The following is a 57,112-nucleotide window of genomic DNA, read 5'->3' as shown; positions in this document are numbered from 1 at the left end:
CCCAAAACCACATCCCCCCGGTAGGAGGGTCGCCCTCGGCCCGACGCTGGCCGGCAGGCCAGCCAGCCTGCCAAAAAACCCCACAAAAAAACCGCGTCGGCGAACCCATACGCGGTTTTCTTGCTTCAGCCAAGCAGCCAGAATAACTGGCTGCCCGGCTGAACCAGCAGATCAGCTCTTGGTAAAGCGCTCACCTGCCTCGGCACGCTTGACCAGCCCTGCTGCGGGCTTCCAGAACTCGCCCTGGCTCGCTTCAAGCTCGCGAATCTGCTCCAGCACGACATCCAGGCCCAGGCTGTCCGCATAGCTCATCGGGCCGCCACGCTCTTTCGGGAAGCCGTAGCCGTAAAGATATACGCGGTCGATGTCTTCTGCTGACTCGGCAAAGCCTTCGTCAAGAATCCGCGCACCTTCGTTGACCAACGCCAGAATGCAGCGACGGACAATTTCCTCATCGCCTACATCGCGCTGGGTATAGCCTGCTTCTTCAGCAACTTCACGGGCCAGCATATCGGTCTCGGGATCGTGAATTGCCTGGCGGCTGCCTGGCTCGTACTTGTAGAAACCGTGGCCGCTCTTCTGACCAAAGCGCTCCATTTCACACAGCTTGTTGTCCAGCCAGACGATCGGCTCGCCGCGGCCCTGACCCGCCAGCTGACGTGAGCGCCAGCCCAGATCGACACCGACCACGTCATACATGCGGTACGGACCCATCGCCATGCCGAAACCCTGCAGCGCCTGGTCAACCTGCCAGGGTGTAGCGCCCTCAAGCACCACCTCACGGGACTGACGCGAATACATGGAAAGCATGCGATTACCGATGAAGCCATGGCAGTTACCCGCCAGTACGGCTTCCTTGCCAATCTTCTTGCCGACTGCCAGACAGGCATCCAGCACATCCTGGGCGGTGGCCTTGCCGCGTACGACTTCGAGGAGCTTCATGATGTGCGCAGGGCTGAAGAAGTGCAGGCCCAGCACCTGAGCCGGACGCTGGGTAGCGGAGGCGATTTCGTCGATATCCAGATAGGAGGTATTGGTCGCCAGGATCGCGGAAGCCTTAACCGCCTTGTCCAGCTCGCCGAAGATCTGCTTCTTCAGATCCATGTTTTCATAGACGGCTTCGACTACCAGATCCATGTCGGCCAGATCAGCGTAAGCCTGGGTGGTGCTGATACGCTCGACACGGGCATTCGCTTCGGTCTCGTCAAAGCGTTGCTGAGCGACGGAGCGCTTGTAGGTGTTGCGGATGTCCTCGATGCCCTTTTCCAGCATCTCGGCGTTCACGTCCAGCCACACGACCGGATAGCCAGCATTGACGAAATTCATCACGATACCGCGACCCATGGTCCCGGCACCGATAACACCTACCTGTTTGATACTCTCGAATGATGCCATCGCAGCTCACCTCCAGATCTGAGAAATAAGGCGCAGGTGACCAATCGGTCTGCCCGCTGAGGATCGATACATTACGCAAAATCCGTGCGGATTTGAAACGAATCCCTGTGATCGGCTGCATTCACGATGTGAATGCAGGTTCGTGCAGAAAAAGGGGCTAGCTTCGCCAGGGAAGCAGGCTCTCGTGAAATGTGAAGCGGACTCTACGCCGGGTTTGCGCGTTTTGCAGACCTGTCGGCGAGCAGGCGCTCACCAACCCCAGGAAGCCAACCCATTCCGTGCAGGAAATGACTCTCCGAGGCGCTCATCAACCAAGAAGAAAACTCTCGCTTTCAGGGATTGGTTTTCCTGGGGGTGTAGAGCGCCCCGGGGCCGCGTTCGGACTCTACGCCGAGTTTGCGCGTTTTGCAGACCTGTCGGCGCAGGCGCACGCCAACCCCAGGAAAAACTCTAGTTTTCAGGGGTTGGTTGTCCTGGGGGTGTAGTGCGCCTGCGCTACGCCGGGTTTGCGTGTTTAGCCGACCTGTCGGCGCGTCCGAACGCGGCGCGAGGCGCTCTGCAATCCCAGGACTGTCGCTTTTTGCTCAGAACAACGGGCAGCTTCCTGGGGTTGGCGTGCGCCTGCGCGCCGACAGGTCTAGATGCACCGCTTCGATGGGCTGCGAATTCGGCGTAGAGCAGCCGCTCTACACCCCCAGGAAAACCAGTCTCTGATAACAAACGTTTTCTCTGCGGATGCAGAGCGCATCGCACCGCGCACGAACTCCACGCCGAATTTACACAGCCATAATAGTGCGCAAATTCTTGCGCACCTTCCGAAAAACTCCTTTAAAATAGCGCACTTACCGTTTCGCTAGTGCCGCTATGCAGTACCACTGGCACCCGCTCACACCTCGTATAAGCAGCCTCATGTTCAAACACTCGCGCCTGTCTGTCTTCGCCACCTTTGTGGTGAGTTTTCTTTGTATCTCGCTCCCGGCCCTCGCGGCACCCGTATCCTTTGAAGCAGCAAAAATCCTGACCCGCCAGCAGGTGTATCAGGACCAGAATCAGCACGGCACCTTCTATTGTGGGTGTAATTGGGAATGGGCCGGGCGCTCTGGAGGCCGGGTTGACCTCGAGAGTTGCGGTTACAGCATTCGCGCCCAGGACACCCGCGCGATACGCATCGAGTGGGAGCATATCGTCCCTGCCTCCCTGTTTGGCCAGCAACGTCAATGCTGGCAGCAAGGTGGGCGGTCCAACTGCAAACGTAGCGATCCCGTCTTCAACGTGATGGAGGCAGATCTGCACAACCTGGCCCCCTCAATCGGCGAGACCAATGCCGACCGCAGCAACTACCGCTTCGGCATGCTGCCCGATGCGCCTTACCAGCACGGTGCTTGCGACTTCAAAGTGGACTTCCCGCAGCGTGTGGTTCAGCCCCGCGACGAAATCAAAGGCCAGATTGCCCGGACCTATTTCTATATGCATGATCGCTACGATCTGCGCATGTCCAGTCAGCAACAGCAACTGCTGATGGTCTGGAACCGCCAGTTCCCGCCGACTCGTCGGGAGGAAGAGCGTGATCGGAGGGTGGCCCGCCTGATGGGGCACCATAACGAATTCGTCACCGGGCAGCGCGTCTGGAGTGTGGGCCGCGAAAACATCGGCGACGGTATTCGCGTCGCGGTGACTTCCAACACGCCACGCCCAGAAGCCAATCTGCCGGTGATGGGAAATCGCCGCAGCAAGGTCTATCACCTCCCCAAAGGATGCCCAAGCTACGACCGGGTAAGCGACAAGAACCAGGTGATTTTCACCAGCGAAGCCCAGGCGATGAGCAGCGGTTATCGCAAGGCAGGCAACTGCCGCTGAGCCGCCCTGAGCCAACGCAAGCCCGAGCCCAACCGGATAGATATAAGCATCGGGAATTCTGTCGGCCCGCCCTTCTAGCAGCGATATATCAGGGATCTACCTAACGAGCTTGAACTGCTCAACTATATTTCCGTTGTGAATGTCTGTAAGTGCTGGAGAAGACACGCCTGCCATTCCAATTGACACTTGGCGGAGGGCTCAACTACCTTGATGTGGAAGCTGCGGAACCCCGTTCCGTATAGTAAAACAATAATGTAAAGGCTCTAAATAAGGGGTTACACCATGCTTACCATGTCAAAAGGATTGATTGTCGGGGTTCTGGCAACCGCTATAGGAATGGCTAACGCTGCCGACGATATCACCCTACCCAAGACCCTCGTGATGACCGCCTATGGCACCGGGTCCGCCGGGTACACTCAGGCGGTGTCCATCGGTAACCTTTTGCAGAACGAATACGGGACCTCGATCAGGATTCTGCCGGGAGAAAACGACGTTTCTCGCATGACGCCGCTACGAACGGGCAGGGTCCCGATCTGCGCCTGTGGTGTCGCCAGCTACTATGGGTTTGAAGGCGTACTGATGTTCGCCGGTCCTGATTGGGGACCCCAGCCGATCCGCGTCATTATTACCTCAACAGCCAGCTTCGGCCTCGGTGTGGCTGTCGCCGGTGACATAGGCGTCAAAACCCCAGCCGATCTCAAAGGCAAGCGAGTCTCCTACGTCCGCGGTGATGATGCACTGAATGTCGGAACCGAAGCCTTCCTTGCCTTCGGCAACCTTACCTGGGATGACGTTGAGCGTGTGGAGTTTCCAGGATACGGCCGCGCCTTCGAAGGCATTGTCGGCCACCAGTCCGATACCGCGTTTACCATGAGCGTCGCGCCGCCAGCACAGCAGCTGGCTGCCAGCCCACGGGGCATAACCTGGCCTACTCTGGATCCGGACGACAAGGAAGGCTGGAAGCGGCTGCAGGCCGTCGCCCCTTATTTTCAACCTCACCGAGTAACCGCCGCAGCCGGAAACTATAACGATGACAATCCATGGGTGGGTGCCAGTTACCCATATCCAATCTATGTGGCCAATGAAAAACTCGAGAAAGGCGTGGCGCGCAACCTGGTACGGGTTCTGATCGAAGACATAGATAAGTACAAGGACGCCGCGCCGGGCAATGCGGGTTATTCGCTTGAGAACCAGAATATGTCGTGGGTCATCCCTTTCCATGACGAAGTTGTTGAGTATTATAAGGAAATCGGTCACTGGACCGATGATATGCAGAACCATCAGGATGGCCTGGTAAAACGCCAGGAGACCTTGTTGACGGCATGGAAGGACTACACCGGCGCGAATCCCCCGCGGGACGAGGATGAGTTCAAGCAAGGTTGGATGGATGCCCGGGCCAAGGCGCTGGAATCGGTGGGAATGAACCCCGTTTTCCGTTAAAGGCGCTTTAATTGCGCTGCTGGCCGGTCCTGACGGTGAGGCCAGTAGCCAAATATCTTTACATTCCAGCCGGATACAATAACAACTATGCAAGAACACAAAGAACAGGAAGCCGAAGCGGGCGCCGTTTCTGGCATCCGGCAACTCCCCGAGAAATGGTCGTGGCTACCGCGGCTCAGCACGCTGGTACTCACCGTCACCGCCCTGGATTATCTTCTCAACCTGGGCTTTTTTTCCTTTATCACCTCTGTTGAAAGCCAGTTTTTCTACGCCGTGGTGGCGCTGATGCTTCCGCAGGTCTATCTGCTGTGGCCGATTAGCTCACGGGCCGCGCGCGACAGAGTGCCCTGGTACGACGTTCTGCTTTATCTCGTAGCGTTGATTGTTTGCGGCTATTTCGTCTACCACGGTGAGCGTATCCTCGATCGCGGCTGGGCGTTTGCGGCGCCCGACCATGCCGTGGTGATGAGTTTCCTGATGTGGGCGGTTGTGCTGGAAGCCGTACGGCGGGCCGGTGGCACCCCGATTGCGCTGATCGTCGGGCTGGCGAGCCTTTATCCCATCTTCGCCGATATCATGCCCGGACCGATCCAGGGCTTCCCTTCGAGCCCTGACCAGACCGCGATTTATCACACCATGAGCCGCGAAAGCATCATGGGTATTCCGTTGCAGTCTTTTGCCAACCTGGTGATCGGCTTTCTGCTGTTCGGCGTTGCGCTACAAAAGACCGGCGGCGGCAAATTCTTCATCAACCTCGCCTTTGCACTGCTCGGCCATGTCCGCGGCGGGCCTGCCAAAGTCTCGATTTTTTCCAGCGGACTCATGGGCTCGATGAGCGGCAGCGTCATTACCAACGTCCTCACCACGGGTGTGCTCTCTATTCCAGCCATGCGCCGGGTCGGGTTCAGCCGCTCATACGCCGCAGGTGTGGAAGCCTGCGCCTCGACCGGCGGGGTTCTGATGCCTCCGGTCATGGGCGCGACGGCTTTCGTCATGGCCAGCTTCCTGAATATTCCCTACAGCGATATAGCAATGGCGGCGATCGTTCCGTCAGCGCTGTATTTCCTGGGGCTCTTCATTCAGATTGATGCCTACGCAGCGAAGTACAAGCTAAGTGGACTGCCTCAGGAGGAATTGCCATCCCTGAAGCAGACCATGAAAGAAGGCTGGTACTTCGTATTCGTTTTCGTTCTTCTCATCTGGATGCTCTTTGTACTGCGCCAGGAAGCCATTGCGCCGTTCTATGCCACTGCCCTGCTTCTGGTGATCAACCAGCTGCTCCCGTATCAGCGTTGGGGCTGGGCCGAAGTGAAAGACTTCCTCTCCGGCTCAGCCAAACTGTTCTCCGAGCTGATCGCGATACTCGCAGGCGTGGGACTGCTGGTAGGCGCACTTTCGGTAACCGGCCTCTCGGGCACCATCGCCAACGACCTTATCTACCTGGCCGGCGGAAATATCCTGATCCTGCTCGCAATGGGCGCGGCGACCAGCTTCCTGCTGGGGATCGGCATGACGGTAACCGCAGCGTACATTTTCCTCGCCGTGGCCCTGGCGCCAGCGCTGATCCAGGGCGGCGGCATGAATCCGCTGGCGGTACACATGTTCATTCTGTACTGGGGGATGCTGAGCTTTATCACGCCACCGGTCGCCCTGGGAGCCTTTGCAGCAGCGACAGTAGCAGGCGCCAAGCCCATGGAGACCGGGGTTCAGGCCATGCGCCTGGGCAGCGTCATCTACGTTATCCCGTTCCTGTTCGTACTCAACCCGGCGCTGATTCTGCAGGGGGGCTGGGCGGAAATCTCGGTGGTACTGGTACAGGCCGTTGTTGGCGTGGTGCTGATCGCAAGCGCCATGCAGGGTTATCTGGTGTGGGTTGGCGACCTGACGCTCAATGCTATTTTGCAATGGCCGATACGGCTCATGCTGATCATCGCCGGTATCACCATGGCGATACCCGGTGGTGGCGCCGTGCCGCTGGAGAATATGGAGCTGGCACTGATCAGTGCCGTAATGGGAGTGCCGGCGGTAGCGCTCGCTTGGTGGCAAAACGCCCGGCTCAGGCATTTTGCGGTCTGACAGTCAAGCAAGCCGGCGTCGGCAGCTATTCGGATTCGATGCGCTGCCGGAGCCGGCCCTTGAGGATCTTGCCGGAGGGCGTGGCCGGGAGATCGTCCATTATGATTATCCTGGCGGGGCGTTTATAAGGCGCTAGCCGCTCAGCGGCGAACGCCTTGATCTGATCTTCGCTGGTGGTACTACCTGGAACCAGCTGAACATAGGCGATCACCTCCTCATTGCCCGGCACCGCCCGGCCCACGACAGCCGAAAGCGTCACGTCGGGATGCTGCGTAAGCACCGCTTCAACATCCGGCGGGTAGACATTGAATCCCGAGCGGATGATCAACTCTTTGGTCCGGCCGACAATATGCAAGTGGTCGTTGCCATCGACGCGGGCCAGATCCCCCGTGTTGAGCCAACCGTCCGGGAGCAGGACTTCAGCCGTTTCCTTCGGGCGGCGGTAGTAACCCTTCATCACGTTAGGTCCGCGGATCCATAGTTCACCTACCTCGCCCGCAGGAATCTCGGCACCATCATCGCCTTGCAAGCGATACTCCAGTAACGGCAACAAGCGGCCGCAGGAGGTGTCAGCCAGAGGCTCGCCCATGCGCGTCTGGGAAATGGTCGGAGATGCCTCCGTCAGCCCATAGCCATTGTGCAGCGGCAGGCCGAAAGCGGCCTCGATCCGGTGCTTGACGCCGGGATCCAGTGGCGCGCCACCGACCGAAATATATCGCAGGTTCGGAGCCATGAGTTCCAGCTGATTTGCGTTCAGGTGCTCGAGAAAGCGCTGGAACATCGCTGGTACGCCCTGCAGCACCGAGATGTTCTCACGCGCCAACACTTGCCTCAGACGCGACGGATCAAAGCGCTCAGTCAGATATAAGGTTGCGCCCGCGTAGAGCGAGCCCAGAAAGACCGAATTCAACCCGAAAACATGGGATATGGGCAGAACCGCATAAACCCGGTCGGCGGGTGAAAAACCACGCAGGCCACTGGCAACGGATGCAATGGATAACATGTTGCGGTGAGTGAGCATGACGCCCTTGGGCGTTCCGGTGGTGCCCGAGGTGAATATCATGGTTGCCACCTGGGCTGCCGGGTCGGCCACCACAGGCTTCGGTTCGGCATCTTCATTCAGCGGGCCCAGCGCAATCTCGCCGATGTCTTCGCGCTTCAGGTAGGACGCCCCATGACGGTTGGCATGGTGCCGTGCGTCAGGCGAAGTGGCGGTGGTATAGATCAGACGCCGGGGATCACAACTGGCGGCGATGGCGTCGATTTCGTTGTCGGACAGGCGCGAGCTGACCACGGCACACCAGACATCCAGCTCACTGGCCGCGAATATCAGCGCCACCAGCGCCCTGCAGTTCTCGTTGACCACCATGATCCGGTCGCCGGGGCGGACCCCATAATCAAGCAGGAGCTGGCGTGTGGATGCGATAGCCTGGGCCAGTTCGGCATAGGACCAGCGAGCCTCGGAATCAACAATGGCTTCGGCATCCGGCGTTTCTTCAGCCCATTGCAAAGGGCGGTGACTGATTCGGGCAGGCAGAGCTTCCAGGATTTCGCTTGCGAGACGTCCATTGATCATTTCATCAGGGGCCTGCATGGGGCACTCCTCGTTGTATTGGACATTAGAAACTGGCACGAAGCGAAGTGACCGTCAATTGACACTGACCCGCAGTACCGCCGGGAATCCGCCCTTATACAGCGCAAGTCAGACAGGCTCGCTAATGTTGCATGACGTCACTGTCTGGTATCAGCCCAGTGAGCCTGTATCAGCCGCGCGGCCGTGTCCCGGCAGCACCTCCCATTCAGGCTCTTCAAACTCACCAATAATGGTTATCTCGCAATTTCTGGCGTGTTTTTCCAGAATGCCGCGCACCATCTCGTCGCGTCGATCGTCCTTGGCATCCCGCGCAGCCTTGGACTCCCAGCTGGCGATCGCCAGCAGCGTATCCGGCTCACCAATCTTGCGATGCAGGCGCGTGCCCAGCGCGCCGGGTGTCTGCTGGATAACTTCGCTGGCGCGAATCCAGGCATCCGCGTATTCCTCGACTGTGTAGCCGGGTTTCATTCGCACCTCAAAGATGAACTTCATCGTTACGCTCCCAGGATTCGCTTAGCCGCATCTACTTTGCTGTTACACGAATTGGGACGGTGTGTGCAGGCTGAGAGTTCCGGCTGAACAACCCGCCTCGCCAGAGGTCCATGGAATGGACGCAGCGCAGCGGCCGAGATAATTCATAACGGCGCATTCGCCCCGCTGGAGCTTCTCCTGGCCTCCCCTTGTTCGCCGCATCCTTCTATCAGTATTCCTTGTTCCAGGAGTTGGATATGCCAGTGACGAATGCCCGGAAGTTTCTGATCGTTGGTCTCGCCTGTGGGGCGCTACAAGCGTCTGCGGTTGCCGATACGCTGTCGCTCAAGGTGGAAAACGACGCCTTTTCACGCAATAGCGACGGCCATTACAGCAACGGTTTCGAGGTCTTCTGGTCATTCCAGCCGGAGCAACAGCACTGGTCACGCCGGCTCGCCGACTCGCTGCCCGGTTGGTCCGGAAGCGAGGTAGCCAACGTGTCCTACCGTGGCGGCCATCAGATCTATACGCCCTTTGACATCAACTACCGACGCCGGATTATCAATGACCGGCCCTACGCCGGGCTGTTCTTCCTCGGCACCTCGATATTTACCAATGAACAGCTGGACGGATGGCGCAAGGCCCGCGGCTTGCACCTTGATGCGGGCATGGTAGGACCCGCAGCCGGCGCCGAGAAGATCCAGCGCGCCGTACACAAGGTTACCGACAGCGATGAACCGATGGGCTGGGAACATCAGTTGGAAAACGAGCCCTTTATCAACCTGGGCTACGATCAGCGCTGGTGGAAACAGAACAACCTGCTGGGGCTGGATTTCGAATACGGCCCCAGTGCCGGCTTTACGCTCGGCAACCTGTATACCTACGCCTCCGCCGGGCTTGGGTTTCGCTTCGGGCATCGGCTGGATCGCAGCTTCAGCGTGCCCTCGGTTACGCCTGGGCGCAGCGGCAGTGAATATTTCACTTCCGGTAACGGTGTGAGCTGGTACGTTTTTGCCGACCTCGAAGGACGCTACATGGCGCAGAACATGTTGCTGGACGGCAACACCTGGACAGACAGCCATTCCGTGGATCGAGAGGAATGGGTGGGCGATGCCAAGGTCGGGCTAGCCTTTACCCTGAGCAACTGGCAGCTGGCCCTGGCCCAGGTATGGCGCACCAAGGAGTTCACTGACCAGCACCAGCATGACGAGTTTGGTTCGATCACGCTTTCCAAGGCTTTCTGATCAGCCAGCTGGCGCGGCCATGCGCGCCAGCATTTTCCGCTTCGGTCAGCCGCCCAGCGCCGCCGAGAACGTATCACATTGTGAGATATCGCCGCTCTCGAAGCCGCGACGGAACCACGACATGCGCTGCTCGGAGGTGCCATGGGTGAAACTGTCCGGCACCACATCCTGCCCCGCCTGCTTCTGCAACCTGTCATCACCGATGGCCGAGGCAGCCCTGAGCGCTTCCTCCAGATCGCCCTCTTCCAATAACTGGCGCTCTTCGTTAGCGCTATAACCCCATACGCCGGCGAAGCAATCAGCCTGCAATTCCTGGCGTACCGACAGCTCATTCACCTCGGCCTGGCTTCTGCCCTGACCGGCGCTACGAACCTTGGCGCTGATGCCGAGCAGGTTCTGCACGTGATGCCCGACTTCATGCGCAATGACATATGCCTGGGCAAAATCCCCGGGCGCGCCGAGCTGTTGCTTGAGATCACGGAAGAAGGTCAGGTCGAGGTAAACCTGATTATCGCCAGGACAATAGAAGGGACCGACCGCCGAGCTGGCGGTACCGCAAGCAGAATTCACACGATCGGAGAACAGCACGAGGGTGGGTTCCTGATAGTTTTCGCCTGCAGCGGCAAAAATGCCGTTCCAGGTTTCTTCGGTATCCGCCAGCACCACCGAAACAAAGTCGGAAAGCTCCTGTTCCTGCGGGGTGAGTTCGCGCGGTGCCTGGGCGACATTGGATGCGCCACCGTCGACAAACTGCAGCAGATCGATGCCCAGCATCCGCGCGCCGATAAACGCGACCACACCCAACGCCAATACGATGCGGCCGATCTTGCTACGCAGCATCATCGGCAAAAACCGCAACAACAGCAGCAGCCCGCCCCCGCCTGCTCCGCCCCGCAAGGGTTGACCACGCCGATCTTCGATATTGCTGCTACGTCGTCTGCCTCGCCAATCCATCGAGCCCCCTTAGGTGACACCGTCAGAATTCAACTGTGAGATATGCCGCTCCACTCCCACATATAAAGAGCGAAACGCCTACCTTATCCTAGTACGAAACGTGCAAAGCGGCCGGAGCAGGTTATGGCCGGGCAAGCACTGCCCGGCCGAAGCCAAAGAAATGCGGGATGCGGAGGGTCAGGTAATGCGTGTTGCGGCGGTGGGAGACGCTTGCCGGCTCAACATCAGGCCAAGGCGGTACTTGAGCTGCCTGATCTTTTCCAACAGCCCGCCCCTCGATTGCGCATCATCCGGATGAAACGCCATGCCAGGCACATACATACGATTGGTTTCCACACAGAACACCGGCTTACCGGCTGCTTCCATGATACCCACCGCCTGCGCCTTCTCACTCTCGATAAACAGCACAGAGTCCGGCAGGCTACGATAGACTTCGGCCTTGAACCGATAATGAATACGCAACCGCTGCCGCTCCGCCGCCGAGGGCAGATTCAACATGTGCAACTGCCCGTATCGAACCCCCTGGCGCTCCAGCCACTGCTCGGTTTGTTCGCGGTATTTCTCCAACCGGCTGGTCACCAGATGAGCGACCGGCTGGGAAGGAATGTGCAATGGCAGCGTGTTGTTCAGAAACTGCAGATACTTCTCGCCATCGTCGTTTTCCGCAACGGTCGGATCGAGGCAAAGCACGCCGTCGATATCCAGGCAGGCATTATTGATAAGCGGATCATGCATCATGTTCCATTCGAAGACCCGTGGGCTGTCGACGACGTCAAGATGATGGTCAGCCTGATTAACCTCGGCCTTCTCGGGAAAAGCGATCAGAGTGATCACCTTTCCGGAAAACAGCCTGGCCATTTCTGTCGCCACCTTGCGGATGGGTTTTGACTCATTGTGAACATCGTCCACGACCAGAATTTTTTTCGCATCCCAGCACCGGGCCAGCGAGCTGGCAGCCGTGTTGGCAGGCGTTACCTTATCGTTACGCAGGAAGGCATCAAGGCTGGTGTGGGGCAGGTTCAGCTTCAGCGAAACAATGTCCGCCAGAAGCATTCCGTAGCGACTCGTACCAACAATCAAATCCACATCCGCGGGCAGCTTGCCGGCACCGTAGTTCATGAGAGTCGTCACGTCGCTTATGCTTTTATAATTCACCGATCACTCCTTTGTTCGTTATGCGAGCACCCCGGATGATCCGCAGGTATACCCATGCTGCGACCAGGCTTGGATGAAAGGGTTCCGCTAACCTGGTCAAATGGCGCAGGCTGGCGCACCTGGCAAACTTTCCGGCCGCAATGGACTCAACTGGCATGCATTCATTCTTCTGACGCTGGTTGTTAGCCGTTGAACAAGACTCTGATCGCCTGTGGGCTTGGCATCCTTCTGTTAGCCTCCGGTTTGCCGGTCGCTTACCTGGCGTGGCCTGCCCGCACGCCCGCCTCGGTTGCCATCGCCGAAGGTGCAGCCATTGGCGGCCCCTTCGAACTACGTGATCCCACCGGCCGAACCGTTACCGAGCAAACCTTCCGCGGTCAGTGGACCTTGATGTTTTTCGGCTTCACCCACTGCCCTGATGTCTGCCCAACGGCGCTCACAAGAGTAGCCGCAATTCTGCGAACGCTCGACCAGCAAGCCGGGCAGTTACAACCTTTATTCATCACCCTGGATCCCGAGCGCGACACGCCTGAGATACTGTCCGACTACACCCGGCATTTCGATCCGCGCATTCTGGGTTTGACCGGCACACCCGAACAGATAGACGCTATATCCGACGCGTACCGTGTTTATGCCAGGAAGGTGCCTATGGGCGATTCCTATACGCTGGATCATAGCGCTGTGATGTACCTGATCGGTCCGGATGGCGAGCTGGTCAAGCACTTCACCCAGCAGATGGATACGAACGCCATGGCCCGCGAAATCGCCGACGCCTTGCCCCGCTCCGCCGGAGATCATCAATGAGAGCCATCCGCGAATCGTGGCCACTCACGTTGGGCTTTCTGCTGCTGGCCGGCTTCTGGCTTGGTCCTTTACCTGCAATGAGTCGCACGGCGTTTTCTGCGCATATGCTGCTGCACCTGGGTATCGTTGCGCTGGTCGCCCCGCTCCTGGCGCTGGGGCTGTCCCGCGCTGGCGTTCAGCTGGACGGCATGCGCAATCTTCGCGGCTGGGCGATCCTGGCGTTCTCTGTAGAAATGATCGTCGTCTGGGGCTGGCATGCACCCGCGCTACATGAAGCCGCCGCGCGTCACGTATCCGTCTTTGTCGTACAGCAGCTCAGCTTTCTGGTTGCCGGCCTGGCCGTCTGGTTGCTGGGCTTCGCGGCCCGCTCAAAGGCAGCGGCGAGCACAACTGTGATAGGGTTCTTCTTCAGCTTCGTACATATGACCATGTTGGGCATGCTGCTGATTCTCGCGCCTGCGCTCATCTACCCCGCCGACCTCTGCCTCGGTGCCTTTGGCTTCGAGCAGCTGGAGGACCAGCGATTTGGCGGCATATTGATGGCCGCCTGGGGTGGTTTGATATACATGGCCGGCGGCGTGGTGTTCGGTACCCGCCTGCTGCTGCGTGATGAGCCGGACGACAGCGGCGCCGCCGCGTGATCGGCCGCAGCGCGTCCGTAAGAACTTAAGCTCGATTACTGATTTCCCGACAGCGGCCCCATGATCTTATTCAGCGTGTCGGGCTGCGGTGCACCCTGCTGTTGCTGCAACCGGTTGTTCTCATCCATGAAGTAAATGGCCGGCGTAGCAGAGGCGCCCATCTCGCCCATCAACGCCAGGTTCGCCTGTAGCTGTTCGTCCAGGTCAGCGGGGATATTCTTCATTGCCTTGAGCGTGCTGGCCTTGCCCGCCGCCTCATGTTCATTGAGTGCCTGCTCCGGGTTATCAGCGGCTAACAGCGCTGCGGATTTGCCTGCGCTATCCGGGCGCAGCATACCCACCATGACGTGACGAACCTGCACATCGCCCGCCTCGACCCAGGGGCGCGCCTGTTCCCAGAACATGTTGCAGAACGGACAGTTCGGGTCGGAGAACATGTAGACGATGCGCGGCGCGTCCGCAGAGCCATCCGCAATCCAGGTGCTGTCTTCCAGACGCTGCCACATTTCCTTACCCATTGGCTCATAGACCAGTTGCTCCAGCTGCGGACGGCTCAGGTCTTCGCCCTGAGTATTGACCAGGGTGCCCACCAGCACATGCTCCCCGTCCGGCGTCAGGTACAGGGAAACGCCCTGGCCGTTAAATCGGGCGGCATATCCCTTGAGCCCGCCCGGTGCATCAAAGCTGCCGACGATTTCAGCGCCCCGGGCCTCGACGGCCTTGACCGCAGCGGGCAGCTCCTCGGCGACACCCAGCGGCGCAGATAACATGGCAACAGCAGAGACAATCAGGGACATCGGAAAAGTGTGTTTCATGGTTGAGCATCCATTTTGAGTTTATCCAGTTCGCGCGCCAGGCTGGCCCGCGACAGCTCACCGAGGTGGCTACTCACCTGGCGACCTTCGGCGTCGTAAAAAAGCGTTGTCGGCAGCGCGGCCGAGCCAATCTTCTGGCCCAACTGCCCACCGGTATCCAGCAGCACGTTATCCAGACCCAGCCCCTCCGAGGCCAGGAACTCGCCAATAATCCGCTCACCCTCGCCCTGATTGACGAACAGAAACGTCAGCTCGGGTTCGTTGTGTTGGGCGTCGGCCAGCACCGGCATTTCCCTGCGACACGGCGGGCACCAGGTTGCCCAGAGGTTGATCACCAGCGGCTTGCCGATATAGTCATCCAGCGCGACCGGAGCGCCTTGGTTGTCGCGCAGCGCCAGTTCCGGTAGCTGGGTGCCCTGCTCGAACGCATGCAACACGAAGCTGCTGAAGCCCCAGACCAGCACGCCCACAGCCATCGCCGACCCCAGCGGTTTGAGCAGCGTCTGTTCGCGCCACGCCAGCCACGCCCCCAGCAACACCGCCGCCACTACGCCCGGCCAGGCGATGAAGCCGCCATCGCGGATGTCGATTACGCCCCAGGGTTCATCCCGAAAGTGTTCGAAATACACCACCACGAATGCCAGGCGCGCGACCAGCAGTGCCACCAGCAACAACTTGAACAGTTGCGCCTCAGGGTTGAGCTTGCTGCGGCGCCCGACCCACCAACCGGTCAGCGTCGCAAGCAGCAAGCTCACCATTAATATGATGTGCGGCACGGCCAATGCGAGCGGACCTACATTCATCGTCAACATCAGCCGCGCTCCATTGTTTCATTCCAGTTGGCCAGAAATTGTCTGGCATCCACTTCGCCGGTGATGCGCTGCGAGCGTCGCTCCACGCCGTCAGGCCCGATCCAGAGCAGCGTCGGCGGACCCATTACCTGATAGCGACCCAGCAGCTCCCGGGAGGCTGCGTTGGTGTCTGTGACGTCGGGCCGCAGGATGCGCACGTCTTCAAGGGCCGCTTGCACCTCGGCATTACCAAACACCTCCCGCTCCATCACCTTGCAGGACACGCACCAGTCAGCGTAGTAATCGACCAGCGCCCATTGTCCGGCCGCTTTGGCGGCTGCGAGTTCACTGTCGAGCACGGCCGGCTCGCTAAAGCCGACATACCCTTCGCCCATCTCACCAGCCTGAACGGTCGCCACACCACCGGTGAATATCGCCAGCGGACGTAAGGGGTCATGCGCGCCGCCGGCAGCGCCGAGCAACATGGCGATCCCCCAGATACCCGCCAGCGATGCAACCGCCCGGCTCAACGCTTTGTGCTTCTGCAGCTCACGCGCCAGCTGCAGCAGACCGCTGGCCAACACCACCAACAGCGCGCCCCACAGCCCTACCCATAGCGAGTCCGACAGCAGCGGCCGCAGTACATAGAGCGCTGCAATCAGGAACAGGAAGCCAAAGGACACCTTGACGCGGTCCATCCATGCGCCCGGTTTGGGCAGAAAGCGGTTGCCCAGCGTGACCAGCAACACCAGCGGCGTGCCTATACCCAGGCCCAGCGCGAACAACACCAACCCGCCGTGTATGGCATTGCCGCTTTGCGCGATATATAACAGCGCCGCAGCCAGGGGCGCGGTCATGCAGGGTCCGACCAGCAAACCGGAGAGCACGCCCAACACACCGGCACCCGCGAGGCTGCCGCCCTTGCGCTTGCGCCCGGCATTCTCCAGGCGATCGCGCAGGCTAGCCGGCAGTTGCAGCTCGAAGAAGCCGAACATGGGCAGGGACAACAATATGAACAGCCCGGCAAAGCTCGCGATCAACCAGGGCTGCATCAGCAGACCCTGCAGATTGGCGCCAAGCAATGCGGCTACAACGCCGAGTGCGGCATATACCAGCGCCATGCTGACGACATAGGCAATCGCCAGGGCAAAGCCGCGCCGCGGCGTCGCCCCGCTACCGACGACAATCCCCGCAAGAATCGGCAGCATCGGCAGCGAACAGGGTGCAAAGGCCAGGAGCAAGCCCAGACCGAAGAAAACCAGCAGGCTCAGCCACAGCGCCTGTTGCTGCAGGCCACTGACCAGTGCTTCGTCATCGGCCTGGACCGAACCCGACGCACTCGCCGGCCCTGCACCGTCCAGACTGACCTGTTTCGACTGCGGCGGGTAGCACAAGCCGGCGTCCGCACAGCCCTGCCAGCCAAGCTCAATGGAGTTGGCGGCCGCTTGCGGAATGACCACTTCCAGACTGCCCCGGTAGATTTGCGAGTCGCCAAAAAACTCATCGGTGTAAGGCTCGCCCGGCGGCAAGGTGGGTTGAGAATCGGCATCCAGGCCGCCGAAACTGAGACGCTCCTGATACAGGTAATACCCGGGCGCGATATCCCACCGAACCAGCGTTCCGCCCTCCTCCTGCGGCTCGACATGCAGCTCAAATGCCTGATCCACAGGCAGAAAATCCTCTTGCTGCCCGCCGCTTGAAAATAGCGAGGCGTTTGCTGTCTGCAGCAGCCAGACACATGACACCAGTAAAAAAACGATCGCGCGCATAGATCCCTACCCGGTAAACAGTCCAGCGGAGCATGGCGATCCGGGATTAACTGGCGATTAACGTCAGCGGATCGCGGCCAGTATTGCGCACCGGCCCACCCGGCAAGCCAAACGCCACCCGCCCGGGTGCTATGCTCATAACGCTCCGTTAATCCTGGCGGAGTACACATCCCATATACTTTCAACGAACCGTCCCATGCACGTATTGCTCACCGAAGACAACGCACTCATTGCCAGCGGCGTCACTGCCGGGCTTGGAGCCCAGGGCTTTGTGGTAACGCACGCGGCTACGGCCGCGCATGCTGATGCCACGCTGCGTAACGCAGAGGTCGACGTGATGATTCTGGATCTCGGGTTGCCCGATGAGGATGGCTTGCAACTTCTGCAGCGCCTGCGCCGACGCGGTGTTGAATTGCCCGTATTGATCCTGACCGCCCGCGATGCGGTAACCGAGCGCGTCGCGGGTTTGCAGGCAGGCGCTGATGATTACCTGATCAAACCCTTCGACCTGCGCGAACTGGCCGCACGTCTGCACACCCTGCTGCGCCGCGCCGCCGGGCGTAGCAGCCACCTGATCGAACATGGCCGGCTGACCTACGATCCGGCAGCCTGCACCGCCACCTTCAATGGCGAGTCGATTGAGCTATCACGCCGCGAGCAGTCGCTCTTGCAGGCACTGTTGCAGAACCCCGGCCGCGTACTCTCGGCCGAGCAACTGAAAGACGCGGTGTACGGATTAAGCGACGAGGTCGAGAGCAACGCCTTGAACGTGCATATCCATCATCTGCGCCGCAAGCTGGGTGGCGGCATTGTCGAGACCGTACGCGGCCTCGGCTATCGCCTGGGGCCGGCGGGGCATTCATCGGATCATTCCGCCTCATGAGTTTGAGGCTGCGGTTGGTCATTACGCTGGGCTCGGCCTTCGTATTGTTATGGAGCCTGGCAGCCGCCTGGATGCTGTTCGATGTGCGCAACCAGCTGATGCTGTCGCTGGATCAGCGGCTGGCCGCCTCCGCCCGCATGGTCGCCGGATTACTGATCCAGCTGCCCCAGCCCGAACTCACCGAAGGCGGCGTCACCAGACTGCGCGCCGAACAGCTGGGCAAAGAGAACGGCCTCGCCTGCCAGGTCAGCTCATTGCGCGGAGAGGTCATTGCGCGCAGCCACTCCTCGCCGGATTCTGTACTCGACGCTCAGCAAGTCGGCTTCCGCGATCAGATGGTTGGCGATACGGCCTGGCGCAGCTTCACACTGGTTCAGAACGGCATGCGCATCACTACCGCCGACCGGCTCGACGAACGCGACACACTCCAACGCTCGGTGCTGCTCGCCGCTGCCGTCCCGGTCCTGTTTGCCTTGCTGGGGAGCCTGATCGTGCTGTGGTTTGGGGTGAGTAACGGACTCGCGCCCCTGCGGCGTATTCGCACCGCACTGGCCGAGCGCAGCGCGGATTCAGTCGAGCCGCTGCGTATCGAGCCGCTACCCGCCGAACTGGCGCCGCTGGTCGCAACGCAGAACCAGTTATTCCAACGCTTCGCTCAGACCATCGAACGCGAACGGCGCCTGACCGATGACGCCGCGCACGAATTGCGTAGCCCCCTTACGGCGATCAAAACGCACCTGCAGGTGGCCTCGATGACCACCGGCGAGCGTTCCCGGCAAGCCTTGATTCAGGCCGAGACCGGCGCTGACCGCATGCACCGCACGCTTGAGCAGCTGTTAATGCTGGCGCGGGTTGAAGGGCGCGTGTCCTTCGATGATGGCCTGCGCTGCCTGCCGATCAATGTTGCGCACACCGCGCTTGCCGACGCCAACCAGCAACAGGGCGCGCCGGTGGAGCTGATCATTGCTGAGGACATCCCGGACAGGTTCATCGCCTTGCCCCCGGTGCTGGCGATCGCAGCGCTGCGCAACCTGCTGGACAACGCGCGCCGCCATACCTGCGTCGGCACCAGTGTTGAACTCACGCTTACCGTCCAGGATGTCAACAAGGTTTGCTTCAGGGTCAGGGACTACGGGCCGGGCATCCCTGCCGACAAGCTGGAGCAGATCACCGAGCGCTTCTGGCGCAACAGCGACGGTGACGGCAGCGGGCTCGGTCTATCCATCGTCAAGGCCATCGCTGAACGCTGCGAGTGCGAGCTGCGCTTCGTGTCGCTGGTTGACGGTTTGCAAGTGGAGTTCATCGTCGGGCTGCAGCCAGCCGACTGAGATGGCCTGCGGACCGAACTATCGGTGCCCGGCCTGTCCCATTCAAACAAGAGCGATTAACCGAAGGAGATAACCATGCTTGTATTCGAGCGCGTGTATACCGACGGATTAGCCCAGCTTTCCTATCTGGTGGGTGACAGCAAGGCCGCCGTCGCGGCGGTCATTGATCCCAGACGGGATATCGATGTGTATCTGCGCATGGCCAGGGAGCGTGGTTTGCGCATCGCCTATGTGATCGAAACCCATATCCATGCTGATTTTGTATCCGGCGCGCAGGCCCTCGCGAAGCAAACCGGTGCCGAACTCATTGGCGGGCGCTCGGATGCCTACGAGTTCGAGCTGCGCCAGGTCAGTGGCGGGGAGAATTTCGAGCTGGGTCAGGTCCGTCTGCAGGTGATGCGCTCCCCGGGTCACACGCCTGAGCACATTTCCCTGCTTCTGTTCGACAGTCAGCAGGGCGATCAGCCCTTCGCTCTGTTCACTGGCGACACCCTATTCAACCTGGACGTCGGCCGGCCCGATCTGCTCGGCGATGGCAGTGAGCGAAAAATGGCCGCGAAACTGTTCGATACCCTGATGAACGGGTATCTACCGCTCGGAGAACGCGTCGAGATGTATCCCTGTCACGGAGCGGGATCGGCATGCGGCAAGTCGATTGGCGACCGTCAGCATTCCACCCTCGGTAACGAATTACTGTTCAATCCGGCATTGCGCGAACAACGCAGCGAAGAGGAGTTCATCGACTGGCTACTCAAGGACATGCCGGAGCCGCCTCGCCACTACGCGCGGCTGAAAAAGACCAACACCAAGCGCGCCAGCATGGACGGCCCCGCCCTGCCCCCGCCCCTTTCCCCTCAGGCGTTTCAGAAAATCGCGGGGCAGGATGGCGTGCAGATCGTCGATATCCGCTCCATTCTGGCGTTTGGCGGCGGGCATGTGCCCGGCGCGATCAACATAGCCCTGCGTAACGAGTTCATCAACTGGGCAGGCTGGATGCTCGACGCTGAGCGCCCCATGTTATTGATTGGCGAATCAGCCGATGACGTCCAGCAGGCCATCATGCAGCTCTACCGCATCGGTCTGGATGATGTCAGAGGCTATCTGCGCAATGGCATGACCGACTGGCAGAACGCCGCCCTGCCGCTGGAGCAGATTGGGGAGTGGACCGTCCATGAACTGGACGCCCGCCGCGAAGAGGCTGACGTGCAGGTGCTCGATGTACGCAGCCCGAGCGAGCTGGCCAATGGACGCGTGCCCGGTGCCAAGCATATCTTCGTTGCCCATCTGGCGGAGCAACTCGATGGCCTTGATCGGGACAAGACCACGGTCACCTATTGCGGCTCCGGCTACCGCGCATCCATAGCAGCAAGCATCCTGAAACGAGAAGGCTTCCAGAAGGTCGCCAATACGCCGGGTTCCTGGATAGCCTGGAATGCCGCCAGCTTGCCGGTACAGAAGGACTGAACCGCGAGTCTGCAGGCGCACCATCGCGAGCCGCCTGCTGACGTGCGGAACAAACCCGCCGTTACTGGCGGGCCGAACCGGCGGTCATCCGCGAATGCAGTTCATAAATCCCCATACCCGCCAGCATCGCTGAAACAAATATGACCGGCTCAACCATACCGGTGAACAGCGATGCCACCGCCGGCCCCGGGCAATACCCCGCCAATCCCCAACCCGCACCGAAAGCCAGACCGCCCAGCACCAGACGTCGGTCGATCTGAGTAGCAGTCGGGATACGCATTTCCTCGCCCAGCACGGCTCGAGTGCGCTTCGAAGCAAAGAAGAACGCCACGCTCGACACCAGAATGGCGCCACCCATCACCAGACCCAGCGAGGGGTCCCACACACCGGCAATATCAAGGAAGCCCAGCACCTTGGACGGATCGGTCATGCCCGACAGGATCAGACCGAAGCCGAACACCAGGCCCACTACAAACGCGCTCAGAATATTCATATCAGGCCTCAGCTAATCAGATGACGGACGATGAACACAGTCAGGAACCCGCTGGCCATAAACGCCAGGGTCGCAACCAGTGAGCGTGGCGAACGGCGTCCCAGCCCACACACGCCGTGACCACTGGTACAGCCCGAGCCGTAACGCGTGCCGACGCCGACCAGCAAGCCGGCAGCGATCAGTACTGCCACGCTGGCGTCCACCTCGACTGCCGGAAGCGTGAAGGCGCTCTGGTACAACAGCGGCGCCAGTACCAACCCGGCAATAAATGCCACCCGCCAGAGCACATCGCCCTTCGCAGGTCGCAGCAGGCCGCCGACAATCCCGCTGATGCCGGCAATTCGGCCGTTAAGCAGGATGAACATGGCAGCAGCCAGGCCAATCAACATGCCGCCTGCCAGTGAAGCCCAGGGCGTAAAGTTCGCCCAATCAATTGTCATATCGCTTCCTCCCCGTTTGGCTGTTGCTCACAGTAAAGCTCGTAAAGCACCTGCATGACTGCCATCGCGTTCGCGCTGGTGATGCTGTAGTACACCTGTTTGCCTTCCCTGCGTGTGCTGACCAGACCGTTCTGCCGGAGCACGGTCAGCTGTTGCGAGAGTGTAGGCTGCGTAACACCCGTCGAATCCGCTAGCTCGGCTACGCAGTACTCGCCCTGGGTCAGCTGGCAAAGAATCAAAAGCCGGTCAGCATTACCCAGCACCTTGAGCAGGGCGCATGCCTCGGAAGCAGACTGCCGAAGCGTCTCAATATCGAAAGATGGGTTCACGATGGGTCCTGTGAAATAAGCAAAGCTTTACATTATAGTTTCACAATATATATTTCAATATATCGTTTAGCAGTACGTGGCCGCCTATCTGTTGTCTGGCTCATACCGGGAACAGAGCGCTGATCGGGTTTTCATAATCCTGAAGGCTAATAACCATTTCATGAAACGCCGCCCGCCCGGTGGCGCACAGGATCAGGAGCCGACCATGACACCCAACCAGCAGGACCTTGCAACCAATGATCAGGCCGACCGCGTCCGCCGCTCAACATCCGATGACATCAACCGCAGCATCGATGACCAGGCCGACGCCAATATCCGACGTTTCAGCCAGCGCAGTCATGACGAGATCAGACAGCGGATCGACACCCTGGATCGGGAGTGGGACGTGGAGCGCGTGCTGGAGGTAAATGCTTCAGCGCTTGCACTCACCGGTCTGGTGCTCGGGCTGACCGTCAACCGCAAGTGGCTATTTTTGCCCGGCGTGGTGCTGCCCTTCCTGCTGCAACATGGCTTGCAGGGCTGGTGCCCGCCGCTTCCGATCCTGCGGCGCCTGGGTATCCGCACCCGGGGCGAGATAGATCGGGAAAAGTACGCACTGATCAACGTGCTGGAGAACCCTGCGCAGTCAACTCAACCAGTGAGGTAATCATGATATTTCGCCAGCTATACGAGCCACTGTCTTCGACTTACACCTATCTGCTGGGGTGCGAGGAAACCGGACAGGCCGTGCTCATTGACCCGGTCGTGCCGACCATGGACCGCGACCTGGCGGAGATTGCTCGGCTGGGCTTGAAGCTGGCGTATACCCTGGATACACACATTCATGCGGATCACATCACCGCAGCACTGGAGCTGAAAATGAAGGTCGGCAGCCGCATCGCGGCGCCGGCCATCGACAACCTGCCGTGTACCGATGTGGGAATTGAAGAAGGCGTACCCTTCGAGGTCGGTACTCTGCGTCTGGAGCCAATCCATACGCCCGGCCATACCGACGGGCATTTTGCCTATCTGCTCGGTGACAGGCTGTTCACCGGCGACGCCCTGTTGATCGACGGCTGCGGCAGGACTGATTTTCAGAATGGCAATGCGGATGATCTATTTCACAGCGTCAGGGGAAAACTTTTCGCCCTGCCGGACGACACCCTGGTCTATCCCGCCCACGATTATCAGAACCGCCGCGTCTCCACCATTGCGCAGGAGAAAATGCGTAACCCGCGCCTGGGCGAAGCCATCCCGCAAGAGGAATTCAAAACCATCATGGCCAAGCTGAACCTCCCCTACCCCAAATTCATCGACTACGCAGTGCCCGGTAACAGGCAGTGCGGCGTATGCCCCGCCAACCTCGACGAAAACCTGCGCCAGTACTGCGAACAAATGGAACACAGCCCGCAGGGTTGAGCGGCCGCGTCCATATTCAGAATCCGACGAACGGGCATTTGAATGCCGAACACAGCGCCCAACAGCGAGTCCGAGAGGCATGCAATGCTTTTATCTCCCAGACCAGAACGTGACACTCGAACCCGCGCGCGAGGTATTACCCGGCCTGTGGGTCGGCAAGCACTCCGGCCGGGCGCTGGAACAAATACGTAGAGAGCATCCTTCGATTATTCTCATCGACCCACGCCATCTGGGTAGTTCACGCCATCACAGGCAATCCGAGCGGAGTCATTCGCGGTTTCGTTAGTACGACGCACCCGGCCGCGGCGCCGTCAGCATTCCGGCGTTACGCCAACTCGAGGACGGTAGCGCGTCCGGCAAATGGATGATGCTCTTCCTCAGAAGGTCCCCGGATAGGCCCCGCCATCGATCAACAGGTTCTGCCCGGTGATGTAGCCGCCATGGGCACTACATAGAAACGCACAATACGCCCCAAACTCCTCCGCAGAACCAAACCGCGCCGCCGGTATCGCCTGGCGGCGTGTCTCCGTCGTCGCCTGCAGATCACCACTTGCCTGGCTCGCTGCCTGCAGGGTTTTGTGCAGGCGTGCCGTGTCGAACGCGCCTGGTAGCAAATTGTTCAACGTCACGTTGCGCCCGGCCAGGCGCTGCTGGCGTGCAAGCCCGGCGATGAAACCAGTCAGGCCGCTACGCGCACCATTAGACAGACCCAGAATGTCTATCGGCGCCTTCACCGCGCCAGAGGTGATATTCACCACCCGGCCAAAACCGCGTTCCGCCATGTCATCCACCACAGACTTGATCAGTTCGATGGGCGTGAGCATGTTGGCATCCAGCGCCTTGAGCCAGTCCTCCCGGTCCCAGTCACGGAAATCCCCCGGCGGCGGGCCCCCTGCATTGTTGACCAGAATGTCGACTTGCGGGCAGGCGCTAAGCAAGGCCTGACGCGTCGCAGGCTCGGCAGCGTCGCCAGCGACCGTGACCACCTCGATTGCCGGGAACCGGCCACGCAGCTCGGCAGCGGTTTGTTCCAGGGTGGCGACAGTACGCGCATTGATCACCAGATTAACGCCTTCGCCCGCCAGCGCCTCGGCGCAGCCTTTGCCCAGCCCCTGGCTGGCGGCGCAGACGATTGCCCAGCGGCCTTTAATACCCAGATCCATAATCGGCTCCTTGTTGAATGAGTTATGAGGGTGCGAGCCCGCAAAAAGCACCGGCCCCGGCCCCGGCCTCGTTAGTATCGCGCTGACAGCTCCGATAGCCAGAAAAAACTAACGTTATCCCTTTCGTACCAGCGCAGTCGCCGTAGCAGTAGCAACGGCCTGCCCGCCTCGGCGCTCCACCCTGCCATTGCCACGGATTGCCCCGACTTTTGCCGGCGCATGAAAATTCACGTTCAGGTTTAGAGTCGGCGCGAACTCGCCTTCCCCGAGCGTGGACGCCAGAGCTGGGCCCATTGTGTCGTCGAGCATGGCGGCAAGGAAACCACCCTGGACATGAAGCGGACGTTATTCGGGACCTTGGATATAAGAGAGAACGAAGCTCGCCTGATCTATACACGGACCTCGGCTTGGGTATCAGGGACTAGTAGGTAAGACGAGAGCTAGAGACAGGACAATTTTCGGCTCGACTGACGTTGCGCCAGCGACCATTTGGTAGAAAAAACGGGGGCGGTCACCCCCGTTTAGCCGCTCAGCTGTTGCGGCCGCCGCTGTGGCTATTCTCGCCACCCTTCTTACCGGCTTCCGACGCTTTTTCGCGGTCGTTTGCAAAGTTACCGCCGCTATTCTGACCGCCTTTGTGGCCGGCTTCCGATGCCTTCGCAGGATCATTCGCAAAATTGCCGCCACTGTTCTGACCGCCTTTCTGACCAGCTTCCGACGCTTTCTCGCGATCGTTTGCGAAATTGCCGCCGCTGTTCTGACCGCCCTTCTGACCGGCTTCCGAAGCCTTCTCGCGATCGTTTGCAAAATTGCCTGGATTGCCTTTGGAATCGTTGGTCATGATTACCTCCACATCTAGCCGGGCTACTCGAGTATCAAGCAGCCTCTATTCAGTGGAGGGACTGCAGCGCCAAAAGTTTCCCCGGTTCTTTTAAGTCTGATAAACGGCTCATCAACGAAAAGTGCCATTTATGCAGGCGTTGCTCGAATGCACCTTTAGCTTAGGACTGTCGTTAAGCACCATTGGAGGTCAGTACATACGGCGGCACGCACCAATATCGACCACACCGAGCCCGACGCCTCTTCAATTTACTTGCCGGGCCAGCTCGTTTGCAGGCACCTCAGTAAGCGTTTCCTCGCTCTCATTCGTTTCATTTTCCTCGGCGCGGGGCAGTAGCAGACCAAAGAGAATAGCCAGCAAACCACCCGTGGTGATAGCTGATCCGAAAATGCGCTGCCAAAGATCCGGAAGAAAATTGAGCACCTCGGGCACTAGCTGCACGCCCATCCCCGCGCCGATCGACAAGGCGACACCCAGGATCTGGGCACGGGACAGATTCTGGCTACCCACTATCTGAATGCCAGACACGGCGATCAAACTGAACATGATGAAGGTTGTGGCGCCGAGAACCGGTCTCGGAATGCCTTGCAGGGCAATACCAAGAACGGGTATCAACCCGAGCACAACCAGAATCACCGCGATATAACGGCCGACATGGCGACTGGCAACACCCGTCAGCTGAACCACCCCGGTGTTCTGACTGAAGGTGGTATTGGGAAAGGTGGTAAATATGGCCGCGAGAAGAGAATTCACGCCGTCAGCCAGCACGCCGCCCCGCACGCGCTTGTTGAATAGCGGACCCGATACCGGCTCACCAGATACCCTGGACGTCCCCGTGATGTCTCCTACTGTCTCCAGCGAGGTGATGATGAACATGAAGCCTACCGGTATAAAAGCTACCCAGTCGAAGTGGAAACCGAAAGCCAGAGGCATTGGTATGGCGAAGGCTTGCGCGCCTGAGAAATCCGGCATGGCAAACTTGCCCATGAATACTGCTACTACGCTTCCAACCAGCAGCCCCAGGAACACAGACCCAACCCGCAGCATAGGACGGCCACTCAGCTGGCAAGCCATGACAACCGCAATCACGATTGCAGCCAGACCCATGTTACTACCGCTACCAAAGTCTTCCGCCCCGGCACCGCCGCCTACGTCTCGCAGAGCGACCGCTACCAGACTCATACCAATCAATATCACGATGGTGCCGGCTACCACAGGGGTTATCACTCGGCGCAGCTTCGGTAGAAACCCGGCAATCGCAATTTCTACAAAACTGCCCACAGCGCCAGCGGTGATAAGCGTCGCGAGAACCTGCTGATCGTTGGCACCCCCTTCACGAGCGATCATACCCGCAGTGATGAGGGCAGCCACAAACGCGAAGCTGGTGCCTTGAACACTTAGCAAACCAGAGCCCAGGGGACCGACCTTCTGCGACTGAATCCATGTAGCGATACCCGACACAAATAGCGAAGCGCTAATGAGCATCGGGATATAGTCTTCCAATCCAAGCGTCACCCCTATAACCAGCGACGGAGCGATGATATTTACGAAACCGGCCAGTAGATGCTGAATAGCCGCCAGAGTGGATTCGAAGTGACCCGGTTTGTCTTCCAGACCGTAGATTGGACAGACCGGCTGGATTGCGGTGGGCTTACTCTCATCAGGTTTCATGTACAACTGCTCCTTTGTTTGAGGATACCGCCTGCAACGGCATATCAAACAAGGGCAAGCACGAATCCTGCCAGCTTCACCAAAAGAACCCTCTCGGATCGCCTTGAACGTTACCTAGTGGGTTGGCAAAGGCTTCTGATGCCTGGCATTCAATCTCAATAGTTCCAAGGTCGCCGTCTACGGAAAGGATATCGATCCCAACGTGGTTGCAGCTCTGGACCGGCCAATGACCTTCATGCACAAACCAGAAGAAGGTTTGGCTCGCGCGCCAGGCCGCTCCGCTGCTGCGCCGTTGTGTCACGCGTCGCGGTGATGCTCATGATTCCCCTGAGTCCTGGTATTCATCGCCTGAATATGGCTCGCGACAGATCCAAAGATTCTGTGCGGCACCGTACCCACGATGTCACTATACCGGCCGGGCTCGACTTGCCGCAAAGGACTCTCGACTGTTCTCAAGGCCAGCCAGGCACCGCCTGGAGCAAGTGATCGCAAGGTGCGATTACAGTCCGCGTATACCTAAACAACGTACTTAGAAGGGGTTGTCCATGAGTGCCATCACTGCCAAAGATGGGGGGACGCAAGGCCACTTGGTTGGCTACGGCTCCAAGGCGTACCGCAATTATGTGCTATTCGCGCTGACACTGATCTACATCTTGAATTTCGTCGACCGCGCGCTGCTTGCGGTCGTCGGTCCCGATCTGGTGCCGGACCTCGGGATTTCCGACACTCAGTTCGGGCTTCTCACTGGCTTCGGTTTCGCCCTGCTCTACACAGCCGTGGGCATCCCGCTAGCGCGCTTTGCCGACGTCGCCCATCGCGTATGGATAATGACCGTCTGCGTAGCCCTGTGGTCGGTGATGACGGCGCTCTGCGGCCTGGCGACGGAAGTCACCATTGGCTCGGTGACCATCGGCGCGTTCTGGATTCTGCTGATGTGCCGCGTCGGTGTGGGTATCGGCGAGGCGGGCTGTACGCCACCGGCCAACTCCCTGATCGCGGATTATTTCATTCCGCGTGAACGATCCCAGGCGCTGGGCTTCTACGCCATGGGCGTAACACTCGGCACCATGTTCGCCAACATAATTGGCGGTTGGGTTACCGACATGTTCGACTGGCGCACCGCCTTTTTCGTCGTCGGTTTGCCGGGCTTGCTGGTCGCCCTTGTTTTCAAATTGACGGTCAAGGAGCCGCCGCGCGGCTACACCGATCCGCAGCAAGCCGCGCAAAAAGAACGAGCCAGCCTGGGCGAGGCTATCCACGAGCTGATGGGCAAGCCTGCTTTCTGGCTGATGACCGCCGGCGCCACCATTGCCGCTTTCTGCGGTTACGGTATCTCCTCGTTCCAGTCGCTCTTTCTGGTCCGCACCTACGAAATCACCGCCGGTCAGGCAGCGATCTGGATCAACACGCCGGTAGCACTGTCCGCGGCCGTTGGCACCTTCGCCACCGGTTGGCTAGCGACCAGGATTTACAAGAAGCACCCGGGCGCCATCGCCTGGGTACCGGCGGTGGGCCTGGCATTGTCGGTTCCTTTTTATATTTTCGCCTTTACCACCGACAATCTGCTCTACGCTGCAATCGGCCTGGTCATCGGCGGCTTTGTGAAGTACGGCTATCTAGCCGCTCAGTACACGATCGGCCAGGGCGTGGTAAGCATGCGTGTGCGCGCAATGGCCACGGCAGTGATGCTGCTTCTCGTTAACCTGTTTGGCTACGGCTTCGGTCCGCTGTTCATTGGCGCAATCTCCGACATCTTTTTCAAGTCCGGCGTCGCCGAGCTCGGGGTTGCGGCGGGCGAACTGGCGCGAAATCAGTGTCACCCCGCCGTAATCGGTCAACTGAACCAGAACCTGCAGGACGTCTGTGGACAGGTCTACGCACAAAGCCTGCAAACCTCCATGATCATAATGGCCTGCCTGTACGCTGCCAGCGCTCTGTGCTTCCTGTTGACCTGGACCCGATTGGGCAAGGATATGGTGGACAGAAAGGTGACAAAACCGGTCACTCCATAAGTGGCTAATCAGAGGGCGCATTGCGCCCCCTTTTTCTGCGTTTAAAAGAGTAATTGGGGGCATCATCTGACCCCAATTTTGTGCATTGTCATTGAGGTAGTTAGGAGCTGCTGAATCAGTCCACTTTCGGCCCAGAGTGTGTAAAAACGCTGTCTCAAAACCCTTGCTATGCTTTCTGAGGATTTTCACCGCAAGGATTGTCCATGAAGCGCTTCATTCAGGGTGAGCATCGAGGCCAAAGCACCTTACTTCCAGAGAGTCTCGACGACTACGTCAACGAGACCAATCCGGTGCGAGTGGTCGATGTCTTTGTCGACGAACTCGACCTAGTGAAGCTGGGTTTTGAAAGTGCCATTCCCGCTGATACTGGTCGGCCTGCTTATCATCCCTCGATCCTGCTGAAGATCTACATTTACGGTTACCTCAACCGGATTCAATCCAGCCGGCGTCTTGAGCGGGAAGCACAGCGCAACGTGGAGTTGATGTGGCTGACCGGACGCTTGATGCCTGATTTCAAGACTATCGCTAATTTTCGAAAGGACAACGGTAGGGCTATCCGTGGCGTCTGCCGTCAGTTCGTTGTGCTCTGTCAGCAGTTGGGGTTGTTCGCCGAAAGCCTGATCGCCATCGATGGCAGCAAATTCAAGGCGGTCAATAACCGAGATCGCAATTTCACCAGCGCCAAATTGAAGCGGCGGATGGAGGAAATCGAAGCGAGTATTCACCGGTACCTGACAGCGCTCGATGCTGCCGATCAGCAGGATCGTCCGGCCTCTGACGCCAATGTCGTGCACCTGGAAGAAAGAATCGCCAAGTTGAAGGCGCAAATGAAAGAGCTTCAATCGATCGAAACTCGGCTCAATGAATCACCGGATAAGCAGGTATCACTGACCGATCCAGACGCCCGCTCCATGATGACTCGCGGCACAGGAATCGTTGGCTACAACGTGCAGACAGCGGTCGATACCAAGCACCATTTAATCGTCGCTCATGAGGTGACCAACGTCGGGTCCGACCGCGACCAGCTCAGCCCTATGGCCAAGCAAGCCCGCGAGGCGATGGGGACAGAAAAGCTGTCGGTGGTAGCTGACAGAGGCTACTTCAAGAGTGAGGAAATCCTGGCTTGTCACGACGCGGAAATCGTCGCCTATGTACCCAAGCCAATGACCTCCGCAGCCAAAGCCGATGGGCGATTCAATAATGACGCATTCATCTATGACGCGGCGGCAAACGCATACACCTGTCCGGCTGGCGAGACTTTGATTTGGCGTTTCTCCAGTGTTGAGAAAGGCATGAAACTGCATCGGTACTGGAGCTCGAAATGCCAAAGCTGCGCATTGAAATCGCAGTGCACGCCGAGCAAGCAGCGGCGAGTTCGGCGTTGGGAGCACGAAGCAGTGCTGGAAGAAATGCAGCTCCGGCTCAGCAGTGCACCCGAGATGATGCGGATCCGAAAAAGAACCGTTGAGCATCCCTTCGGGACGCTTAAGCAATGGATGGGTGCGACGCACTTCCTGACCCGGAAGCTCAATGGGGTGAGTGCTGAGATGAGCCTGAATGTGCTCGCCTACAACCTGAAACGGGTGATGAAAATCATAGGCACCGTTAGCTTGCTAGAGGCCCTGACAGCGTAAAAGCTCGTGCTTTACTCACCTATGCTGGCTCTGAGTGGGCGCCAAGGCGTTGCTAGGCTGTCTGATGCGCTATTCGCAGCGTCATAAGCTTGATCAGGTTCTAAGCCCGAGAAAGGTCCCCCAAAAGACGCATTCAAAAATCCGTTCTGGCGTTTTTACACGCTCTGGGCCGATAGCAGCCTGTATTGATAGGCAGATAACGGCCACAAGCGGCCGGTTCAAAAAACAAATCTGTCCCGCCTCCTTGCCGCAAACCATCGTGCGGCTCACCTCACCGGCAGCTCTTCGACAAAGGTTTTGAACGCAACAGCTCCGGTAGACATCGCTGGCCGACATGACCCGCGACGAGCTCATGTAAGAAGTCCGTGAGCGAAAATCAAATGGGGTGTTCGCAGATCTGTAAGGACGAGCCAATCAGGGCGCTAAGCTGAATGCAAACCGCCCCGCACAAGGCGGGGCGGCAGGTGCAACACGCTATTGCTAGTCCTGCACGAAATCATTGAAGGTCAATGAAATGCGATGTTCGGACGAGGCCCAGTTGGGTACGTTGAGCTGTTGTTTGCGCTCGGTATCGCCGCGTGGGCTGCTGACGATGCTGATGTAACCATCCGGGTCCGGATCGCCAGGCATGAACACATCCGCACCGGTCTGGAAAATCTGCGCGTGGAAATAGGCCAGCAGTGCACCGGTGGTCTCCCGCGGCGTCGCGACGTCGTCATGCACATGGATGCCGATGTTACCGTTGCCCATCTCCGGGGTAATCAGATTGAATGCGGGTTGGTCCCCCTGCAGCGGGCTGACAGTCGAGATCTCCAGAATGTCTGTCTGCTCACCATTGTCCACATACCACTCCAGATCACGCGAGATGACCAGCGCAGCATGTTCGGGACCTGAATTGGTATTGGTCTCGATCTCAGACCCGGCAGCAGAGGTATTGAACCGCACCAGTTCTGACGCGCGCAGGAATGGCTGCCGATAGAAGTGATGCGTGGCGCGACCCGGCCGCTGCAATTCGAACTCGTAATGTGCGCCGGTCACAAGATCCACCGGCCCCCACTCCCCTGTCGCATCGATAGCGAAGCTATCAAGCGGCTCGTTGGCCAGCCTCTCTCCGGTATCGGAATCGATTTCCCAGACTCGTAAAGTGCTGCCATTTGCGCCCTCGTTCGCCGGGAAGTACACCGCTCTGCCGGAGATGGCGACTTCGCCCTCCTCTACCACGATATCCGTCGTGGTCGGCTCCTCCCCGGTGAAGAACTCGAACTGTGCGGCAAAGGATGCGGCGGATGTCGCCGCCTGGACGTGGGTCTCGTCCGGAAGGTGCACGTTATTGGGTCCAATCGTGCGCTCGGGATCGACAAAGATGCCCAGGCAGGGCGCGCGCCAGCCCTCTTCGCCCGGGCAGGTAGTATCCGGGCCCGTGCCGCCAGCGCCATCCAGAGCGACATAGGCATTAACCTTGGCGGCACGCTGCTGATCGTTGAGGTAATGGCCACAGACGGCTGTACCGAGGGAATGACAAGCGATATTGACCTTGTCGGAATTATGCTCGGCCAATACACGCTCAATATGTTCATCAAGCGCTTCGCTCAACGCGCCGTCTCGCGCAGCGAGAATGATAGGCAGTCCATTGGTGCTGTACTCGAAAGCCGACACGTAATCCGCAGAATAGCCATTGCTATCAAAGCGCATGGCCTGCGTCTGATACTGGGACGCCGACCCCGCGGTTCCGTGCACGAAAACGAGTGGCCGCAATACGTCGGCGGGCAGCTCAGGGGTCGTCGGACCGCCTGGCGGCAGAACCGGATCAGGAGCCCCGCTTGAACTGCTGGAGCTGTCGAGACAGCCCGAAAGCCCGACAGCACCAGCGAGACAAAGGGGAAAAATGAGCAGCTGCCGCACCGACAGCCTCGTAGCTAACAATGGTTTCATGGCAATAGTTCCGTTTTATTATTGTTGATCTAATGAGCCTTCTGGCTCACATCAGAGACTATAGACAAAGAATGCATTACCTGAGAGCCAGCTCTCGTTTCTGATTATCTTTTCCTTGGTCCTCCCTCAAACAACTTTCCTGATCAATTGGCCAGCTTTTTGCTTGACCAATACCTGAGTGCGAATCGCCGAAAGCGAATGGCATGACCAAAACTGATATCAGGAGATGTGCGATGAGCTTGAAGCAGAAACTGGCCTTAGCGGCTGCGTTGGCTTTTTCGACCCAGGTGCTGGCGGATGATCCACTAAAAATTGGCTTCGTATATGTCGGCCCCATTGGTGATCACGGATGGAGTTATCAGCATGATCAGGGTCGGCTCGCGGTAGAAGAACATTTCGGCGAGGCGGTTCAGACCACTTACGTAGAAAATGTGAACGAAGGTGCCGATGCGGAGCGTACGATCCGCCGCCTGGCCCAGGCCGGCAACGACCTGATCTTCACTACGTCTTTCGGATTCATGAACCCCACCGCGCGGGTGGCGGCGGACTATCCGGACAAGACCTTCATGCATGCCACCGGCTACAAGCAGGCCGATAACCTTGGCACCTACCTCTCCGTAACCTACGAGGGCCGCTATGTCACGGGCACTGCGGCGGGCCTGGTGACGGAGTCGGACACCATCGGCTATATCGCGTCATTCCCTATTCCTGAAGTTATCCGCGACATCAACGCCACCTATCTCGGCGCAAAGGCGGTCAATCCTGACGTTGAGATGAAGGTCGTGTGGGTGAATACCTGGTTCGATCCGGCCAAGGAAGCGGATGCGGCTAATACACTGATGGATCAGGGTGTCGACGTGATCGTTCAGCATACCGACAGCCCTGCGCCGCTGCTCGCGGCGAAGAAACGTGGCAAGTGGGGCGTGGGTCAGGCCTCTGACATGAGTCACTTCGCACCCGAGGCGCACCTGCTGTCAGTGGTAAACGATTGGGGCCCTTACTACATCAAACAGGTCCAGGCCGTTATGGATGATACTTGGAAATCCGAAGATTACTGGGGCGGTATCTCGGACGACGTGATCAAGATCGCCGCGATCAGCGACCGTCTGACTGAAGCGCAGCGCACCCAGGTTGATGACCTCATCAAGTCGATCGGTAGCGGTGAATTCCACCCCTTCACCGGCCCTCTGAATAACCAGGCTGGCGAGCTGAAAGTGAAGGAAGGCGAGCATTTGAGCCAACAGGAACTGGCTGAGATGAACTGGTACGTCGAGGGTATTGACGCCACCATCCCGCAGTAACGCTGTTGAATCCCCCAAGACCCCGGCGCTTGCGCCGGGGTCTTTCTGGTTATCAGGATGCCAGCAGCTGCGCCACGGATTCTTTTACGCGGGCAGTGAGTTCTTCCTCATCCAGCCCGAGCACCTCGCCCCCCGCTACCACTGCCCGCCCTTTGACGAAGCTTTGCTTTACCGATGCCGGCTCGCCGCACATCAGGGGTGCCATCAATGGGTAATACACGCCGGCGAAGCGCGGCCGATTGATGTCGTAGAGCACCAGATCGGCGTCCATTCCGACGGCAATCTCACCAACGCTATGCAAACCCAATAGCTCGGCCCCGTTACGGCTGCCCCATTTCAGAACGTCTTCCAGTGATGTTGCTTCCGGACCGTGCAAGGCGCGGTGGATCAGCCATGCAAGATTCAGCTCCTGAAGCATTGAGCCCGACTCCGCCGAGGCCGATCCATCCACGCCCAGTGTGATCTTTACTCCGGCAGCCTGCATTGCATGCACCGGCGCTACGCCGCTGCCCAGCCGGCAATTGGAGGTCGGACAATGCGATATGGCGGTACCCGTCGCGGCCAAGCGTGAAATGGCGTGCGCATCGCAGTGCACCAGATGCGCGTACCAGACGTCCTGCCCCAGCCAGCCACAGTCCTCTGCGTGATCAATGGCGCTCTTACCGTATTTCTGGCGTGCCTGCTGCTCGTCAAAACCTACCTCCAGCAGATGCGAATGCATGCCCAGACCGAATTCGCGAGCATAGGCAGCCTGGGCTTTGAGGCCATCGACCGAACTCGAATGGATCAGGCTGGTAGGCGCCACCACCAGCTTGCGCATGGCATCCGGTCCGGGCTGGTGATAACGGCTCCGGGTATGCTCAAGGCGATTCAGAACCTGATCGAGTGATTCCGGTTCGATGCCATGCTCAAGCATGCCCTGGTGCGTGCCCGCCTCCGTCGCACTGCCGCGGCATAACACCAGACGGATGCCCAGTTCTTCAGCCGCTTGCCAGACAGCGTCCTCGAGTTCGGGTGTAGTGGTTGAGTGGTACAGGTAATGATGGTCGGCGCAGGTGGTCGCGCCCGAGCGCAGCAGCTCATACAGCCCCAACCGTGCAGCGTGATACATCAGTTGCGGCGTGACCTTGGGCCAGAAGCGATAGGGTACGGAGCCGAGCCAGTCACCGAGGTTCTGGTTCAGGCCGGCTGGCACGCCCTTCATGATGGACTGCGCCAGATGGTGGTGCGTATTGACCAGCCCAGGCCACACCACGCAGCCACTGGCGTCGATGATCTGTTCAGGTTCTGCGCCAGGCAACAGCCCAATGCCCATCTCGGCTATTCGGCCGTCGCGGATGCGGATGTCGCCCGCCGTGGCGGTACCGCCGGTGGCATTTCCATGGTTAAAGCACGCCTCGGCATTCTTGATCAGGTAAGACATGAATCACTCCTGTTTTCCAATCGACGAGCAATGTCCCGGAGCAAGCCTCCTGACCGCTTCTACTCAGCTAGTTGCATACATCCTGAGTGCAATTTCCTTTCCAACTGCGGTGGCGCGTTACCCACCAGATCCTGCGAGCCACAGACCAATAAGTCCTTCTGATGGAGCAAATTTGGTGCAAGCGGTCAGCTTTTGCTCCCTTCGGGTGCGCGGCGGCGGCCCTTTTTCCATCGATTGTGTGGTTGAAAGCGCTGGGCGAGGCTGAAAGGGATTTGGCCTGATTCATGCTTTCTGATCAGGGCGGATCTTCGGATCCCGAGCTTGAGTAGAAGCTGGCAGGGCGAAGCCCAGGTCATTGCTCAGTTATGGTCGGTGGCCACAACGGTGCAGGAATTCCCCCTCCCCTTTGCAGGCCTCCGCTGCCCTCACCCACCACGGGTGCTACTCGGAGAACATCATGGTTAATACCCCTACCCAGGAATACGGACTCAAAGAGCTTCAGCTGGAAACCACTTTTGGCGGCTTCGGCGTGGAAACGGCCGGAGAAATCCCGATGATCGACCTGACCGATTTCGACAACCGGCGAGAGGAGATCACTGATCAGTTGTGGCGTGCTGCAACGGATGTCGGCTTTTTTCAGCTGGTGAATCACGGTCTGCCGACAGAAGAGATACATCGGGCATTCAGGTTATCTGAGGCCTTCTTCGAGTTGCCGAGCGAACAGAAAGCAGCCTTTCCGCTCAAGAAAGGTTTGAATGCTGGATGGGAGTTCATGTCCCAGGTCCGTCCTTCTACCCGCACCGCTGATCAGAAGGAATCCTTTCAGATCACCCTGCCGCACATGGATGATCTCTGGCCCAACCAGACTGTGGTGCCGGAGTTCCAGCGGGTGATGCTGGATTTCGAGTACCGGGCCTGGCAGATCGGTATGCAGGTACTGTCCTGCTTCGCCGAGCGACTGGGCTTCGAGCGCGACTTCTTCACTGAGGCGCATGATCGCTGCCAGCCGGATTACCAGAGCACACTCCGCCTGCTGCATTACCTGCCCATGCCTGAAAATGAGCCAGATGCCAGCCTCTGGCGAGCAGGCGCGCATACCGACTTCGACTGTCTGTCCATGGTGTTTCAGCAGGAAGGCCAGGGCGGATTACAGGTCAGCCCGGGCAAGGACGCTGAAGGTGCCGGCGATAACCGCGTGTGGCATTCGGTCATCCCACACGATGGCGTGATTACCTGCAACGTCGGGGACATGCTGATGCGTTGGAGTGATGACCAGCTCAAGTCAACCTTGCACCGGGTGCGCATGCCCAAGCCGGGCGAATACCGCGGGCCGCGCTACAGCCTCGCGTTCTTCTGCCAGGCGAACAAGGAGGTGATGATCCAGGGTCCGGCGGGCAAGTACGCGCCGATCTCGGCGGCGGACTATCTGCTGCAAAGGATTCAGGCGAACTTCGCAGAGAAAGCCAAACCCTGATGTGCTGAGCGCCCCGGTTGTGCACCAACCGGGGCGCTTATGTTCCTACCTGTTATCGCTCAACCACTGTCCCAGTTCGCCGCGTTCCTCGTCAGTCATCCCCGTTACGTTACCCAGCGGCATGTAATGCGTCTCCACCGCAGATTGACGCACCTTGGCCTCGTGCTGCCTGAGTGCTGCCAGTTGATCGAGCACTATTCCGGCGGGCGGTGCCTGGAATGCAGGATGCGCCGGAGCAGTACTGTGGCAGGCCACACAATGATTATTGAGCAGCGACATGACCCTGTCGTCGCTGACGCTGCCGCCAGTTGATCCGTCCGTTGCATCGCGCGTCGGAGCAACGAGCCAGATCAGTATCACCGTCAATAACGCACTGATGACGAGAATCGACGGACGCGTAATGCCGTGATGCCGCAGATTGAAAAAATGCCGGGCGAAGGCCGTGATGAAACCGATCGCCGCCAGAATCGCCCAGCCGTGGGCGTGGCTATACAACATCGGATAGTGGTTGCTGATCATGATGAAGATGACCGGCAGCGTCATGTAGTTGTTATGCACCGACCGCAGCTTGGCACGTGCGGCGAGTTGCGCGACGCGGGCACCCGGCTCCTGACCCTTCTCGATGGCATCAACCAGCGCGCGTTGCGCCGGCATGATGCCGAGAAAGACGTTGGCGACCATGATTGTCCCGACTACTGCGCCTACATGGATGTATGCACCGCGCCCGGCGAACACTTCAAACAGGCCCCAGGCAACCAGCACCAGCAGGCCATAAAGCACTGCGCCGAAGGCCATACCGTGCCGGGCCAGCGGGCTGCGAATCAACGTCTCGTACACCAGCATGACCACGGCCAGCGTGCCGAGCCCGATGGCGATCGCCTCGCCCGCGCTCAACGCCGCCTTACTGGTGTCGATCAGATAGCCTGGATTGCCGAAGTAATACACTGCAAACAGCAGCGCCATGCCGCTGATAAAAGTGCTGTAGGCCTCCCACTTGAACCAGTGCAGCTCGCCGGGCATTTTCTCCGGCGCAAGCTGGTACTTGGCAACCTCATAGATGCCGCCGCCGTGGATGGCCCACAGGTCACCCTTGATGCCCTTGTCCTTCTTCCATTGCGGCGGTTCGCGCAGATGGTTGTCCAGCCAGATGAAATAAAACGAGGCGCCGATCCAGGCTACGCCGGCAATCACATGAAACCAGCGGATGATCAGACTCAGCCACTCAGCCAGATACGCATGCATTCAGTACAACTCCTTGTGCAGTATCACGATCGTACCGGCACTGGCCGGCAACATAGGTGCGCTGGATGGCGCGGTCATCGCCGAGGATCATCAGGTCAAACAGGATGCCCTGCAGATCGCCGGCCGCTGTGGCTTTCATCCTCAGCATCGGGCTGGCGGTGCGGTTGAGGACCAGAAAATCAGCGTACTTGCCGGGTTGCAGATTGCCGGTCTGATCGGCCTGATGCAGCACCTCGGCGTTGCCAAGCGTGGCCATATAGAAGGCCTGGAATGGATTCAGCGACTGCTGGCGCAGCTGGCATACCTTGTAGGCTTCAGCCATGGTGGCCAGCATCGACAGGCTGGTGCCACCGCCCACGTCCGATGCCAGCCCCACGCTCACCCCCGCCGCCCGCGCGCTGGCCAGATCGAACAGGCCACTGCCGAGAAAGGTATTGGAGGTCGGGCAGAAGGCGATGCGCGTACCGGTTTCCCGCAGGCGTTGGCGATCCCGGTCATCGATATGGATACCGTGGGCGAGCACGCTGGTCGGCCCGAGCAGAGCAAAGTGATCGTAAACGTCCAGATAGCTTTCGCATTCCGGAAACAGCTCCTTGATCCAGGCAATCTCGGCGTGATTCTCGGCCCAGTGGGTCTGCATCAACACGCCGGGGTTTTCCGCCAGCAGCCGACCAGCCAGCGCCAGCTGCTCGGAGCTTGAGGTGGCAGCAAAACGCGGGGTAACGGCGTAGCGCTGACGGCCAGTGCCATGCCAGCGTTCAATCAGTCGGCGGCTCTCGATATAGCTTGTTTCGGCGGTATCGCGCACGCCATCCGGGGCGTGCCGGTCCATCATCACCCTGCCGGCAGTGACAGCCATATTGCGCGAATGGGCAGCGGTGAACAGGGCTTCGGTGGCGACTTCGTGCGAGGTGCTGAAGACCAGCCCGGAGGTGGTGCCGTGCGCCAGCAGCAGGTCGACAAACAATTCAGCCCGCTCCGTTGCCCAATCACCATCGGCAAAGCGCGCCTCCGCCGGAAAGGTGTAGGTTTCCAGCCAGTCGAGCAATTGCGTGCCGTAACTTGCCATGACAGACAGTTGCGGCATATGCACGTGAGTATCGATGAAGCCGGGCACGATAAGACTGTCCGGCCAATGATCGACCGTACTGCCGGCCGGCAGCTGTGCAAGCAACCGCTCGGCTTCCCCGACCGCCAGAACGCAACCGTCGGCAATGATCAGCAATCCATCGTTCAGGTATTCATAGCTGGTCGGGTCGGGCACACCCAATCCGGGTTCGGCAAGAAAATGCAGCAGCGGTCCCCGCACTGCGGTGCAACCCTTCGGGAAGGGTTGCGCTGGAATCGTCGCTACGCTCATCAGCTACCCCGGTACGTTGAATAGCCCCACTGATTCAGCAATAGCGGCACGTGATAATGCGCCGCCGGATCGCCAAGTCGGAAACTGATGGTCACGAAAGGATAGAAGCACTCCTTGCCCTGGGCAGCGAAATACCCCTCGGTGTCGAAGGTGAGCTGGTAGATGCCTGCTGAAACTGTGTCGCCAAAACCATCTGTGACGCGGCCGTCCTGATTGGTCACGGCGCTGGCGATCTGCTCCCAGCCTGCTTCGCCCTGGCGTTCCAGCACGATGCGCACGTCGGCGGCAGGCCGTCCGCTACCGAGATCCAGAATATGAGTGGTGATGGGGCTTTTGCTCATAGCAGTTTGTCCAATCGAATATGGGTAATTTTTGCCTGCTCGGCAGCGGCAATGTCGATTTCCGCTTCCCGGCTATTGGGCAGGCGAGCCTCAAGCAGCGCGAGCATTTCCTGGGCGCTCTTGCCGGTGGCGCAGACAATGAAGATGAAACCGAACTTCTCTTCGTAGGCTTCGTTGCCCTCTTTCAGACGCATCAGAACCTGTTCAGGGGCGGACTGGGCACCGGACTGTTCGCCACTCGCCATCGCTTCGGTGCTGGCGTATTTACTGCGCAGACTCTTGATGTCGCCGATCTTGGGGTGCGCCTCGAATGCTTCCAGCCAGTCAGCTTCGGTCAAGGACGGCCACAGTGAGTGAGCGGCGCTGTGCAACGACTCTATCGATTGAAACGGTCGCATCTCGGCCATTGGTCGCGCCCAGGCGTCCGCCGCACAGCAATCGCGAAACAGGGTCAGCGCCGCTTCGGCGGGCAGCTGGTTAAGTTCTTCAAGGGTCATTGCGCCTCCACAGGCTGAGTCGGGGATGTATTTTCAGAGCTCGGCAGCAACGCCTTCAGCTCGTTCCATTTGACGCCGCGCCGTCTGGTTTTGGGCTGGTCGGTCGCCGCCAGCGACAGCAACTCTGCGCAAATGGATACCGCGACCTCCATTGGCCGCTTGCCGGGCACATCGCTGCGCCCAACCGGACAACGGATCGAAGCGATCTGCGCTGCTGTATAGCCTCGGTGTTCCAGGCGCAGCCGGAAGCGTTCGGCCTTGGTCTGCGAGCCGATCAAGCCGATGCTGGTTGCGTCGCCTGCATCCAGCAGTGCGCGGCACAGGTCGTAATCCAGCTGATGGTTGTGCGTCAGGATCAGCACGTGGCTGCCGGCGCACAGTGCTTTGGCGTCGCCAACAGGATCGTCCGTCAGGTGTTGCCGCACGTTGGCGGGCAACGTCGCGGCCTCCGGGAAGGCGTCGGCCCGGGAGTCGACCCAGACGACCTGCCAGGGCAGTTGCCCCAGGATGGTCATCAGCGCACGGCCCACATGGCCTGCGCCAAATACCACCAGGCGCGCCTCACTCCCGGGCTGCCCCTCAAGCAATACCGAAACGCTGCCGCCGCAACACTGCCCAAGACTCGCGCCGAGCGGAAAGTGTTGCAGCTGCGTTTCATAGCGGTGCGCGGCAAGTTGCTCGCGCGCGCGGGCCATGATCTGGAACTCCAGATGGCCACCGCCGATGGTGTCGTAGCTATGTTCGCCGGTAATGACCATTTTGCTGGCCGGCTCGCGCGGCACCGAGCCCGCTACACCCAGAACAGTCACCAGCACGTAGGGCTCGCCGCGCGCCTCACAGTCGGCGACGGCCTGATACCAGGGCATGCGCTTGTCCATTACAGGTCCTCCTGTTTCGCTGCCAGCCAGCTCTGCGCCGCGTTCACCGCGCCGAGCATCCGCTCAGGTGTGGCCGGCGTATCCAGCGGCGGACTAAAGCGGTAATCGGTCAGGCTGGCCACCGCATCGCGCAGTGCGCACCAGACCGAGATGCCCAGCATGAAAGGCGGTTCGCCCACGGCTTTGGAGCGGAAAATGGTCGCCTCGGTGTTCGGGCTATTCTCCAGCAACTGAACGCGGAAATCGGCGGGCGTATCGGATATCGCCGGGATCTTGTAGGTGGCTGGTCCGGTCGTCATCAGCCGGCCTTCGGGGCTGTACACCAGCTCTTCAGTGGTCAGCCAGCCCATGCACTGAATGAAGCCGCCCTCGATCTGCCCAATATCAATGGCCGGATTAAGCGATTGCCCCACGTCATGCAGGATATCCACGCGGGTGACCTTGTATTCACCGGTCAGGGTGTCAACCAGCACTTCCGAGCACGCAGCGCCGTTGGCGTAGTACAGAAAGGGATGGCCATGCCCTTTGGCGTAATCGAAATGAATCTTCGGCGTGGCGTAAAACCCGGACGAGGACAGCGAGATACGGTTCATATAGGCGGTGCGGACGAAGGTCCCCCAACTGACCCGCTGCTCAGCCATGACCACTTCGTTATTCTCGAAGCGCACGTCACCGGTCTTGCATGACCAATGCTCCGCGGCGAATTCCACCAGTCGGGCCTTGATCTTCTCGCAGGCATCCAGCGCCGCCATCCCGTTGAGATCGCTGCCTGAAGAAGCGGCGGTCGGCGATGTGTTGGGCACCTTGTCGGTCCGTGTGGCCGAGACGGCGACGCAGCTCACATCCACCTGAAACGCCGAGGCGACGACCTGGGCAATCTTGATGTAGAGCCCCTGGCCCATTTCGGTGCCGCCATGGTTGATGTGGATACTGCCGTCGGTATAGATGTGCACCAGCGCGCCAGCCTGGTTCAGGTGCGTGGCGGTAAAGGAAATGCCGAACTTGACCGGAGTGAGCGCCAGCCCGCGTTTAAGTACCGGGCTCTGGGCGTTGAACGCACTGATCTGCTCACGCCGCGCCTGATAATCCGAGCTGGATTCCAGCTGACCGATCAGCTCGGCCAGCACGTGCTGCTCGATCTGCTGACCGTAATGGGTGGTGTCCCGGCCCTCGCCATACAGGTTGCGCTTGCGCACTTCCAGAGGATCAAGACGCAGATAGCGGGCGACGTCATCCATGGCCTTCTCGATGATCATCATTCCCTGCGGCCCGCCGAAACCGCGGAACGCGGTGTTGGACACCGTATGGGTCTTGCAGCGGTGGCCGGTCACCCGCGCCTGAACCAGAAAATAGGCGTTGTCCGCATGGAACATGGCGCGGTCGACGATGGCATCGGACAGATCCGGTGAATAACCACAGCGTCCGGCGACCATGATATCGGCGCCGCGTATCACGCCCTGATCATCGAAACCCAGATCGTAGGTGTTGAAAAAATCATGGCGCTTGCCCGTCTGCACCATGTCATCGGCGCGCGACAGGCGATATTTGATCGCCTTGCCGGTGACATGCGCCAGCAGCGAGGCGACGCAGGCGAGCGCCGCGGCCTGCGTTTCCTTGCCGCCAAAACCGCCGCCCATCCGCCGTACCTCAGCCTGCACCGCATGAATCGGCAGGCCCAGCACTTCTGCGACCAGCTTCTGCACCTCGGAAGGATGCTGGCTGGAGGTATGCACGAACATGCCGCCATCTTCGGTTGGCTCAACCAGACAGGCCTGGCTTTCCAGATAGAAGTGCTCCTGGCCGCCCACCTCCAGCTGGCCTTGCAGCCGATGCGGTGCTGCAGCGAGCGCCTGGTCGGGATCGCCGCGCAGATGGGTGTTGGTAGGACGAACAAAAAATGCCTGCTCAAGGGCCTTGTCGATGGTCAGTACTGGCTCGAGCAGTTCGTATTCAACCTTCGCCAGGCGCGTCGCTTTGCGTGCTGCGATGTGGCTGGTTGCGGCCACTGCAAAGATCGGCTGGCCAACATGCTCGACAAGCTCGCCGGCCAGCACCGGATCGCCGGGGAACACCGGACCGATATCGGTATGGCCGGGTACGTCGTCGACCGTTACCACAGCAACCACGCCCGGGTAGCTACGCACCGCGCTCAGATCCATCGACACAATGCGTGCATGGGCGTGCTGGCCATGGCCTACCGCGGCGTGCAACAAACCCTCCGGCTCGGGCAGGTCATCAATGTAGCGGGCCTCGCCGCGCACGTGTTTCCAGGCGCTGTCGTGCAGGGCGCTCTGCCCTGCCAGACCGGTCGCCACCGCTGGCTGATGAGCGGTTTCGCTTGGGAGTCTACGCATGATGGGTCACCGAAAGCAGAGGTTGGGCGTTGACGCCGGCGCGGTGTTCCAGCAGCGCGCGGCGCAGCAGATTGCCGGCAATCTGGCTCCGATAGTCGGACGAAGCCCGCGCATCGGATAGCGGCATGAAGTCCTGCGCCAGCGCGTTGATTGCAGCGCTGACGGCAGCCTCATCAAAAGCCTGACCGCGCAACGCGGCTTCGGCGGACTGCGCACGCTTGGGCGTCGCAGCCATGCCGCCATAGGCCAGCCGGCAATCGACGATCTGATTGCCCGCAAAGCGGAACCAGAAGGCACCAAGCACGGCGGAGATATCGTCATCCAGCCGTTTGGAAACTTTGTAGATAAACAGTCGATCGTCCTGCGCCGGCGTCGGGATTTGCACACTGCGAATGAATTCCTGCGGGCGCAGCGCGGTCTTGCGATAGCCAAGGAAAAACTCATCCAGCGCCACGCGGCGTTCGCCCTCGGCGCTGTCCAGCACCAGTTCGGCGCCCAGCGCCAGCAACGGCGGCGGCATGTCGCCGATCGGCGAGGCATTGGCAATGTTGCCGCCGAGTGTGCCGCGGTTACGTATCTGCAAGGAGGCCAGACGGTCCAGCAGCGGGCCGAATGCCGGCCAATCGCCTACCAGCAAATCAGCCATACGGGTAAAGGTCACCGCCGCGCCAATCTCAAGCACGGATTCGGTTCTGCTCAGACGCTGCAGCTCCGGCACCCGCTCCACCGCCACCAGATGCGGCACATCGAGAAGCTGCTGGGTGATTTCCAGCGCCAGATCGGTGGTGCCGGCCATCAGGCGCGCCGCAGGATTTTCCGCCAGCAGCTCACGCAGTTCAGCCAGCGATACCGGTGCATGAAAGGTGCGGCCCGATGCATCGTTCAGGGACACCGATTGCGCGCCGGCAGGCTCCTGCGCAGCGTTCACAAACAGGGCATCGCCTTCCCAGGCTGCCGAGTTGTCGATGATCGACTGGCGTCCGGCTTCGATGATGGGTCGGTACCCGGTACAGCGGCAGAGGTTACCGGCCAGCGCTTCGATCAGATGCTCCTGATCACAATCGCGCCCTTCCACTGTCACCTCGCGGTGCAGCCCGACCATCGACATGATGAAGCCCGGCGTACAAAAGCCGCATTGCGAGCCATGACACTCGACCATGGCCGCTTGCACCGGGTGCGCCGGTTCATCGCGCAGAGCATCCACCGTGACCAGATGGCGTCCGTGCAGGCTGCCTATCAGAGCAATACAGCTATTAATGCTCTGATAGTGCGTTTCGCCATCTTCGCCCGGCGTACCGAGCAGCACCGTGCAGGCTCCACAATCACCCGAGGCGCAGCCCTCTTTGGTGCCTGTGAGCCGCTTTCTGGTGCGAAGCCATTCCAGAATGCTCAGATTTGGGTCAACTCCTTCAAGGAGTTCTGGTTGCCCGTTCAGATAAAATTCGATCACTGTTGTCTCCGGATCCCGAGATCGTGAAGTGTTACGCCGCTTGGCGCCCCTAGGTTCCGCAAGGGTGGCGGGAGAATCACCCTAACCTCTGCAAAAAGCTGACCACTTAGTCTGAAAACAGATTCTTTTGACGATATAACGCTGTTGGCAAGCAATTTGCTTTTAGCCAAATGTTGATTATCTGGTCAGTTAATTTGAGGCTAAGGGTGTGAAGATGGCGAGTACCGCGCGTCTGGAATTAGTGAACATCGTCAAGCAGTATCCCGGATGCCGGGCGAACGACGGTGTTCATCTCACCGTCGCGGCCGGCGAGATACATGCGCTGCTAGGGGAAAACGGCGCAGGCAAAAGCACCTTGATGAAGGTTATCTACGGCGTCGTTCAGCCAGATGAAGGGACAGTCATCTGGAACGGCAAGCCCACCCAGGTTCAGGGGCCGCGGCACGCACGTGACATCGGCGTGGGGATGGTCTTTCAGCACTTCTCCCTGTTTGAAACCCTGACCGTCGCGGAAAATATCGCATTAAGTCTGCCAGCAAGCGAAGCGAGGAACACCCGCAAGCTGGAGGCGCGGATCCGGGAGGTATCCACCCGCTATGGGATGGCGCTGGATCCGCGGCGGCATGTTTCCAATCTGTCGATCGGCGAGCGCCAGCGCGTCGAAATCGTCCGCTGCCTGATTCAGCAGAGCGCCTTGCTCATCCTGGATGAACCTACCTCGGTACTGACGCCGCAGGAGGTGCAGGTACTGTTCCGCACCCTGCGTCAGCTGTCTGCGGAGGGCTGCAGCATTCTGTTTATCAGCCACAAATTGCAGGAAGTCCGCGATCTGTGCCACAAGGCCACCGTCATGCGCGGCGGGAAGGTAACCGGATCCTGTGTGCCCTCCGAGGTGTCGGTAGATGACATCGCGCGGATGATGGTCGGCAGCGACACCCCACTTTCCACGCAGGCCACGCCATCCCAGCCTGGGGACGTGCTGCTCAGTGTGCGCAAGCTTAGTCATCCCACCATGGACCCCTTCGGCACCAGTCTCGATGCTATCGATATGGAGCTGCGCGCCGGCGAGATTGTCGGCATCGCCGGGGTCGCGGGCAACGGTCAGGATGAGCTGCTCCGTGCATTGTCCGGAGAGCGACGCAGCGAAGCGGGCTGTTTATCCATTGCCGGAAAAGATATTGGCCAGGCCGGCCCCGCCCAGCGCCGTCAGGCCGGGGTGGCCATCGTGCCGGAAGAACGCCTCGGGCGTGGCGCCGTTCCAGGCATGTCACTGGTCGCCAACACACTGCTGACAGCCTATGGCCGCGGACTGGTCAAGCGCGGCTGGGTGCGCAGTGCCAAGGTCCGCGAATACGCCGCGCATATCCGTGAGCGCTTCGATGTGCGCAGCGCGGGCATCGATAGCACGGCGGCCAGCCTGTCCGGTGGCAACCTGCAAAAATTCATCATCGGCCGTGAAGCGCTGCAACAGCCGCGCCTGATGGTCGCGTCGCATCCGACCTGGGGCGTGGACGTCGGCTCCGCAGTAGCCATCCACGAAGCACTCATACGCTTGCGCGATCAGGGCGCAGCTGTGCTGCTGATCTCCGAAGATCTGGACGAGCTATATCAGCTATGTGACCGCATGGGCGCGCTGTGCAGCGGTCGCCTGTCGCCGCTGGTGCCCACCAGTGAGCTGGGCATCGAGCAGCTCGGGCAATGGATGGCCGGGGAATTCCCGCGGGCTGGTACCGCTCCGTCGGCCGCGGAGGTGACACATGCTGTCGCTTGAACGGCGCGCGGTCGATTCGCGCTTGATGCAGTGGGGCTCGCCGGTACTGGCGTTGCTGCTCACTATCCTTACCGGTCTGGTGCTGTTCTGGGCCCTGGGTAAGGACCCACTGGCCGCCCTCGGCTTCTTTTTTCTGGTCCCTCTGAGCGATACACACGGCTGGGCCGAACTCGGTCTAAAAATGGCGCCTTTGTTGCTCTGCGCGGCGGGGCTGACGGTCTGCTACCGCACGCGCATCTGGAACATCGGCGCTGAAGGCCAGTTTGTGATGGGTGCGCTCTGGGCTTCGGTGGCAGCGCTCAAATTGAGCGACGCCACCGGTTTCTGGGTACTGCCGGTGGTGCTGGGTGCCGGCATTATCGCGGGCGCGCTATGGGCCTGGCTGGCAGCTGTATTGAAGACGCGGTTTCACTGCAACGAAATCCTGACCACCATCATGCTCAACTACATCGCGTTGAACCTGCTGCTCTATGCAGTGCACGGTCCGCTACGCGATCCGATGGGCTTCGGCTTTCCTCAATCCGAGATGTTTGCAGCCTCTGCACTGTTGCCGCAGCTGATCGACGGGACCCGCCTGCATATCGGGTTGTTGTTCGCGCTGTTCGCCGCCGTGGCAGTCGGTGTGCTCTTCACGCGGACCTTCATCGGGTTTCAGCTCAACGTGCTGGGGCAGGATAGCCGCGCCGCTGCCTTCGCCGGCTTCGGTGAGCGCCGGTTGATCTGGCTGGCCTTCCTCATCGCTGGCGGTCTTGCCGGCCTGGCCGGGGCCTCGGAAGTATCCGGCCCCATTCGCCAGCTGATCCCGCAGGTGTCCCCGGGTTACGGCTACACGGCGATCATCGTGGTGTTCCTGGGCCGCATGCAAGCGGTGGGCATCATCCTCGCCAGCGCCCTGCTTGCCCTCACCTTCATGGGCGGCGAAATGCTGCAGATCGCCATGAACATGCCCAAGGCCATTACCGGTCTGTTCCAGGGGCTGTTGCTGTTCTATCTGCTGACCTGCGATGCCTTCATCCACTACCGCCTGCGCCTGCGTCGTCCGCTGCCGAGCGCGGCAATCGGGCAGGAGGCCTGACATGGATACGCTACTGATCACCAATATTCTCGCCGCGACCATCATTGCCGGCACGCCCCTCTTGCTGGTGGCCCTCGGCGAACTGGTGTGCGAACGCTCCGGCGTACTTAATCTCGGCCAGGAAGGCATGATGCTGATGGGCGCGGTGATGGGCTTTATCGCCGCTGTCACCAGCGGCAGCCTGGCCGTCGGCGTGCTGGTGGCCATCCTTGCCGGGATTGTCATGTCGATGCTCTTCGCGCTGATGGCCGTTACCCTGGCAGCCAATCAGTACGCCGCCGGTCTGGCGCTGACCATCTTCGGCACCGGCCTGAGCGCCTTCATCGGCAGCAGCTATGTCGGCCAATCCATCTCCGGCTTCCCGAAGATTGCCATTCCCTATCTGTCCGACATCCCGGTGCTGGGGCCGGTGCTGTTTCGCCAGGACCTGCTGGTGTACCTCTCGCTGGTCCTGTTCGTGCTGGTATTCGTGTTCCTGCGCTACACCCGCGGCGGCCTGATTGTGCGGGCCGTGGGTGAATCACCCGAAGCGGCCAACGCCAATGGCATGCGCGTGCTCGCGGTGCGTTACCTGGCGGTGGCCTTCGGCGGCGGCATGGCCGGCCTGGCAGGTGCTTATCTATCGCTGGCCTACACCCCGATGTGGACCGAGAACATGACCTCAGGGCGCGGCTGGATTGCCCTGGCACTGGTGGTGTTCGCCACCTGGAAACCCGAGCGCGTGTTGCTCGGAGCCTACCTGTTCGGCGCCGCGAGCATTCTGCATCTGGTACTGCAGGGTCTCGGCTGGCGCAGTTCCACCGAGCTACTGGCGATGCTGCCCTACCTCGTGACGATCGCCGTGCTGGTGCTGCTGTCATGCAATCCGGCGCGCACGCGACTGAACACCCCTTTATCCATCGGCCAGCCCTATCGGCCAAGCAAGTGAGCTGTAGTACCCCTGTGCCAACCAGAAGAAACAACCACATCAAGGATATGACCATGAAAGTACTGAAGAAAACGTTGCTGGCAGTCTGCGTCGCAGCCTCCTTCATCCCTGCTGCTCAAGCCGAGAAGTTCTTCTCCGACTCGAGCATATCCGTGCTTTACAGTGATGATTACGAGGCCTTCGGCCGGCAGCAACGCACCGACACCTACTTCACTTTTGAGAACGCCACTGGCCACAACTGGGGCAGCACCTTCTTTTTCTTCGATCGCAACCAAGGCCACGGCAGCAGCCAGGATAACGATGACTTGTATGGCGAATTCGCGCCAAATATCAGCCTCGGCTGGCTGACCGGCAATGACCTGAGCTACGGCTTGATCAAGGACGTGACCCTGTCCGGTCAATACGAACTGGGCGGCGGAGCCGACGTCAATAACTACTTGTTGGGTCTCGGTCTGGACTGGAATATTCCGGGCTTGCAGTACTTCGGCACCCGGGCCTATCACGTCAACAATAGCGAAACGGACAATGACTATCAGCTGACCGTCGTCTGGGGCGCGCCTATGGAGTTCGGTCCTCACCGCGTGCTGCTTGACGGTTACATGGACTGGTCAACCTCAGCAGACGACCACGAGTCCGAGCTTCACTTCAACCCGCAGCTGAAACTGGATATTGGCAACTACTTCAATAATCCGCGTGTTCTCTATGCCGGCATCGAGTACTCCTACTGGAACAACAAGTACGGCCTGGGTGATGCCGTAATGGACACCGAAAGCGCCACAAGCGCCCTGATCAAGCTGCACTTTTGATCAAGTCAGGGAGTTCGGCTACCGTCGAGCTCCCTACCGCATAAAAAGTGACGAGACAGGTATGAGCACCCAGAGCCGAACCCGAACTCGAACAAAAACCTATCGCCCCGGGCGCATTCGCGAACGCAACCGCGAAATCATCCTGGCTGCCGCGGAGAAGGAGTTTGCCCAGCACGGTTTTCGCGGTGCGACGATACAAAACATTGCCGAACGGGCAGAGCTGCCGAAATCCAACGTGTTGTATTACTTCAGCAACAAGAACGAAATCTACAGCGCCATGTTCGACGACATCATGACGCGCTGGAATGCAGTATTCAGCTCGGTGTCGCCGGAAGACGACCCCGCCACAGCACTGGCTACCTTCATTCGTACCAAGGTTGAGCTGTCACGTACACACCCTCTGGCTTCCCGTCTGTTCGCGCTGGAGATCATCCAGGGCGCGCCGTTTCTGATGGACCATTTGCGCGGCACCATGCGCGACTGGGTCCGCGGGCGAGCCACTGTGATCCAGCGATGGGTAGATGAAGGCCGCATGGCAAAGGTCGACCCGGTGCAGCTGATCTTCCTGATCTGGTCATCCACCCAACACTACGCCGACTTCCAGATACAGATCCTGATGGTGGAAAACAAAGCCGAATACGAGAAGCTCGATTTCGATCATGCGGCCGACTTTTTAACCCAGGTGATCCTGCGCGGCTGCGGCCTGGAACCACCCCGGACTTGACCCCATGAACGTGCATGGAAGCGAGCAACAATGAACAGTTTTGCGATCACCAATGCAGCCATCTTTACCGTCGACCCCGCCGACAGGGTCATCCCGCGCGGCACGCTGATTGTGCAGCAAGGCCGTATCGCATCGCTCGGCACCACCGAGGCGATACAGGTGCCGCCCGGCATGCCGGTGATCGACGCCAGCGGGCACGCATTGCTGCCCGGGCTGATTGACTGCCACTCGCATTCGAGCCTGATGCGTGGCGTCACGGAAAACATGCAGCTGATGGAATGGCTGCCCTACTACCAGCTTGAGCACCGTGCCCTGACCGAAGAGTACGCATTCCATTCCGCGCGGCTGTGTTATCTGGAAGCCCTGAAAAGCGGCACCACCTGCGTGATGGACATGTACCGCTTCATGCACCGCTGCGCCGAGGCCGCTGATGAAGTGGGGCTGCGGGTGAACCTCGCTCCCTATGTGGCCGATGCGCCAGGCAAGGATTTCTTCGCTAGCCTGACCGAAAATCACGCCCTGATCCACAGCCACCACGGCAGCCAGAACGGCCGCATTCAGGTATGGATGGGGCTCGAGCACCTCTTCTACTGCACCGCCGATGCCTATGCCCAGGCCTTACAAGCGCAGCGCGATTATGGCGTCGGCATCCACACCCATGCCTGCGAGCAACGCGAGGAAGACCAGGCGGTCGAGCAGCACTTCGGCCGCCGCTCGATCGCGCAGCTGGATCACTACGGCATCCTCGGCGAGCGCACCCTGCTGGCCCATTGTGTGTGGCTGAATGACGATGAAATCCGCCGTGTCGCCGATACCGGTACCGCTATCGCGCATTGCCCCATCAGCAACGCCAAGCTCGCCAGCGGTGTCGCCCGCGTGCCCGAGATGCTGGCCGCCGGCATCACCGTCGGGCTTGGGACGGACGGACCGGTGTGCAACAACAGCCTGAGCCTGTTCGAGGAAATGAAGTTCGCCTCACTCATCCAGAAAGCCACGCGACTGGACGCTACCGTGCTGCCGGCCGATCAGATGCTGCGCATGGCCACCATCAACGGCGCCCGCGCGCTGGGGCTGGACAGCGACATCGGCTCGCTGGAAGTCGGCAAATGTGCCGATCTGCTGCTGCTTGATCTGGGCATGCCCAACATGACGCCGGCGCAGGTCGATGCCCAGGGCGGCAATGTGCTGTGGAACCTGGTGTTTGCTGCGGGCAGTCAGAACGTCGCCAGCGTCTGGGTCGATGGTCGACAACTGATCGCCGATGGGCAGACGACGCGCCTGAATGAACGCGAAGTCATCCTTGAGGCGCAGGCGCACGGCCTGGCGCTATTTGAGCGTTGCCGCGACATATCACATCTCAAATCAACCATGCTCGGGGACTAATCGATGCAATCGCTACCCATCATTTCTGTCGCAGGCCTGAATAGCCCTGATCCCGCCGACCGTGCCAGGGTTGCCGCTGAACTGGGCCGCGCCTGCCGTGAAGTCGGTTTCTTTTATGTTGTGGATCATGGGATACCTGCAGAGCGCATCCAGCGTGCGTTCGGCGATGCCCGACAGCTGTTCGAACTCTCGCTTCGAGACAAGCAAGCCATGTCCATCAAGCTGTCCCCGCACAACCGTGGTTACGTCGCGATGGCCGATGAGCGGCTGAATCCGCGGGCCGGGGCAGACATGAAAGAGGCCTTCAATATCGGCACAGAGTTCGCTGCCGATCATCCAGACGTGGTGGCCGGCAAACCCTTTCGCGGCGTCAACTTCTGGCCGGAGCTTGCGCAGTGGCGGGACCGGATGCTGACGTATTTCAATGATTGCCTCGAACTGGGCCGGCTGCTACATAAAGGTTTCAGTATCGACCTGGGGCTGACTGAAACGCACTTCGAAGAACATCTGGCCGAGCCCGTTGCCACGCTGCGCCTGCTACGTTACCCGGCCAGTGCCCACAAGGAGGCGCGGGAAGATGCCGGAGCCGGTGCACACACGGACTATGGCAACATCACCCTGTTAGCCACCGACGAGGTCGCCGGTTTGCAGGTACTGACCCGTCAGAACGAGTGGATCGAAGCGCCCTATGTCCCCGGCGCCTATGTGTGCAATATCGGCGACTGCCTGATGCGCTGGAGCAACGACATCTATGTGTCCACTCCGCATCGGGTGCGTCCGCCGAAGCGTGAACGCTACTCCATCGCTTTCTTCCTGGAAGTGGACCCCGACGCGATTGTTGATCCCCGCGATGTTGTGCCCAATGCAGAGCCGAAGTACCCGCCGGTCACCTGCGGTGAATATCTCGCGGCCAGACTCAACGCCACCTACGCCCACCGCCAGCCTGGGGCATAGCCTGCGAGCCCTTGTCGCGCCCTGGCGCAACAAGGGCCAGCCCGCTCAACCAATCAGCTCGGCTGCCAGGCGGTTGTGATCTTCGATCAATGTGGGCAATTCCCCGGTCAGCAATTCACCCCGCTCCACTACCAGCCGGCCGTTGATAATGCTGTAGGCCACCCGTGGCGGTGTGCAGAATACCAGCGCGGCCAGGGGATCGGTCTGCGCACCCGCCATGGCAATATCATCAGTACGAAACGCCACGATATCTGCGCAATAACCCGCCTGGATACGGCCCAAGGCATCGCTGCGCCCCAACACTTCTGCCCCGCCCCGGGTGGCAAGCTCGAGCGCTTCGCGCGCGGTCATCGCGCCCGGATCCTCATCCCGCACGCGTGCCGAAAGCATCGCCTGGCGTGCTTCATCGAGCAGATTATTGCTGTCATTCGAGGCGCTACCGTCCACCCCGAGACCGACTTTCACCCCCGCCTGACGCATCTTTCTGATCGGCGCCAGACCGGAAGCAAGCCGCATATTGGAGCAGGGACAATGCGCAACGCCCGTGCCGGTACGCGCAAACAGGGCGATGCCGGCGTCATCCAGCTTCACGCAGTGGGCATGCCAGGTGTTTTCACCCACCCAGCCTACCTCCTGGGCATATTCGGCAGGCGTCATGTTGTAGACCTCTCTGCAGAAATCGACGTCCTTGCGGTTTTCCGCCGTATGGGTATGCATGCCGACGCCGTAGGCACGGGCCAGCTTGCCGGTCTCGACCATCAGCTCGCGGGTCACGGTGAACGGCGAGGAAGGCGCGACGACCACGCGGGTCATAGCGTCGGGGGCTGCATCGTTATGCGCTTCAATAACGCGCTGCATGTCGCTGAGAATTGCATTCTCGTCGGCTTCCACCAGCGAGTCCGGTGGCAACCCGCCTTTGCTCTGCCCCAGGCTTATGGCGCCGCGTCCGGCGTGGAAGCGAATGCCCATCTCGTTGGCAGCCTGGATGCTGTCTTCCAGCTGGATGCCGTTGACATAGAGGTACGCCTGGTCCATCGCCGTCGTGCATCCGCTGAGCATCAACTCGGCTACCGCCGTACGCGTCGCGGCGCGGGCCATTTCCGGCGTCAGCCGCGACCATACCGGGAACAGCGCAGTCAGCCAGTCAAACAGCTCGGCGTCCTGCGCTGCGGGCAGCACGCGGGTAAGCGACTGAAACATATGGTGATGGGTATTGATCAGGCCCGGTATGACCACGTGACCAGCCAGATCGATCACGGTATCGGCAGTTGCGGGAAGCTCGGCTGCGGCGCCCACCGACTCGATACGATTGCCGCGGATGAATATCGACGCGTTCTTCAGTTCCCGGTACGTCTCGTCCATGGTTGCTACGACGGAGGCGTTTTTCAAAAGCAGAGTCTGGGTCATAGGTAATCCTGAGGGCCGGCGGAAACCGGCGTGGTGTGGTCTTGTTGAACGTCCACGCGGGAACATTGCTGCGCTATGAACGAGAAAATGACATCGGCAAGTGCCCGCGGGGCGGATGCCTGGGGCACGTGCCCGGTATCCAGACTTGCCACATGTGCGCCGGGCACAAGTTGTTGCATACGGCGCTGGGCGGCAAGGATGACTGAACGGTCCTTGCGCGCCTCCACATACAGGCGCGCAAGTCGTCCGAAGCGCTCTTCGGTCCAATGGGGAATCATCGCGCGAGTCCCCTCTGGCTGCGCACCGAGTTTCCCCGCGGCAGCAAAGGCAGCCTCCTCGGGCAGATCCTGTAGAAATATCTCGCGCGCGGCATTCAATGGAACACGGGACGTCTGTCGATCGGCTGACCATTCGAGAAAGGGCGTGATGCCCGCGGCCTCAGGAATCTCCCGACGTAGTCCGGCAGTCAATTCGGCGAATCCCAGCCCGGACGGAAGCATCATCCCTGCAACGTAGATCACCCCGATAACCCGTTCACTGATCGCTTCGGCCGCCTGAGTGGCGATGACGCCCCCACCGGAATGGCCAAGCAAAAAAAGAGGTCCTCCGACGTCTGCACAACATTCCAGCACGTGATCGACGCAGCTCCGTAGTGACAACTGATCGCCCTCTGCAGGGTGCGCGCTGCTGCCGGGCATGTCGGGCGTCAACACGCGGATTCCGGAGGCGTCCAACATGGGTCTGATTGGGTCCCATATCCAGCTTCCCGCCCAGGCGCCATGAATCAGAACGATGGTTGGTTCACGCATAGGTTCTCCGGTACATCTCGCGTAAATGTTGCTCGACAGTGACGGGCGGATACCGAGGCGTTTCGCCCGCCTCCAGGCACCCTGGCAGACAGCGCACCTCATGCTGCAGTGCACCGCTGAAAAAGAACGGCACTGAATAGCGCTCCTCGCCGGACGTGTTGATAACCCGGTGCAAGGTGGAGCGATAACGGTCGTTGGTCCAGCGCGCGATCATGTCGCCCAGGTTCACCACGAAGGTGCCCGGCACTGGCTTGGCATCAAGCCAACTGGCCGAAGCGGCATTCCAGATCTGCAGACCCGGCTTGTCATCCAATAGCAGAATAGTAATCCCGCCAAAATCTGTATGCGCGCCACAGCCCTTTTCACCGGGCAGCGGCTTGGCCGGCTGTGGCGGATAGTGCAGCAAGCGAAGCGTGGCCAGCGGATCGGTGCAAAAGTCCTCGAAATAAGTCGAAGGCAAGCCAAGCGACAGTGCCAAGCCGCTCATGATCTGCGCACTCAGGCCGAGCAGAGCCTGATAGTAGGTTGTCATGGCTGGTTGGAAGTCCGGCACATCCGAGGGCCACTGGTTAGGCCCCGTATTGAAGGTGCCCGCCAGCGCCCGTGGGTCATCAGCCGGCACCTCCTCGCCGATGTAATAACCTTCTTTCAAGTCTGGCAGCGAGCCCGGCTCCAGGGTCTGCCCGCCCAGGGGTTCGTAGCCGCGATTGGCGGAAGAACGCAACTTGTCCACCGCATGCTTCTCAGCCAGAGGCTGGTCGAAGAAGGCTTTCGACGCGGCGAACACCCGCTCAATCAGGGCCTGCTCAATACCATGCCCGCTGACGTAGAAGAATCCGGTATGCAAGCAGGCCTGGCGCAACGCGCCCCCCACCTTCGAGGCTTCGCTGACGCATCCGCCGCGCAACGGTGATAAATCGATAATTGGGAGAGTACCTCCCTGGGATTCAGGTTGTGCTTGCACGTCATGCTCCTCTGTTGGCACGAACCAAATGTGTTCTGTCCAGTTGGTCAGGTATTCATGATGCGTGCCAGTTTTGAAAAGCTGGGTAACTCGTCGCTTCAGCGCCAGCGGCCTGAAAACCAATGCAGTCCACTTCGTCAGCGTATTGATAGCAGAGGGTTCCACGCGGTCTGCGGCGGTGCATGTTGCAGCTGAAGTGTTCCATGTCAGTGCGCCTGCGCCTGTACAGACACGCCCCGATGCGCTCTATTCGCGGGTCTGCTTGTCTGGCACAGCGCTTGCTACAGAAACCTGAACTGATGGTCAGGTTATTGGAGCCGATCCAGCCCACCGTCATGTTACGAACACAGCCGATCAAGAGATCAAGTGGAGCAAACTCATGACCTCAGGAAGACCCAATGTTGTTACTCACGCCGCACGCCGTTTCTCCTTTCTCGCCGGGGCGCTAACGCTAGCGGGAAGCCTGGCGGCAGGTACGGTTTCTGCCGCGGAGCTCGATAAAATCGTCTTTGGCACCAACTGGTACGCCCAGGCCGAACACGGTGGCTTCTACCAGGCGAAGGCTACCGGCATCTATGAGAAACACGGCCTCGATGTGTCCATTGAGATGGGTGGCCCGCAAGTCAATGGTATGCAGCTTCTGGTCAGCGGTCGCCGTGACATCATCATGGGCTACCCGATGGCCAACGTGAAGGCGGTACAGGAAGGCTTACCGGTGGTGACGGTTGCCGCGACCTTCCAGAGCGACCCGCAAGCGCTGTTGGCACACCCTGATGTGAAGTCGCTGGAAGAGATCAAGAGTCAAGATATGGACGTCTATATTGCATCCAATGCCCACACCAGCTTCTGGCCCTGGCTGAAAGCGGAATATGGCTATGACGACTCCATGGCTCGCCCCTACACCTTCAGCGTAGCGCCCTTCCTGGCCGACACCTCTGTGGTGCAGCAGGGATACATCACCTCGGAACCCTTCGCGATGCAGAAAGGCGGCGTAGCCCCCACCATATTGCTGATGGCCGACTATGGTTATCCGCCTTACGCGCAGAGCATCGATACCACCACCAGGCTGGTCAAGGAAAACCCCGATCTGGTGAAGCGCTTTGTACAGGCCACCATGGAGGGATGGGTCAGTTACATGAACGATCCCGCTCCAGGCAACGCGCTCATCCAAAAAGATAACCCGGAGATGACTGACGAGCAGATCGCGTTTGGCATCGAGAAGATGAAGGAGTACGGCCTGGTCTTCGGCGGCGACGCAGCAACCGGCGGCGTTGGCATCATGACCGACACACGCTGGCAGGCGTTGCGCGATTTCATGGTAAAGGCCGAACTCATACCCGCCGATCTCGACATCAAAAAGGTGTATACGCTGGCGTT

At 59.8% G+C, this 57,112-nt stretch carries 49 protein-coding genes and 1 pseudogene (1 of these 50 only partly in view); 23 read left to right on the top strand and 27 right to left on the bottom strand.

All coding sequences use genetic code 11. From position 1 onward, the window contains the following. Positions 1–171: 171 nt before the first annotated feature. Positions 172–1,395 carry a 3-hydroxyacyl-CoA dehydrogenase gene (locus tag G3M63_RS10155; protein WP_163982976.1) on the bottom strand — a complete coding sequence of 408 codons (1,224 nt, stop codon included), beginning with the start codon at positions 1,393–1,395 and terminating at the stop codon, positions 172–174. A gap of 909 nt (positions 1,396–2,304) precedes the next feature. Here G3M63_RS10155 and G3M63_RS10150 point away from each other — a divergent pair. The 3 genes from G3M63_RS10150 (at position 2,305) to G3M63_RS10140 (ending at position 6,768) form a co-directional block, all read left to right on the top strand. Continuing rightward, on the top strand, positions 2,305–3,252 hold the full coding sequence (locus G3M63_RS10150; RefSeq protein ID WP_150301923.1) for an endonuclease: 948 nt from the start codon (positions 2,305–2,307) through the stop codon (positions 3,250–3,252). Between the two features lie 282 nt (positions 3,253–3,534). Continuing rightward, positions 3,535–4,692, top strand: coding sequence for a TAXI family TRAP transporter solute-binding subunit (locus tag G3M63_RS10145; RefSeq protein WP_150301924.1), 1,158 nt, complete (start codon positions 3,535–3,537; stop codon positions 4,690–4,692). 87 nt (positions 4,693–4,779) lie between these two features. Then, positions 4,780–6,768 (top strand): TRAP transporter permease, encoded by a 1,989-nt coding sequence (locus tag G3M63_RS10140; RefSeq protein WP_150301925.1) that lies wholly within the window; start codon positions 4,780–4,782, stop codon positions 6,766–6,768. Positions 6,769–6,793: 25 nt separating this feature from the next. On the opposite strand, the gene G3M63_RS10135 is transcribed toward G3M63_RS10140, so the two are convergent. Next, positions 6,794–8,362, bottom strand: coding sequence for a class I adenylate-forming enzyme family protein (locus tag G3M63_RS10135; protein WP_150301926.1), 1,569 nt, complete (start codon positions 8,360–8,362; stop codon positions 6,794–6,796). 150 nt (positions 8,363–8,512) lie between these two features. Beyond that, positions 8,513–8,854 carry an antibiotic biosynthesis monooxygenase gene (locus G3M63_RS10130; RefSeq protein ID WP_150301927.1) on the bottom strand — a complete coding sequence of 114 codons (342 nt, stop codon included), beginning with the start codon at positions 8,852–8,854 and terminating at the stop codon, positions 8,513–8,515. Between the two features lie 236 nt (positions 8,855–9,090). Here G3M63_RS10130 and G3M63_RS10125 point away from each other — a divergent pair, with 236 nt between their 5' ends. After that, positions 9,091–10,077 carry a lipid A deacylase LpxR family protein gene (locus tag G3M63_RS10125; RefSeq protein WP_150301928.1) on the top strand — a complete coding sequence of 329 codons (987 nt, stop codon included), beginning with the start codon at positions 9,091–9,093 and terminating at the stop codon, positions 10,075–10,077. 45 nt (positions 10,078–10,122) lie between these two features. On the opposite strand, the gene G3M63_RS10120 is transcribed toward G3M63_RS10125, so the two are convergent. Continuing rightward, the gene (locus G3M63_RS10120) at positions 10,123–11,031 is read right to left on the bottom strand and encodes a neutral zinc metallopeptidase (RefSeq protein WP_150301929.1); all 909 of its coding nucleotides are present in this window, start codon (positions 11,029–11,031) and stop codon (positions 10,123–10,125) included. A gap of 177 nt (positions 11,032–11,208) precedes the next feature. After that, positions 11,209–12,186, bottom strand: coding sequence for a phosphoribosyltransferase (locus tag G3M63_RS10115; protein ID WP_150301930.1), 978 nt, complete (start codon positions 12,184–12,186; stop codon positions 11,209–11,211). Positions 12,187–12,375: 189 nt separating this feature from the next. Here G3M63_RS10115 and G3M63_RS10110 point away from each other — a divergent pair, with 189 nt between their 5' ends. Continuing rightward, positions 12,376–12,990 (top strand): SCO family protein, encoded by a 615-nt coding sequence (locus tag G3M63_RS10110; protein ID WP_150301931.1) that lies wholly within the window; start codon positions 12,376–12,378, stop codon positions 12,988–12,990. Further along, positions 12,987–13,631 carry a cytochrome c oxidase assembly protein gene (locus G3M63_RS10105; protein WP_150301932.1) on the top strand — a complete coding sequence of 215 codons (645 nt, stop codon included), beginning with the start codon at positions 12,987–12,989 and terminating at the stop codon, positions 13,629–13,631. The genes G3M63_RS10110 and G3M63_RS10105 overlap by 4 nt, the downstream gene beginning before the upstream one ends. A 35-nt stretch (positions 13,632–13,666) precedes the next feature. Here the strand turns inward: G3M63_RS10105 and dsbG are convergent, their stop codons facing one another. From dsbG to dsbD, 3 genes are read right to left on the bottom strand one after another with little or no spacing between them, the layout of a single operon-like run. Next, entirely contained in the window at positions 13,667–14,428 is a 762-nt protein-coding gene (gene dsbG, locus G3M63_RS10100) for a thiol:disulfide interchange protein DsbG (protein WP_371923582.1), read from the bottom strand. 14 nt (positions 14,429–14,442) lie between these two features. Continuing rightward, on the bottom strand, positions 14,443–15,258 hold the full coding sequence (locus tag G3M63_RS10095; RefSeq protein WP_163982974.1) for a TlpA disulfide reductase family protein: 816 nt from the start codon (positions 15,256–15,258) through the stop codon (positions 14,443–14,445). Further along, a complete protein-coding gene (gene dsbD / locus G3M63_RS10090) occupies positions 15,258–17,006 on the bottom strand; it encodes a protein-disulfide reductase DsbD (protein WP_163982973.1) in 1,749 nt (582 codons plus the stop codon). The genes G3M63_RS10095 and dsbD overlap by 1 nt, the downstream gene beginning before the upstream one ends. Positions 17,007–17,202: 196 nt before the next feature. Here dsbD and G3M63_RS10085 point away from each other — a divergent pair, with 196 nt between their 5' ends. The 3 genes from G3M63_RS10085 to G3M63_RS10075 all read left to right on the top strand — a co-directional run bounded on the left by G3M63_RS10085 (position 17,203) and on the right by G3M63_RS10075 (position 20,681). After that, positions 17,203–17,889, top strand: coding sequence for a response regulator transcription factor (locus G3M63_RS10085; RefSeq protein ID WP_150301936.1), 687 nt, complete (start codon positions 17,203–17,205; stop codon positions 17,887–17,889). Continuing rightward, a complete protein-coding gene (locus tag G3M63_RS10080; protein ID WP_163982971.1) occupies positions 17,886–19,217 on the top strand; it encodes an ATP-binding protein in 1,332 nt (443 codons plus the stop codon). Before G3M63_RS10085 ends, G3M63_RS10080 begins: the two co-directional genes overlap by 4 nt. A gap of 75 nt (positions 19,218–19,292) precedes the next feature. Further along, positions 19,293–20,681 (top strand): rhodanese-like domain-containing protein, encoded by a 1,389-nt coding sequence (locus G3M63_RS10075; RefSeq protein WP_150301938.1) that lies wholly within the window; start codon positions 19,293–19,295, stop codon positions 20,679–20,681. 61 nt (positions 20,682–20,742) lie between these two features. On the opposite strand, the gene G3M63_RS10070 is transcribed toward G3M63_RS10075, so the two are convergent. From G3M63_RS10070 to G3M63_RS10060, 3 genes are read right to left on the bottom strand one after another with little or no spacing between them, the layout of a single operon-like run. Then, a complete protein-coding gene (locus tag G3M63_RS10070) occupies positions 20,743–21,174 on the bottom strand; it encodes a YeeE/YedE family protein (RefSeq protein ID WP_150301939.1) in 432 nt (143 codons plus the stop codon). A gap of 8 nt (positions 21,175–21,182) precedes the next feature. Further along, complete coding sequence (locus G3M63_RS10065; RefSeq protein WP_150301940.1) at positions 21,183–21,614, bottom strand: YeeE/YedE family protein; 432 nt, start codon at positions 21,612–21,614, stop codon at positions 21,183–21,185. After that, the gene (locus G3M63_RS10060) at positions 21,611–21,943 is read right to left on the bottom strand and encodes a helix-turn-helix transcriptional regulator (RefSeq protein ID WP_150301941.1); all 333 of its coding nucleotides are present in this window, start codon (positions 21,941–21,943) and stop codon (positions 21,611–21,613) included. Before G3M63_RS10060 ends, G3M63_RS10065 begins: the two co-directional genes overlap by 4 nt. Positions 21,944–22,148: 205 nt before the next feature. Between G3M63_RS10060 and G3M63_RS10055 the strand changes: the two genes are divergently transcribed. Further along, positions 22,149–22,589 (top strand): DUF2892 domain-containing protein, encoded by a 441-nt coding sequence (locus tag G3M63_RS10055; protein WP_150301942.1) that lies wholly within the window; start codon positions 22,149–22,151, stop codon positions 22,587–22,589. A 2-nt stretch (positions 22,590–22,591) separates the two neighbouring features. Continuing rightward, the gene (locus tag G3M63_RS10050) at positions 22,592–23,341 is read left to right on the top strand and encodes an MBL fold metallo-hydrolase (RefSeq protein WP_150301943.1); all 750 of its coding nucleotides are present in this window, start codon (positions 22,592–22,594) and stop codon (positions 23,339–23,341) included. 377 nt (positions 23,342–23,718) lie between these two features. Here G3M63_RS10050 and G3M63_RS10045 read toward each other — a convergent pair whose 3' ends face one another. From G3M63_RS10045 to G3M63_RS10030, 4 genes and pseudogenes are all read right to left on the bottom strand, one after another. Beyond that, positions 23,719–24,504 carry an SDR family oxidoreductase gene (locus tag G3M63_RS10045; protein ID WP_150301944.1) on the bottom strand — a complete coding sequence of 262 codons (786 nt, stop codon included), beginning with the start codon at positions 24,502–24,504 and terminating at the stop codon, positions 23,719–23,721. 114 nt (positions 24,505–24,618) lie between these two features. Further along, a pseudogene (locus tag G3M63_RS10040) lies at positions 24,619–24,828 on the bottom strand (PaaI family thioesterase); the annotation flags it as partial. Between the two features lie 205 nt (positions 24,829–25,033). Continuing rightward, positions 25,034–25,345: a general stress protein gene (locus G3M63_RS10035; protein ID WP_150301946.1), complete on the bottom strand. Its 312-nt coding sequence runs from the start codon at positions 25,343–25,345 to the stop codon at positions 25,034–25,036. A 243-nt stretch (positions 25,346–25,588) separates the two neighbouring features. Further along, positions 25,589–27,016: a uracil-xanthine permease family protein gene (locus G3M63_RS10030; RefSeq protein ID WP_163982969.1), complete on the bottom strand. Its 1,428-nt coding sequence runs from the start codon at positions 27,014–27,016 to the stop codon at positions 25,589–25,591. Positions 27,017–27,561: 545 nt separating this feature from the next. Here G3M63_RS10030 and G3M63_RS10025 point away from each other — a divergent pair. Next, positions 27,562–29,028 (top strand): MFS transporter, encoded by a 1,467-nt coding sequence (locus tag G3M63_RS10025; RefSeq protein ID WP_163982967.1) that lies wholly within the window; start codon positions 27,562–27,564, stop codon positions 29,026–29,028. Between the two features lie 203 nt (positions 29,029–29,231). Next, on the top strand, positions 29,232–30,662 hold the full coding sequence (locus tag G3M63_RS10020; RefSeq protein ID WP_163982965.1) for an IS1182 family transposase: 1,431 nt from the start codon (positions 29,232–29,234) through the stop codon (positions 30,660–30,662). A 480-nt stretch (positions 30,663–31,142) separates the two neighbouring features. On the opposite strand, the gene G3M63_RS10015 is transcribed toward G3M63_RS10020, so the two are convergent. Beyond that, positions 31,143–32,594 (bottom strand): hypothetical protein, encoded by a 1,452-nt coding sequence (locus tag G3M63_RS10015; protein ID WP_163982963.1) that lies wholly within the window; start codon positions 32,592–32,594, stop codon positions 31,143–31,145. A gap of 233 nt (positions 32,595–32,827) precedes the next feature. Here G3M63_RS10015 and G3M63_RS10010 point away from each other — a divergent pair, with 233 nt between their 5' ends. Next, entirely contained in the window at positions 32,828–33,895 is a 1,068-nt protein-coding gene (locus tag G3M63_RS10010) for a BMP family ABC transporter substrate-binding protein (protein ID WP_163982961.1), read from the top strand. Positions 33,896–33,947: 52 nt separating this feature from the next. Here G3M63_RS10010 and G3M63_RS10005 read toward each other — a convergent pair whose 3' ends face one another. Continuing rightward, on the bottom strand, positions 33,948–35,318 hold the full coding sequence (locus G3M63_RS10005; protein WP_163982959.1) for an amidohydrolase family protein: 1,371 nt from the start codon (positions 35,316–35,318) through the stop codon (positions 33,948–33,950). Positions 35,319–35,775: 457 nt separating this feature from the next. Between G3M63_RS10005 and G3M63_RS10000 the strand changes: the two genes are divergently transcribed. Then, on the top strand, positions 35,776–36,792 hold the full coding sequence (locus tag G3M63_RS10000) for an isopenicillin N synthase family oxygenase (RefSeq protein WP_163982957.1): 1,017 nt from the start codon (positions 35,776–35,778) through the stop codon (positions 36,790–36,792). Between the two features lie 45 nt (positions 36,793–36,837). Here G3M63_RS10000 and G3M63_RS09995 read toward each other — a convergent pair whose 3' ends face one another. From G3M63_RS09995 to xdhA, 7 genes are read right to left on the bottom strand one after another with little or no spacing between them, the layout of a single operon-like run. Further along, positions 36,838–38,034, bottom strand: a complete 1,197-nt coding sequence (locus G3M63_RS09995) for a urate hydroxylase PuuD (protein WP_163982956.1) — start codon at positions 38,032–38,034, stop codon at positions 36,838–36,840. Further along, complete coding sequence (guaD, locus tag G3M63_RS09990; protein WP_163982954.1) at positions 38,015–39,394, bottom strand: guanine deaminase; 1,380 nt, start codon at positions 39,392–39,394, stop codon at positions 38,015–38,017. Before guaD ends, G3M63_RS09995 begins: the two co-directional genes overlap by 20 nt. Beyond that, complete coding sequence (uraH, locus tag G3M63_RS09985; protein ID WP_163982952.1) at positions 39,394–39,735, bottom strand: hydroxyisourate hydrolase; 342 nt, start codon at positions 39,733–39,735, stop codon at positions 39,394–39,396. Before uraH ends, guaD begins: the two co-directional genes overlap by 1 nt. Then, positions 39,732–40,232 carry a 2-oxo-4-hydroxy-4-carboxy-5-ureidoimidazoline decarboxylase gene (uraD, locus tag G3M63_RS09980; RefSeq protein WP_163982950.1) on the bottom strand — a complete coding sequence of 167 codons (501 nt, stop codon included), beginning with the start codon at positions 40,230–40,232 and terminating at the stop codon, positions 39,732–39,734. Before uraD ends, uraH begins: the two co-directional genes overlap by 4 nt. Next, on the bottom strand, positions 40,229–41,110 hold the full coding sequence (gene xdhC, locus G3M63_RS09975; protein WP_163982948.1) for a xanthine dehydrogenase accessory protein XdhC: 882 nt from the start codon (positions 41,108–41,110) through the stop codon (positions 40,229–40,231). Before xdhC ends, uraD begins: the two co-directional genes overlap by 4 nt. Continuing rightward, positions 41,110–43,464, bottom strand: a complete 2,355-nt coding sequence (xdhB, locus tag G3M63_RS09970) for a xanthine dehydrogenase molybdopterin binding subunit (protein ID WP_163982946.1) — start codon at positions 43,462–43,464, stop codon at positions 41,110–41,112. Before xdhB ends, xdhC begins: the two co-directional genes overlap by 1 nt. Continuing rightward, positions 43,457–44,914 carry a xanthine dehydrogenase small subunit gene (gene xdhA / locus G3M63_RS09965; protein WP_163982944.1) on the bottom strand — a complete coding sequence of 486 codons (1,458 nt, stop codon included), beginning with the start codon at positions 44,912–44,914 and terminating at the stop codon, positions 43,457–43,459. The genes xdhB and xdhA overlap by 8 nt, the downstream gene beginning before the upstream one ends. A 214-nt stretch (positions 44,915–45,128) precedes the next feature. Between xdhA and G3M63_RS09960 the strand changes: the two genes are divergently transcribed. From G3M63_RS09960 to G3M63_RS09930, 7 genes are all read left to right on the top strand, one after another. Next, positions 45,129–46,685, top strand: coding sequence for an ABC transporter ATP-binding protein (locus tag G3M63_RS09960; RefSeq protein WP_163982943.1), 1,557 nt, complete (start codon positions 45,129–45,131; stop codon positions 46,683–46,685). Then, complete coding sequence (locus G3M63_RS09955) at positions 46,672–47,760, top strand: ABC transporter permease (RefSeq protein WP_163982941.1); 1,089 nt, start codon at positions 46,672–46,674, stop codon at positions 47,758–47,760. The genes G3M63_RS09960 and G3M63_RS09955 overlap by 14 nt, the downstream gene beginning before the upstream one ends. Position 47,761: 1 nt before the next feature. Further along, positions 47,762–48,688 carry an ABC transporter permease gene (locus tag G3M63_RS09950; protein WP_163982939.1) on the top strand — a complete coding sequence of 309 codons (927 nt, stop codon included), beginning with the start codon at positions 47,762–47,764 and terminating at the stop codon, positions 48,686–48,688. A 53-nt stretch (positions 48,689–48,741) separates the two neighbouring features. Next, a complete protein-coding gene (locus tag G3M63_RS09945) occupies positions 48,742–49,494 on the top strand; it encodes an outer membrane protein OmpK (RefSeq protein ID WP_163982937.1) in 753 nt (250 codons plus the stop codon). A 61-nt stretch (positions 49,495–49,555) separates the two neighbouring features. Further along, positions 49,556–50,218, top strand: coding sequence for a TetR/AcrR family transcriptional regulator (locus G3M63_RS09940; protein WP_163982935.1), 663 nt, complete (start codon positions 49,556–49,558; stop codon positions 50,216–50,218). A gap of 30 nt (positions 50,219–50,248) precedes the next feature. Then, on the top strand, positions 50,249–51,601 hold the full coding sequence (locus G3M63_RS09935) for an amidohydrolase family protein (protein WP_163982933.1): 1,353 nt from the start codon (positions 50,249–50,251) through the stop codon (positions 51,599–51,601). A 3-nt stretch (positions 51,602–51,604) separates the two neighbouring features. After that, the gene (locus G3M63_RS09930; RefSeq protein ID WP_163982931.1) at positions 51,605–52,555 is read left to right on the top strand and encodes an isopenicillin N synthase family oxygenase; all 951 of its coding nucleotides are present in this window, start codon (positions 51,605–51,607) and stop codon (positions 52,553–52,555) included. A gap of 45 nt (positions 52,556–52,600) precedes the next feature. Here G3M63_RS09930 and G3M63_RS09925 read toward each other — a convergent pair whose 3' ends face one another. From G3M63_RS09925 to G3M63_RS09915, 3 genes are read right to left on the bottom strand one after another with little or no spacing between them, the layout of a single operon-like run. Next, positions 52,601–53,962 carry an 8-oxoguanine deaminase gene (locus G3M63_RS09925; protein ID WP_163982929.1) on the bottom strand — a complete coding sequence of 454 codons (1,362 nt, stop codon included), beginning with the start codon at positions 53,960–53,962 and terminating at the stop codon, positions 52,601–52,603. Continuing rightward, positions 53,959–54,771 (bottom strand): alpha/beta fold hydrolase, encoded by an 813-nt coding sequence (locus G3M63_RS09920; protein ID WP_163982927.1) that lies wholly within the window; start codon positions 54,769–54,771, stop codon positions 53,959–53,961. Before G3M63_RS09920 ends, G3M63_RS09925 begins: the two co-directional genes overlap by 4 nt. Beyond that, entirely contained in the window at positions 54,764–55,735 is a 972-nt protein-coding gene (locus G3M63_RS09915) for an isopenicillin N synthase family oxygenase (protein ID WP_163982925.1), read from the bottom strand. Before G3M63_RS09915 ends, G3M63_RS09920 begins: the two co-directional genes overlap by 8 nt. Before the next feature lie 379 nt (positions 55,736–56,114). On the opposite strand from G3M63_RS09915, the gene G3M63_RS09910 reads away from it, so the two are divergent. After that, on the top strand, positions 56,115–57,112 hold the 5' portion of the coding sequence (locus tag G3M63_RS09910) for an ABC transporter substrate-binding protein (protein WP_163982923.1). It continues 31 nt past the right edge of the window; only the first 998 of its 1,029 coding nucleotides appear in the window; its start codon is at positions 56,115–56,117; its stop codon lies off the right edge, out of view.

Source organism: Pseudomonas sp. OIL-1, assembly GCF_010669185.1.
GTDB lineage: Bacteria > Pseudomonadota > Gammaproteobacteria > Pseudomonadales > Pseudomonadaceae > Halopseudomonas > Halopseudomonas profundi.
This window is presented reverse-complemented; position numbering and strand designations above follow the sequence as displayed.

Excerpts from the sequence above, each read along its gene's own strand:
- G3M63_RS10155 (WP_163982976.1), bottom strand. The coding sequence starts at position 1,395 with ATGGCATCATTCGAGAGTATCAAACAGGTAGGTGTTATCGGTGCCGGG.
- G3M63_RS10150 (WP_150301923.1), top strand. The coding sequence starts at position 2,305 with ATGTTCAAACACTCGCGCCTGTCTGTCTTCGCCACCTTTGTGGTGAGT.
- G3M63_RS10145 (WP_150301924.1), top strand. The coding sequence starts at position 3,535 with ATGCTTACCATGTCAAAAGGATTGATTGTCGGGGTTCTGGCAACCGCT.
- G3M63_RS10140 (WP_150301925.1), top strand. The coding sequence starts at position 4,780 with ATGCAAGAACACAAAGAACAGGAAGCCGAAGCGGGCGCCGTTTCTGGC.
- G3M63_RS10135 (WP_150301926.1), bottom strand. The coding sequence starts at position 8,362 with ATGCAGGCCCCTGATGAAATGATCAATGGACGTCTCGCAAGCGAAATC.
- G3M63_RS10130 (WP_150301927.1), bottom strand. The coding sequence starts at position 8,854 with ATGAAGTTCATCTTTGAGGTGCGAATGAAACCCGGCTACACAGTCGAG.
- G3M63_RS10125 (WP_150301928.1), top strand. The coding sequence starts at position 9,091 with ATGCCAGTGACGAATGCCCGGAAGTTTCTGATCGTTGGTCTCGCCTGT.
- G3M63_RS10120 (WP_150301929.1), bottom strand. The coding sequence starts at position 11,031 with ATGGATTGGCGAGGCAGACGACGTAGCAGCAATATCGAAGATCGGCGT.
- G3M63_RS10105 (WP_150301932.1), top strand. The coding sequence starts at position 12,987 with ATGAGAGCCATCCGCGAATCGTGGCCACTCACGTTGGGCTTTCTGCTG.
- dsbG (WP_371923582.1), bottom strand. The coding sequence starts at position 14,428 with ATGTCCCTGATTGTCTCTGCTGTTGCCATGTTATCTGCGCCGCTGGGT.
- G3M63_RS10095 (WP_163982974.1), bottom strand. The coding sequence starts at position 15,258 with ATGTTGACGATGAATGTAGGTCCGCTCGCATTGGCCGTGCCGCACATC.
- dsbD (WP_163982973.1), bottom strand. The coding sequence starts at position 17,006 with ATGCGCGCGATCGTTTTTTTACTGGTGTCATGTGTCTGGCTGCTGCAG.
- G3M63_RS10085 (WP_150301936.1), top strand. The coding sequence starts at position 17,203 with ATGCACGTATTGCTCACCGAAGACAACGCACTCATTGCCAGCGGCGTC.
- G3M63_RS10080 (WP_163982971.1), top strand. The coding sequence starts at position 17,886 with ATGAGTTTGAGGCTGCGGTTGGTCATTACGCTGGGCTCGGCCTTCGTA.
- G3M63_RS10075 (WP_150301938.1), top strand. The coding sequence starts at position 19,293 with ATGCTTGTATTCGAGCGCGTGTATACCGACGGATTAGCCCAGCTTTCC.
- G3M63_RS10070 (WP_150301939.1), bottom strand. The coding sequence starts at position 21,174 with ATGAATATTCTGAGCGCGTTTGTAGTGGGCCTGGTGTTCGGCTTCGGT.
- G3M63_RS10065 (WP_150301940.1), bottom strand. The coding sequence starts at position 21,614 with ATGACAATTGATTGGGCGAACTTTACGCCCTGGGCTTCACTGGCAGGC.
- G3M63_RS10055 (WP_150301942.1), top strand. The coding sequence starts at position 22,149 with ATGACACCCAACCAGCAGGACCTTGCAACCAATGATCAGGCCGACCGC.
- G3M63_RS10050 (WP_150301943.1), top strand. The coding sequence starts at position 22,592 with ATGATATTTCGCCAGCTATACGAGCCACTGTCTTCGACTTACACCTAT.
- G3M63_RS10045 (WP_150301944.1), bottom strand. The coding sequence starts at position 24,504 with ATGGATCTGGGTATTAAAGGCCGCTGGGCAATCGTCTGCGCCGCCAGC.
- G3M63_RS10035 (WP_150301946.1), bottom strand. The coding sequence starts at position 25,345 with ATGACCAACGATTCCAAAGGCAATCCAGGCAATTTTGCAAACGATCGC.
- G3M63_RS10030 (WP_163982969.1), bottom strand. The coding sequence starts at position 27,016 with ATGAAACCTGATGAGAGTAAGCCCACCGCAATCCAGCCGGTCTGTCCA.
- G3M63_RS10025 (WP_163982967.1), top strand. The coding sequence starts at position 27,562 with ATGAGTGCCATCACTGCCAAAGATGGGGGGACGCAAGGCCACTTGGTT.
- G3M63_RS10020 (WP_163982965.1), top strand. The coding sequence starts at position 29,232 with ATGAAGCGCTTCATTCAGGGTGAGCATCGAGGCCAAAGCACCTTACTT.
- G3M63_RS10015 (WP_163982963.1), bottom strand. The coding sequence starts at position 32,594 with ATGAAACCATTGTTAGCTACGAGGCTGTCGGTGCGGCAGCTGCTCATT.
- G3M63_RS10010 (WP_163982961.1), top strand. The coding sequence starts at position 32,828 with ATGAGCTTGAAGCAGAAACTGGCCTTAGCGGCTGCGTTGGCTTTTTCG.
- G3M63_RS10005 (WP_163982959.1), bottom strand. The coding sequence starts at position 35,318 with ATGTCTTACCTGATCAAGAATGCCGAGGCGTGCTTTAACCATGGAAAT.
- G3M63_RS10000 (WP_163982957.1), top strand. The coding sequence starts at position 35,776 with ATGGTTAATACCCCTACCCAGGAATACGGACTCAAAGAGCTTCAGCTG.
- G3M63_RS09995 (WP_163982956.1), bottom strand. The coding sequence starts at position 38,034 with ATGCATGCGTATCTGGCTGAGTGGCTGAGTCTGATCATCCGCTGGTTT.
- guaD (WP_163982954.1), bottom strand. The coding sequence starts at position 39,394 with ATGAGCGTAGCGACGATTCCAGCGCAACCCTTCCCGAAGGGTTGCACC.
- uraH (WP_163982952.1), bottom strand. The coding sequence starts at position 39,735 with ATGAGCAAAAGCCCCATCACCACTCATATTCTGGATCTCGGTAGCGGA.
- uraD (WP_163982950.1), bottom strand. The coding sequence starts at position 40,232 with ATGACCCTTGAAGAACTTAACCAGCTGCCCGCCGAAGCGGCGCTGACC.
- xdhC (WP_163982948.1), bottom strand. The coding sequence starts at position 41,110 with ATGGACAAGCGCATGCCCTGGTATCAGGCCGTCGCCGACTGTGAGGCG.
- xdhB (WP_163982946.1), bottom strand. The coding sequence starts at position 43,464 with ATGCGTAGACTCCCAAGCGAAACCGCTCATCAGCCAGCGGTGGCGACC.
- G3M63_RS09960 (WP_163982943.1), top strand. The coding sequence starts at position 45,129 with ATGGCGAGTACCGCGCGTCTGGAATTAGTGAACATCGTCAAGCAGTAT.
- G3M63_RS09955 (WP_163982941.1), top strand. The coding sequence starts at position 46,672 with ATGCTGTCGCTTGAACGGCGCGCGGTCGATTCGCGCTTGATGCAGTGG.
- G3M63_RS09950 (WP_163982939.1), top strand. The coding sequence starts at position 47,762 with ATGGATACGCTACTGATCACCAATATTCTCGCCGCGACCATCATTGCC.
- G3M63_RS09945 (WP_163982937.1), top strand. The coding sequence starts at position 48,742 with ATGAAAGTACTGAAGAAAACGTTGCTGGCAGTCTGCGTCGCAGCCTCC.
- G3M63_RS09940 (WP_163982935.1), top strand. The coding sequence starts at position 49,556 with ATGAGCACCCAGAGCCGAACCCGAACTCGAACAAAAACCTATCGCCCC.
- G3M63_RS09935 (WP_163982933.1), top strand. The coding sequence starts at position 50,249 with ATGAACAGTTTTGCGATCACCAATGCAGCCATCTTTACCGTCGACCCC.
- G3M63_RS09930 (WP_163982931.1), top strand. The coding sequence starts at position 51,605 with ATGCAATCGCTACCCATCATTTCTGTCGCAGGCCTGAATAGCCCTGAT.
- G3M63_RS09925 (WP_163982929.1), bottom strand. The coding sequence starts at position 53,962 with ATGACCCAGACTCTGCTTTTGAAAAACGCCTCCGTCGTAGCAACCATG.
- G3M63_RS09920 (WP_163982927.1), bottom strand. The coding sequence starts at position 54,771 with ATGCGTGAACCAACCATCGTTCTGATTCATGGCGCCTGGGCGGGAAGC.